Here is a 57,671-nt window from a genome sequence, read left to right as displayed (position 1 = left end):
CAATTTCACCGTCATTAGTTATTGTTGCATCCATATCCTCTACTTTTTTCTTTTCATTATCATAATGATATACAGATGCACTATCCTCTTTTGTAATTTCCGGCAGTGTCACCTGGACCTTTACTGTATCTCCAGGTTCGACCTCTTTCCCATTGACCTCAAATCTAATATCAAAGGCTGAGATACTGCTAATCGCTTTCCGTTTTTCAATTGCAGCTTCTTCTACTTTTTTCTCGATCGTTTTTTCAACCTTGACAGGCTCAACCACCAACTCTGCATTTTTAGGAATATCTTCTTCATTTTTCAAAGTAACAAGAACGTTAACATCTTCACTTTTATATTCAAATCTCACCTTATCAGATGCATCATCTTCCTTATTTTCTGTCGTATTCTCTACCACCTCAACTGGCTTCTCTTCCACCAAATAGCATCCATAAACCGTTGACCTTCTTCCTTCCATCACAACCATATCGGCTGTCCCGTCTTCTCTTAAGCTAATCTCTGAAAGGTCATAATCATCAACTGTATCAATGCTCTGGCCTGCATTCTGTAATTCCAGGATCTTATCCGCCCTTTGAGTGATCTTAACAATCTCTGCCTCTCCGTTTCCTGCCGGGGAGTTTGCTTCGTTATAGTAGAACGTGCTCGCTTTCTTTACATCCTTCACCAGGAAATTACTCTGTTCAAAGGTAATTGTGATCTCTTTTCCAGGTTCCACCTGTTCTCCATTGACCTTAAATTTCACATCATACATGAAGAACTCGCCGAGTATTTTATCTTCCGGGATATTCCTGCTCATCAATGCTTTGATCTGCTCTGTTGTATCCGCTGCTACATAACCAACTTCCATGGTAACATCAGATGTATTTGCTTCAAATGTTCCCTCCGGGATATTCGCCTTTACATTACAGATCACAACACCATTTTCATCTGTCATCTGTTGTGTCAATTCCATTGCATCCTGATGAACTTCAGCTTCCTTATCCTCTTCCTTTGTATCTTCTTTTTTCTCTTCCTCAGCCTTCGGCTCTTCTGTTTCCGGTGCAGGCTCTGCCTGATCCTCAGGTGGATTCTGGACCTGCTGATCTTCCGCTTGCTGCCCCTCTTCCGGGGTGGTTCCTTCTGTTCCATCTATATTTTCGGGCTCCTGCGCCTGCTGATCCTGACCGTCGGGAACCTGCTGCTGTTCTTCTCCTGAGGATGCCGCTGACGGATCTGCTGTTCCTTCTGTTGTTCCATCTACTTGACTGGCTATAAGCGGACCGCGGCTATTAAATGCTACTCCAATAAGCAATACTACTACCACGAAAAACGCGAGCCATCTTTTTAACATTTTCATAATGTGTACTCCTCCACTTCCTATTTACACGTTTTTCTCATTCAACTTCAAGGCTCCTATTATTCCGACTTCTGTTCCTTCTCACCCATTGCCCCATCTATCAGCTTTATTAACTCAAGTGCTGACCGAAATGGAATCGTCTCATTCTTATCTACCCAGGTGACCAGACCCTGCCAGCTGCTATGCTGCCGCTGCTGCACTCGGATAATAAAAGTCCCTGCATCGCCATGCTTTTCTAATAATTCTTCGTCTTCCATTACTTTTATCATCCTTTCTCTTTGTCCTTCTTCTTTTTTAGCCGCCCGGAATGACCTCTCTTCAGTTCCCGGAAACGGAAATTTAATCTGATTGAAGAAGTCTTCCATGAAGATTATCATCTCCTCCAGGCTGTATATCTCTTTTGACTCCTTTTGGTATGCATGATATATTCGGCCTTTTGTCATCCCCTGAATGTAAGTGTCTATACAAAGAACGACTCCATTGGGAGTTCCTATATAACATTGATCCTTCTTCATCAATATACTGCTCCTTTTTCTATGCCGTAAATCTTTAGATAGTATTTTTATAATATACATACCTTACCAGTCTGACAGACAAAGAAACAATCAAAAGAAATTTAAAAAAAGGGTTTTTTACATGTTTTTTATTGTTTTTCCTTATTTTGAGTATTTTAAAGGAACAGCCTATCCGGTGATGGCAATTCATCCGGTATAAGCTGTTCCCTGAGTATTTACTATTCAGTTTTTATTTGTAAAAGCTTTCCTGTTGTTTCTCTGTAAAGAACTGCATAGGATCAACCGGAGTTCCATTCTTCTCAACCTGGAAGTGTAAGTGGTTTCCGGTGGACATTCCTGTCGTTCCTGATAAACCGATCTGCTGTCCCTTTTCTACCTTTTGTCCTTCTTCTACAAACAGTTTTTCGTGATGCATATATTTCGTTATAAGTCCTTTGCCATGATCGATTATGATCAGGTTGCCGGCAGTTCCTGCTTCTCCGGCAAACGTAACTGTTCCAGCCGCTGCCGCATAAGTCGGAATATTATATGTCCCTGTTCCAAGATCTATGCCGTTGTGTCCATTTCCTGCGCCTGCAATCGGTTCATCCCTTAAGCCAAAGTTACTTGAAAGAACTGCTCCCGGACACGGATTTACAAATGTTCCGAGAAGATTACTGAACTCACCTAAGGTCATATTATCGAGTCTGTACAGATCATACTCTTCCATCTGTCTAATTAATGACTGACCATATGTCAGACTCGTAGCCCAGCGGCTTCCAATCTTCATTGCAAATGTATTCGCATCCTCAACTCCAAATGTGAGGTCTGCATAAACTTCTTTTAATAATTCTGTACGGTCTTCGATACACTCTGTATAAGTATCGTAGACCCTGAATCCGGAAACGATGGTAAACATCGATCCGTCCTTTGACTGTTCTCCTGTGATCATATCTACGCTTCCTGCCGGACCTGTTCCTTTGATTCCAAACAGGTTATTGTACTGGTATGCAAGATATGATAAGCCTTTTCCATCTTCACCGCCCGGTCCGTAATTACCGAAGCCTGACTCCTGGATGATCTGCGCGATCGTCACAGATGCAGGATAACCAGTCTCATCCTGACACTTCAGCGCCGCAACGATCATTTCCTGTGTGATAAAGGAGGGAAGCCCCACGATGGGAACCGATACGTTATACTTTATTTTTTCGCTGTCATCTAAAAACTTGATTGAAGCACTGTAACTATTGTAAATATTCTCACTATATGTACTTTCACTATAGTTACCATTCTCTTCTGTCCCTGAATCTGCCGGTGTATCAGGTACCGGCTGCTCCTCTTTCGGAGGTGTTATCTGCTCTTTATTAGAATCTGAGCCGCCTGTTTCCTCGCTGTCAGGAGTTTCTGCATCAGGTTTTTCTTCCTCTTCAGGTTTTTCAGGATCTGTATTGTCTCCCGTACTTCCGTCTGGTTTCTCACCCCCTTCAGGTTTTTCTGGGTCTGTATTGTCTCCCGTACTTCCATCCGGCTTTTCACCCTCTTCAGGTTTTTCTGGGTCTGTATTGTCTCCCGTACTTCCGTCTGGCTTTTCACCCTCTTCAGGTTTTTCAGGATCTGTATTGTCTCCCGTACTTCCGTCCGGTTTCTCACCCTCTTCAGGTTTTTCTGGGTCTGTATTGTCTCCCGTACTTCCGTCCGGTTTCTCACCCTCTTCAGGTTTTTCAGAATCCGTATTTTCTCCGGTAGTTCCTCCGGTGTTTCCATCTGGATTCTCACCACTCTCCGGCTTTTGAGCTTCGTTCCCTTCGCCGTTCATATCTTCTGTGGTTGGATCATTTTCCTTATCTGTCAATCCATCCGAGGACTCTTCATTCTGACCGTCCTGCTCACTATTTTCAACCTCTTCTGAATCTTCTGCTTCTGAATCTTGTTCCTCATCCGGCTTTACATTCTCTTCTGAATCCTGCTGATCTGTAATCTCAGTCTGTTCAGATCCAAATGTCATCTGCACCTGTGTTCCTGCTACGCAGACGGTAAGTCCCAGTATAAGTGCTACCTTTTGTAATTTCATAGACGTATCCTCTCCTTATCTGTCTATTCATTCCTTCTGTTGGCTGCCCGGCATGAAAATTCTTTTCTTGATCTTACTGTCTTTGCAGCTTCCTATGTTCTCCCCATTTATTGCACATAAATAACTATATATGTTGATACTTTTTTTCAATATAGTCTTATTCTAACAAATAAAGAGTCAAAGGTGAAGTCAAAAAAGTAGATTTCTAAGGGTTTTTAAAGGTTTTTTTATTGATTTTAATGTATTTCCTTTGATTCTTTTCCATAAACACTCCAGGACTTCCTGATTTTTATATGGTAATTTTAAACAAAGAGCCTTGCGGCTGTATACCTTACCGCAGCGTGTGCATCCCCCGGAAGGTTTTATTTTTCAGAAAATTCCCATATCATAAAAAAATTCCACCTCCTGCCGTACTCTGCAGAAAGTGGAATCATAATTCATATGTAAACTAATTTACAAAATTTGAATCCTTCTCATAGACAACGCTGTTTACATAATACTGTACTCCTGTCCGCTGTCTGCCGATCAAAAAGTTATAATTAATCCGTTTCTGTACGATCGAACAGCATTCCAATGTTGTATTCACCAGTAAAACCAGGTACTGACCTTTACCATAACGATTCACGGCATCTCCCCGGCGTATAGACTTACAAATGGCATCTCCCAGTCTTCCTGCAAGCTGTTCCAATTGCTCACCGTCCTTCATCGGATTGCCTTTGCTGTCAACGATCGTACACAGCATCAGGTAAATGGACTGTCCGCTGCGCTCCGCCATGCGGTTGACCATACGGTAAATCCCCTGGAACACAGGGTAGGAACATACATAACCTCCTCGGATCTCACTTTTGTCTTCGATCAGCTCTTTCTGGATATTATCCAGCAATTCATACGGATGCAGCATCTTATCTCCAAGACGTTCCATGGAATCCATCAATTTCTGTGACGGACGGATGCCCCGTTCCTGAAAATACTTTTCTACCGTATCGGCATACAGGCTGCTTGCTTCCTCATAGCGCCCCATACTGATCAGCGCTTCCATTGTGATACCTTCCCAGTCGGAAAAAGGTGCTGTTGCTGTGGCATAGACTCCTAATTCTTCTAATTGAAGATAATCCTGTTTTTCTCTTAAAATTCTGGCTGCCTCTTCCACACAGGAACAGAACTGTGCCCGGTATCTTCTGGCCTCTGATGCTGCCCATAAAACACCTGCATACATCACGAGAAATTCTCCTGTATAGCAATGACAGGCATCGATCAAAAGCTGAAGCTTGCAGTCTATATCAGTTTCCTCTACTGCACTCTGATATAAACAGTCGAATTCAGATGCATCTTCAATTACAGGGATGTCCTGGGTCCAATAAAATTTTCCTTTTTCCAGTCGGATATAGTTTGTCTCTGGAAGACCTGCATTCCTTAACTTATTTTTTGCGTTATAGATCACGCTCTGCATGGCATGGTGGATGTTCTTGATATCCCGGTCCCCAAAGATCATCTCTTCTAACTCTTCCCTGGGAACACCTTCTGTCCGGTGATGCAGTAATATCTGCATTAAATAGGCAAACTGGGTCTCGCTGACTTTTTTGCCAAGCAGTGAATTTTCCTTGTAAGTAATGGAAAATTTACCGAACATTTTTACATGCACTGCATTGTCTTCCTGATTTTTCAATTGATTTACCATATATCCTTCCCCTTTTTACAGTAAGAAGTCCTATCCAGAAATACAATGTAGACTTAAAGTATTCAAGTCTCTTACAAGATGTAATTTCCAGCGGTACGGCTAAAACTTAATCTTATGCCGCCCTTCTTTTTGTTGATAATGAAATTATTATATTAAATATTTAATTTTTATGCAATATATACTGTATTTTTTTACCAATTACCTCTGTGGCTTTTCGGCACCTCTTCCTTAGCCCGGTTTTTCCTGATTCTACCGGTCTACTTCACTTTTCCAATATAGAACAAGAGTTTTCCCGCAATATCGCGGGTATCGACAGGACCAAATGACCTGGAATCTTCTGATATCTCCCGATTATCTCCCAGGACAAATACCTCTGATTCTCCAACCTCAACAGGATACTTTATATCATCTGACATCCAGATGGTGTCTCCAAGAGCCTCCTTAAACTCTGTTTCTTTTCCATTCACATACAGCTTTCCCGCTTGTATGTTCACGGTATCACCTGATACTGCAACGATCCGCTTAACAAATTCCTCCCCGTCAGGTCTGTTAAGAACAACGATGTCTCCTTTCTTGTACTCTGAGCCCCTGCGCAGATAGATCACTTTATCCTGATCATGCAGAGTAGGATACATGGAGTCCCCTTCTACTGTAGAGATTCCCATAAGGATATAGAAAATGACCACCAAAAGGATGATCAATGCAATGAATTCTGCAGATGTGATCAGCCTTGTGCGGCGTGCCTCTCTTCTTTTTTCTTCCCGAAGCCTTGGGTCTACATCCTCCAGAACCTTTTTTTTGATTGCATCTATCTCCATGAATTTTTCCTCTGTCTATTTTGTTTAATTTTATTATAATGGATTTGATAGATGAAAACAAGCAGTACCTTGATCCGCAGTTTATTGCGTATCCGCCTCTTTTTCGTGTCTTTTTCAGCGGTGATGTTTTTTACAAAAAGGGACACTTTTATGGTATACTTTTTTATATTATATTTTGATAAGGAGCACGAATATGAAGAGATTCAGTGTTTTTAAAGTAATACAGCTGTCCATATTGATCATCATGGGACTGATCAGTATTTTTCTGCTATTAAGACCAGGTGTGAAGCAGTATGTATTTTCTTCTACGCCTGCAACTGTACTCTTTTTTATTGTATGGCTGATCCTGATCGCTGATTTTATTTTTTTATTGGTGGATCTAAAATTGATTTCCTCCATGAAATCTAATTACCATAGTCTTTATGGTGTTGCTTACTCTGATCCGCTTTCGGGTATCCCGAACCGCTTCAGCTGCGACGTTCTGATTGAAAAATACATAGATTCAAAGCTTCCAGATGGTATCGGATGTATTATGATCGATTTTACCAATCTCCCGGATATTAATAATTCATACAGCCATGCGGTAGGTAACAAGACGATCAAGGAATTTTCGGATATTTTATTTTCCTGTTCCCTGTCCTTATGCTTTGTAGGACGCAATGGCGGAAACAAATTCCTTGCTATTTTCGAGGATTGTACGCAGGAGAAAGTAAATTCTTTCCTTCGCAAAGTCAAAGACCGGGTTGCTTACCACAATAAGAAGCAGGATGCTGTCACGATAGATTACAGAGCGGGCTCTGCACTTAATAGCGCGGAACATCTTTCCAGTATTACAGAATTGATCGCACTCGCTAATAAACGGATCTATGAGACATCATAGAAGCAGCTTTATAGAACTTTCACAACCGGGAGGAATCTGGATATATGGTCAGACTGGATTATGAATATCTTACCGGGATCCTTGAAAAGGCCCGGGCAGGAGACGGCAATGCGTTTGCCGAACTTTTTACTGCAACTTATCAAATACAATATCATTTGCTTTATCAAGATACAAAGGATGCACGCCTGGCTCTTGATCTTTTGCTGAAACTGTATATTACCGCGCTCCAGGACATTGATACTCTGGATTCGCCCCGTCATCTTTTGACATGGCTGGATGAAATCCGCTGGAATCTGTGTGAAGGGCAGTGCAGTCATGATGTCAGAAATTCTTCGAAGAACGTTTCAGCTATTCCAAGTCCCTCTTCAAAAGGGTGGCTTGATTCCTTTACAGCAAACCAGGTACTTACCCATGTTATGTCGGTCTGTGGAATCGAAGCCGGTGATGTCCCCGTAGATGTTCTGGAATCCTGGAAGAACTATATCAAACCTGGGATCTATCAGGCCCGCTATGTAGTCCTTGCATTTCTGGCGCTTTTGATCCTTCTGCCTGCTCTTTTTATCAAACCTTCCATCAAAATGGACTGGTCCGGAAAAGATATTTCCGGCAACGCTGAATATACGATCCACATTAGCAGCCTGTTACCTGTACACACAGTTCATGCTGAATTGAACGGGGTTTCCCTGCACCTGGATAAAATGGGATTTCGGGAATATAACGCAGTCATCCCGGAGAATGGAAAGCTGGTGATCTCCGCAGAGTCACTCAATGGGCAGATCCGCTCCAGAAGTTATGACCTGTGTCCTTATGACACAGAAGCGCCTGTACTTGAGGTAGAAGATAGAAGAGGAGAGAAGGTCTATCTGACGGTACATGAGACCTATTCCGGGATTGATTATGAAAAAATCACCGGACTGAGACCTGTATCTTATGACGCACAGAGCGGGGTACTTGTGTTTATGATTCCAGAGACGGAAACTGAAGTTACAATACCGGATTACGCAGGAAATGAACTGAAGGTAGTCGTGAGGCCGTAGTGAAAGATGGTGATTGCCACTTAAACTAATGCAGGAGAGTAGTTATTATAGTACTGTTAGATTGAAAAAAAGTTGAAAACTGGATATGATATCTTTGTACCCTGTTTTTAATTACCTGCTGATATGAGGATCTCAATATGATAAAACAACTAATTGCAGAAGCACCCTATTCAGGAGTGTGATATTAACGCTATCGGATCTGTCCGCCGTAATCCTGTTATAGCGGATCTGTTTCATCGTATGAAATTTATGGAACGAAGGGGCAGTGGTCTTACAAAGTTCTTATAGGAATTACCAGCCGCTCTTATTTTAGGAAAGCATATATAAAACCTCTATTGGAATCCGGTCGGCTTAAAATGCTTATCCCAGATAAGCCAAACTCTAAAAATCAAAAATATATCAAAGCATAACTGCATAGAATATTTAATCTAAAACTGGGTATTTCATCATTTATCATTTCGATGAAATACCCAGTTTTACATATTATATGATTTCTATATCATACATTATTCTGCAGCTTTTGCTGCAGACCCGCCCGAAGGGCATGTATTACGGGATGCCCTTTGGGTATACTTTTTTCTAACTCTCTGTTGTTGTCTCTTCGTCCTCATCTTCAGATATCTCGACCTCTTCGCCGTCGATCTCCGCCGATGCTTTTCTTACCTTTGCAACGCTTGCGACCTTCTCGCCTTCCGGCAGATTAATCAGCTTCACGCCTGAAGTGACACGCCCAAGCAGTGAGATATCAGCACACTGCATTCTTATGATGATTCCTTCTGTATTGATGATCATGATTTCATTATCTTCATCAACAGCCTTCATTCCGACTACATTTCCGGTCTTCTCGGTGATCTTATAGCACTTCACACCTTTACCGCCGCGATTCTGTACAGTAAATTCATCCATCTTAGTACGTTTACCCATACCCTTTTCAGAAACGATCAGGAGGTCTTCACCCTGGATACTGATCTGCATTGCGATGACTTCATCCCTATCGCTTAGGTTCATGCCGCGGACTCCCATAGAAGTTCTTCCGGTTGCCCTGACATCCTGTTCGTTAAACCGGATACACTGTCCATACTTTGTAACCAGGATAACATCCTCTTTATTGTCTGTGATCTTAACTTCGATCAGCTTATCATCTTCACGAAGTGTGATTGCTGCAAGTCCGGTCTTTCTGACATTTGCATAATCTCTAATCGGTGTCTTCTTTACAAGACCTTTTTCCGTTGCCATGAACAGATATTTACCGTCTTCATATTCCTGGATCGGGATCATCGCCGTGATTTTTTCATCCGGCATCAACTGAAGTAGATTGATGATCGCTGTTCCTCTGGCAGTCCTGCTTGCTTCCGGAATCTCGTACGCCTTCATGCGGTATACACGCCCTGTATTTGTAAAGAACATAATATAGTGATGAGTCGATGTGATAAACAGCTCTTCAATATAATCATCTTCCAGAGTCTGCATGCCCTTGATTCCCTTGCCGCCGCGGTTCTGGCTCTTGAAGGTATCTACAGTCATACGTTTGATATATCCAAGCTTTGTCATCGTGATCACAACATTTTCTCTTGGGATCAGGTCTTCCATGGAGATGTCAAATTCATCAAATCCGATGGAGGTTCTTCTGTCATCACCATATTTCTCTGCAATGATCATGATTTCTTCTTTAATGACACCGAGGAGAAGCTTTCTGTCAGCCAGGATTGCTTTCAACTCATCGATCTTCTTCATCAGCTCTGCATACTCGGCTTCCAGTTTTTCCCGCTCCAAGCCTGTCAGTGCACGCAGACGCATATCTACGATCGCCTGGGCCTGTACTTCTGACAGATCGAATCTTGCCATTAACTCTTCCTTGGCAGTCTGTACATTCTTTGATCCCCGGATGATCTTTATTACCTCATCAATATTATCCAGTGCGATCAGTAACCCCTTTAAAATATGTGCTCGCTCTTCAGCTTTATTCAGTTCATACTTCGTCCGTCTGGTTACCACATCTTCCTGATGCTTTAAGTAATGCTTCAGCATATCCAGGATATTCATGACTCTTGGTTCATTATTGACCAGCGCAAGCATAATCACACCGAATGTATCCTGAAGCTGGGTGTGCTTATACAACTGATTCAGGATGACATTTGGATTCACATCACGGCGAAGTTCAATGCAGATTCTCATTCCTTCGCGGTTGGACTGGTCTGCCAGGTCAGTGATACCATCAATTTTCTTGTCTCTGACTAATTCTGCTATCTTTTCGATCAGTCTGGCTTTATTGACCATATATGGCAGTTCCGTTACAATGATCCTGTTCTTTCCATTTGCCATAGGTTCAATATTCGTGATCGCACGGACTCTGATTTTTCCGCGTCCTGTCCGGTATGCTTCTTCGATTCCTCTTGTACCCAGGATTTCTGCACCTGTCGGAAAATCTGGCCCTTTGACGATCTTTAAGATGTCTTCAATAGGTGTCTCTCCGTTCTCGTCGATCTGGTCATCGATGATCTTTACCACCGCATTGATGACCTCCCGCAGATTGTGTGGAGGGATATTCGTTGCCATACCAACAGCGATACCAGAGGTACCGTTTACAAGCAGATTTGGAAATCTTGATGGGAGAACAGTAGGTTCTTTTTCTGTCTCATCAAAGTTCGGTGCAAAATCAACGGTATCCTTGTTGATGTCTGCTGTCATCTCCATAGATATCTTGCTGAGACGTGCCTCAGTATAACGCATGGCTGCGGCGCCGTCACCATCCACGGAACCAAAGTTCCCGTGACCGTCAACTAACGGATATCTGGTGGACCACTCCTGTGCCAGATTTACTAATGCACCATAGATGGAGCTGTCACCATGAGGATGATATTTACCCATTGTATCACCGACGATACGCGCACACTTACGATGCGGCTTGTCAGGACCGTTATTCAGCTCGATCATGGAGTAGAGGATCCTTCTTTGTACCGGCTTTAATCCATCCCTGACATCTGGAAGTGCACGGGATGCGATAACGCTCATGGCATAGTCGATGTAGGAAGTCTCCATGGTTTTCTTTAGATCTACTTCATGGACTTTATCAAAAATATTATCTTCCATTTTTATATCCTTTCCTGTTTCTTGAGGTTATTATTTCACAGTATTTATCATGGCCGGCGGCCTGAAAGGTAAGCTCTCCTGCCGTCCGGCACTATGTCTGCTAAATATCAAGATTCTTAACATATTTCGCATTTTCTTCGATGAACTCACGCCTTGGCTCTACCTTATCACCCATCAGGGTCGTAAAAGTCAGGTCAAGTTCTGAAGAGGTCTCTTCATCCATGGTTACGCGAAGCAGCACCCTGTGTTCCGGGTCCATGGTTGTATCCCACAGCTGCTCGGCATCCATCTCTCCAAGACCTTTATAACGCTGGATCTTGTTATTGCCGTCTCTTCCGACTTCAGTCAGGATCTGGTTCAGCTCTTCATCGCTGTATGCATACCAGACCTTTTTGTTCTTCTCCAGCTTGTACAGCGGCGGCTGTGCCAGATATACATACCCGTCTTTGATCAGATCCGGCATAAAACGGTATAAAAATGTTAATAATAGGGTACTGATATGAGCCCCGTCAACGTCGGCATCGGTCATGATGATGATCTTATGATATCTCAATTTAGAAATATCAAAATCGTCATGGATTCCCGTACCAAATGCAGTGATCATCGCTTTGATCTCCGCATTTCCATAAATCTTATCCAGCCTTGCTTTTTCTACATTCAGGATCTTACCACGAAGAGGCAGGATAGCCTGTGTCGCACGGTCTCTGGCTGTCTTTGCAGAACCGCCGGCGGAATCTCCCTCAACGATGTAGATCTCGCAGTTTTTTGGATCCTTGTCAGAACAGTCAGCAAGCTTGCCCGGAAGAGACATCCCCTCCAATGCAGATTTTCTTCTGGTCAGATCCCTTGCCTTTCTTGCGGCCTCTCTTGCACGCTGTGCCATCACAGACTTTTCAACCACCATTTTTCCGACATTTGGATTCTGCTCCAGGAAAATCTCCAGCTGGCTGCTCACGATACTGTCAACTGCGCCCCTGGCCTCACTGTTACCTAATTTCTGCTTTGTCTGTCCTTCAAACTGCGGGTCCTCGATCTTCACACTGATGATCGCAGTCAGACCTTCTCTGATATCTTCACCGGAAAGATTGGGTTCGTTGTCTTTGAGCAGCTTATTCTTTCTGGCATAATCGTTAAATGTTTTCGTCAGGGCATTACGGAATCCGACGATATGGGTTCCCCCTTCAGGTGTCGTGATATTATTTACAAATCCATAAGTATTGTCACTGTAGGAATCATTGTGCTGCATAGCAACCTCTACTGCCACGCCGTCCTTGAGGCCTTCGCAGTAAATAATCTGTTCATACAGTGCCGTCTTGCTCTTATTCAGGTAAGTAACAAATTCCTTGATCCCGCCCTCGTAATGGAAAGTGCGCTCCTTCGGCTCTTCTTCCCTGTCATCACGTAAAACGATCTTTAAATTTCTTGTCAGGAATGCCATCTCACGAAAACGCTGTTTTAAAGTATCATAGTCGAAAATAGTTTCTTCAAAGATCTCATCATCCGGCAGGAAGGTAACCTTGGTTCCAGTCTTGTCCGGCTCACATTCTCCGATCACGTTCAACTTCTGTACTACCTTACCCCGCTCATAGCGCTGTTTATAAATCTTGCCTTCGTTATATATCTCAACCTCCAGCCATTGTGAAAGCGCGTTTACGACTGAAGCGCCTACACCGTGCAGACCGCCGGATACCTTGTATCCCCCGCCGCCAAACTTTCCTCCGGCATGGAGAATCGTAAATACAACCTCTACTGCAGGAAGCCCTGCTTTATGGTTCAATCCCACAGGAATACCACGTCCATTATCAATGACTGTTACTGAATTGTCTTCATTTATGCTCACAAAAATCGTATCACAATAACCGGCCAACGCTTCGTCTACCGCATTGTCCACGATCTCATATACCAGATGGTGAAGTCCCCTTGCAGAAGTGCTGCCGATGTACATACCCGGCCGTTTTCTGACCGCTTCCAGTCCTTCTAATATTTGGATTTGATCTGCTCCATATTCGGCGTCAAATTCTGTACCTGTTGCACCCATTTAAAAACCTCCTAATTTTCTTTTGCTACGTGTCCATTTTTTACATGGAATATTTTATTAATAGAAAATCGATGATTCACAAACTCATCTAATCCAGTACATGTAATGACTGTCTGTATATCATGAATACTATCCAGTAAATAGTTTTGCCTGTGTTTGTCCAGTTCAGACAATACGTCATCTAATAATAATACCGGTGTATCACTGATCAGGGACCTGACCAATTCGATCTCAGAGAGCTTCAGTGAGAGAGCAGCGGTGCGCTGCTGACCCTGGGAACCGAATTTTCGGATATCCAGGTCTCCGGCCATAAAGCACAGGTCATCCCTGTGAGGACCGACTGAAGTGCTCTTCAGTCGTAGATCCCTCTCTCTGTTTTTCTTTAAAGCCTGCTCCAGCGTCATGTTTCCGATGCTGGTCTCATAAGTGAGGCTGATTTTCTCCCTGCCCCCCGTCAGCTTATAGTGGATATCGGCGATGATCTCATTAACCTCTTCTACAAACTTCTTTCTGCCTTCCATCACTTTTGTCCCATACTCAACTAATTGCATATCCCAGATATCCAATGTTTCTACCAGATGATCCTGTCTGTATATATCTTTGAGTAAGGAATTTCTTTGATTAATGACTCGATTATAGTTAGAAAGGTTGCTGAGATATACCTTATCCAGCTGGGATAATTCCAAATCGATGAATCTTCTTCTGCCTGATGGGCCTTCTTTGATGATATTTAAGTCCTCCGGCGAGAAAAATACAAAATGGATGATCCCGAATAACTCACTTGCTTTTCGGATTGGAATCTTGTTGATCGCGATTCCCTTCGGACTGTTTTTCTTCAGATGCATGTCGATCTGGAACTCGATGCCCCTCTTTACGACCACCGTCTCCAGATGTGCTTCGTCACAGCCAAACCGGACCAAATCCCTATCCTTTGTACCACGGTGGGACTTGGTCGTGCCTGACAGATAAAGCGCCTCAAGAATATTTGTCTTCCCCTGCGCATTGTCGCCGTATAGTATATTCGTCTTAGGGTCAAAGGTCAAATCTAACAATTCATAATTCCTGTAATTCTTTAGCTTTAAAGATTTGATTACCATTGATGTTTCCTCAAGTATGTCACTATTTTACACTTTTTCAGACTATTTTTCAATTTTTATTTCCTGTCCGTCAAATTGAACGACATCTCCGCCGTACAATTTGCGTCCTCTTCTTGTATCAGTCTCGCCATTCACCTGGACCATACCATCCAGGATGACCTCCTTTGCTTCTACGCCTGAATCCACCAGGCCGGCGGCTTTCAGTGCCTGTCCCAGCTTGATAAATTCATCTTCAGCACGCAGCTTTATAATTTCCATAGTGTTCCTCTTTTCTTATTTTTCACTTCAAAAATATGCCTTCTCTTCAGGCGCACATCGCTTGCGGCCCCTGCCCGGACTTCAGTCTTTGGCTTATGCTACAGCATTAAAGTTTACCGGAAGGATCAGGTAAATATAGCTCTGGTTCTCGTCCTTGATGAAGCAAGGTGCCTTCGCATTCATGAAATACAGATCCACCTCTTCATCGTCAATGACACGAAGTGCATCGATGAGGAACTTCGGGTTAAATCCAATCAGCAGATCCTTACCTTCCTTGGTGATAAAGATCTCCTCATCCATGGAACCGATCTGAGATTTGATCTTAAGCTCCATGGAACCGTCTCTGATATCGATGATGATCGGTTTCTTATCCCCTTCTTTGATCAGGAGGGTCGCTCTGTCGATACAATTCAATAATTCTTTCTTGTTGATCCTTACTTTTGTCTCATAATCGCTGGAAAGCATCTGATCGATCTTGAAGTAATCGCCTTCGATCAGACGGGATACTACGACTGTCCTGTCAAATTCGAAGACAATATGATTCCTTGTAAACGAAATATCGACTTCAGCATCTGCTTCTCCGCCAATGATCTTACTGATCTCCTGAAGAGTCTTTCCTGGCACGATCACTTTCTTCGGAGCATAAGATTCCTTCAGTTCGATCTTGCGGATAGAGATTCTGTGTCCATCCAGAGAGACCACCTTTAGAATATTTTCCTCGATCTCAAAAAGTTCACCTGTCATCATCTTGTTGGTATCGTTATCTGCGATTGAAAAAATAGTCTGGCGGATCACTTCCTTCAGCGTAAACTCTGAAACAGTAATATAATCTTCTTTCTCTACAACCGGGAGATAAGAGAAATCTTCTCCTGACTGTGCAGCAATATTAAACTTAGCCTTTTCACAGGTGATCAATGTCTGATTATCTGAATCAGTTTCAATGATGACTTCACTGTCTGGAAGCTTTCTAACGATCTCGGAGAAGATTCTCGCATTCAATGCAATAATACCTCTCTCAACGATCTCCCCTTCAATGCGTGTCTCGATTCCAAGTTCCATATCATTTGCTGTCAGTTTAATAACATCCGTAGATGCGTCAACTAAAATACATTCTAAGATTGGCATTGTTGTTTTTGAAGGCACAGCCTTAGAAACAATACTAACACCTTTTACGAGGTTTGATTTAGAACAAATGATTTTCATATGTCGATAACTCCTTTCAATGTGCGGTGAGTGGATATCTTTCCGACCGCGCTTTTTTTTGATTAATTATATAAATCTGCTCCGCCTTCTTAGCCTTAGGGGCTGTGGAAAAGATGATAAGTGGTTCCAGCCCTTGATTTTAAAGGGTTTGTCCATACTGATAACTCTGTAGAATAATGCTGTATGGACATGGGATAATAGGTGGATAATCTGAACCTCGAAAAGTCACTTTTTAATTATCAACCTAACAATCCACAGGGTTTTAACAGGGTTTTAACAGGGTTATCCCAGCCTTATCCACATGTCTGAAGGAAAAAAGTCTGAAGTCCTTCAGACCTTAGAATCAGAGGCTTAGGCTGTATTTTAAGGCTTTGTCATATGTCCTTAATAACACCGGATTGTGGAAAAGTAACCCTATCAGCCGAAGCTTAAATAGGGTTGATTTTCTTCTTAATGATATTCACTGTGTTATTGAGGGCTTCATCTATTGTGATTTCATGTTCTATCTTCTTAACACCATGACTGACTGAGGCGTGGTCTTTGCCTCCAAGTATAATTCCCACCGTTTTTAATGGAGTGTCAGTCATTGCACGGCACAGGTACATAACGATCTGCCTCGGCAGAACGATCTCCGCATTCCGTTTTTTGCCCTTGAGCTCTGCTATCGGTATATTGAAATGTTCGGAAACAACGTCGATGATCAGTTCCGGTGTAATGACTCTGTTATCATCCGGGGAAATCATATCCTTTAATGCTTCCGCAGCGAGCGGAATGTCAATCGGTTTTTTCTCCAGATTGGAAAGTGCGATTAATTTATTAAGGGAGCCTTCCAGCTCTCGGATATTGGATTTGATGTTATTCGCTATATATTGAAGAACTTCGTCCGGGATATGATACCTTTCGAGCCCGTCCAACTCTTCTTTCTTACGAAGGATCGCCATTCTTGTCTCATAATCAGGAGAGGAGATATCTGCGATCAGTCCCCACTCAAACCGTGTGCGCAGCCTTGCCTCCAGAGTCTCGATATCCTTCGGAGGCTTATCACTGGATATGATGATCTGCTTTCCTGAAACATGAAGATGGTTGAATGTGTGGAAGAATTCTTCCTGGGTACTTTCCTTACCTATAATAAACTGGATATCATCGATCAGAAGGACATCGTTGTTTCTGTACTTCTCACGAAAAGTAGTCATTGCCAGTTCATTCCCATTCTTACCAACCTTCAGAGCATCGATCAGCTCATTGGTAAATGTCTCACTTGTAACATAAAGTACTTTCTTGGATGGATCATTCTCTAATATGAAGTGTGCGATTGAATGCATAAGGTGTGTTTTGCCAAGTCCAACACCTCCATAAATAAAAAGCGGATTGTAAATCTCACCCGGAGATTCTGCAACCGCAAGGGAAGCAGCATGGGCAAAGTTATTATTGCTGCCCACCACAAAAGTATCAAATGTATACTTCGAATTCAAATTTGCATTCTCGAAGAGTGCATTTGATTTTTGCTTCTTAACGACATTATCCTTTTTTTCCTGGATGATCACATTATCTTCTGTAACAAAGGAAATCTCATATTCCTTTCCTGTCACCTCAGCGATGCATACTTTAAAAGGAAGCATATACTTTTCTTCGATATGCTCCAGACTTGCTTTCAGCTTTACAAGAATATATACAGTGTCATCGGTCACTTCATATACGGTAAGTGGTGCAATCCACGTATTGTATGAAATATTTGATGAGCAATATTCTAACTTCATTTTATTTAGGATCTGCTCCCAATTTTCTTCTACAATGTTCATCGATAAGTACTCCTAATCAATATAATAGAGAGCTATTTAGGCAAAAACTCTCCATTACATTTTACATCAAAAAGGTATCAGAAGCAATCAGAAATGCTGTGTATAACTTTTATGAACAAAATCAACGTAGATAAAATATGGGCCAGAAGTGAAAAAATAATTTTAATCTACACGTTATACAGTAGTTATCAAGTAGTTATCCACATTTTATCCACAATAATCCACACTGTCAAACTTAAATGTGAATAACCCTAAAAGTAAAATGTGGATTCTGTTGATAACGAAACTTTATGGTTTCTTAACCTCTTCGAAGAAACAGCGGAGAGAGCCTTCAATATTTGCTTTGACGCACTTGAGATTTAAGATTTCAAAGAAATGTTACTGTTAATATGCATGTGGAAAACCTGTATAAAGGTTATTTTAGGTTGAATTTAATAGTTTTATTAGTATTTATCAATTGAAATTTTTAAGGCAGCATGCTATAGTAAATTCACTCGTGGAAAATCTATTCACGAAAGCAGCAAATCAAGAGTAATATCATCATTTGGCCTGGGCGGCCATCTGAAGAGGAGAATCTCCTGAAGTTACCAAGTTTATTAGCTTAGTTATTTTAGAATCAGTTTATTAACAAAAGAATAAGTTCCATTTTATAGACAAGTTTAAAGATGATAGTAGTATGAAATAAATATCTTTATATCGTGTATATCACGGGGGGACTTGAACAAACCAGCTGTTTTTTTTATACTAAAGGTATCAGAATCGAGAAATAACAGATGTTATCAAGGCATAACTCCCAGATTATCTTAATTGGAGCTTACCAGAAGAGGAGGATGCCTATGGAAGCAAAAGAAAACAAGAGTTACAAAAACAGCATGTTTGTAGATTTATTTTTTGAGGACGAGTCAGCAGAGAAGAATGACATTGCACTTTATAATGCTTTGCATGAAGAAGCTTTACCAGAAGGAACAAAGATACAGAAGATCCGGGTGGATGATGTCCTTTATATGAATTTTAAGAATGATATATCGTTTGGAATAGGCGGAAAGATCATGGTGTTTGGAGAACACCAGTCAACGATCAATGAGAACATGCCTCTTAGAAGTTTAATGTACATAGGGCGTGCCTATGAACAATTGGTTCCGATCCGTGACAGATATAAGAAAAAGTTAGTGCCGTTACCAAAACCAGAGTTTTATACGTTTTATAATGGATCAGAACACTGGACAAAGGAAAAAATACTGAAACTTTCAGACGCATATGAAGTACAGGATGAAGATTCTATGTTAGAATTACAAGTGAAGGTAATCAATATAAATCCAGAGGAAAAACATGAATTGCTGGAAAAATGTCCTGTATTAAAGGAATATGGTCTGTTTGTAGAAATGGTAAGAAGGTTTCAGGAAGCAGGAGATTCAGAATCCTTTAAACATGCGGTAGAAGAATGTATAAAACAAGGGATTCTGAAGGAATACCTGGAAAAGAAAGGCAGTGAGGTGGTAAATATGCTGATAGCTGAGTATGATTACGATATGGATATTGAAGTACAGAGGGAAGAGGCATATGCGGAAGGGGTAGAAAAGGGCAGAGAGCAGATATTAATAGAACAGGTGAGAAAAAAGCTTTCAAAAGGTCAGAAGCCAAAAGAGATAGCAGATGCATTAGAAGAATCCCTCGAAGAAATTGAAAGAATTATAAGCTTAATAGACCTGCAGGAATAGACCGGTACGGCAATGATCCGGCTGCAGATTAAAAAATAAGCAGCCTGTCAGGCCTACTATACTGAAGGAAGCTGTTATAAAAAGCGTGGGAAAAACAGAAAAATCCCAGGAATAGCTTGACTTACAGCTATTTTTTGAATATAATTAAGAGCAGTGTCTTTCTGCCTGCTATAATAGTAGAAAGATTTCAAAAATTGAGAATCACTGTAAATACTTTAGAATAAGTATCTCAACCAAAGGGAGGTGTATTGATAATGAAAATGACATTTCAGCCGAAAAAAAGACAGAGATCAAAAGTTCATGGCTTTAGAGCAAGAATGAGCACTCCAGGCGGAAGAAAAGTTTTAGCTGCCAGAAGAGCAAAAGGAAGAAAACAGTTATCAGCTTAGGCCGCATATATGTGGCCTTTTCTTCTATTTATAAAAGGAAAAGTGCGGTAAAAAGAATGAAGTTTTCGGAATCTTTGAAGAAGAATAAAGATTTTCAAATTGTGTATAAAAATGGGAATTCCTACGCTAACAAGTATCTTGTTATGTACGTGAGGGAGAATGGGACGGAAAGGAACAGACTTGGTATTTCCGTAAGTAAGAAAGTTGGAAACAGTGTTGTAAGGCACCACCTTACGAGACTGCTCAGAGAGAGTTATCGACTTCAAGAAGCACATTTCAAAAGTGGGGTTGATATAATTGTAATTGCGAGAGTGAGTGCAAAAGATAAAGGGTACCATGATATTGAGAGTGCACTCATCCACTTGGGAAAGCTTCATGAGATATATACTTAACGATCAGTAAGAGCGTTTACAAAAAGAAAGTCATACTTATTGGAGATTAGTAGTTCAATAAGTATAAGCAAAAGGAGGGATGCAGATGAAGTATATTTTAATAGGACTGATCCGGTTCTATCAAAAGTATTTGTCCGGATTAAAGACAAGGTATCATTGTATATATACGCCGACCTGTTCACAATACGGAATCGAAGCGATTCAAAAGTATGGTGCGATCAAGGGCGGTGCCTTAACGGTCTGGAGAATTCTGCGCTGTAATCCTTTTGCAAAAGGCGGATATGATCCGGTACCTTAAGGAGGATAAGAGATGTATGGAATTTTAGCTGCAGGATATGCAGACTGGCCGATTATTCATCAGATTTCCTGGCTGCTTGGAAAAGTGATGAACGGAATTTATAATGTAATGGATGGTGTATTTGGTGTACAGAACATAGGTGTCTGTATCATCATCTTTACGATCATCGTATACACATTGATGATTCCACTGACAATTAAACAGCAGAAGTGGTCAAAGATGTCTTCTGTTATGAACCCTGAGATTCAGAAGATCCAGAAGAAGTATGCGAATAAAAAAGATCAGGCTTCTATGCTAAAGCAGCAGGAAGAGCTTCAGACTGTATATGAGAAATATGGAACTTCACCTACAGGCGGATGTCTGCCGATGTTAATTCAGATGCCTGTACTTTTTGCACTGTATCCGGTCATCCAGAATATCCCTAATTATGTACAGGGTGTTAAGAATGTATATATGCCGGTGGTTAACCAGATCATGGCTGCCGATGGCTTCCAGAAAATCATGGAAAAAATCGGTGAAGCAAAGCCAGTACTTATGAGTGCTAAGTCATATGACTACTCACAGGCGGATACACTTGTAAATGTATTATATAAATTCCAGGATTCCACATGGAATACACTGGTAGATAAGATTCCTTCACTGCAGGATATTGTTGAGACCACAACTCAGACAATGGGACATTTGAACAGCTTCCTTGGAATCAACATTGGTGAAGCACCATTTACAATGTTAATGGCTGCAGTAAAAGATTTTTCAATCCTTGGAATTATCATGGCTGCGATCATTCCTGTTATGGCAGGTCTTACACAGTTCATCAGTGTGAAGTTACAGCCGCAGCCGGAAGTTGACCCAAGCAACCAGATGGCAAACTCCATGAAGACAATGACATATACGATGCCGTTGTTCTCCGTATTCATGGGATTCACTCTCCCGGCAGGTCTTGGTCTTTACTGGGCGATCAGTGCTGTTGTAAGATGTGTGCAGCAGTTAGGAATCAATAAGTACCTCAGCAAGAAGTCTACAGAGGAGCTGATTGCAGAAAACCAGAAAAAGGCAGCTAAGAAGCGCGAGAAAAAAGGTGCCTCTGCACAGGCAATTAACAAAATGGCGACAACAAGTACCAGAAATGTAGAAGATAAGAGAAAATCTAAGATTTCTGATAAAGAAAGAGAAGAGCGTCTTGAAAAGGCAGCTCAGCAGACAAAGAATGCGAAGCCGGGAAGCCTTTCATCAAAGGCAAATCTGGTAAGCAGATTTAACAGCGGACAAAGTACATCCCTAAAGGATGACGATAAATAGGGTAGAATCGTAGAAAGGAAGGATTCAGGATGAACGGTAGTATCAGAGTATCTGCAAAAACAGTGGATGACGCAATTACGGAAGCATTGATTCAGTTAGGCGTTACCAGTGACAGATTAGATTATGAAGTCATTGAAAAAGGAAGTGCCGGATTCCTTGGTATAGGCGTAAAACAGGCAGTGATCGAAGCAAGAAGAAAGCCTGAACCTGTAGTAGAAGAGCCGGAGATAAAAGCAGAAGTGAAGACTGAAGTCAAAGCGGAAGCAAAGCCGGTAGAGAAGAAGGCTCCAGTTAAGGATATCAAGAAAAAAGAACATGTAAAGAAAGATGAACATGTAAAAAAAGAAGTAAAAGAAGACCGCAGGGAAGATGTTCAGCCGACCGTAAAGCGTGAGTCTGAGCTTGCAGAAGTAAAAGATGAAACTAAGAAAGCCGTTGAATCCTTCTTGAATGATACATTAAAAGCAATGGGCATGACTGTGGAGTTGATTTCAGATATTGATGCGGACGGAGCATTGAGCGTTGAGATGAAGGGTGATAATATGGGCATTCTGATCGGAAAGCGCGGCCAGACATTAGACTCCCTACAGTATCTGGCAAACAGAGTTGCAAACAAGCACCAGGACGGATATGTACGTGTGAAGCTTGATACAGAGAACTACCGTGCCAGAAGAGAAGAGACACTTAAGAATCTGGCAAAGAACATTGCTTATAAGGTAAAACGTTCAAAGAGAGCGGTATCCTTAGAACCAATGAACCCTTATGAGAGAAGGATCATCCATGCAGCACTGCAGTCTGATCCTTATGTAACTACTCATAGTGAAGGGGACGAGCCTTACAGGAAGGTCGTTGTTACATTAAAAAAGTAATGAGATCAAAGAGTTTATTACAGTCAGACAAGTATTAAAGTAGGAATAGAATTGAAGCGAAAGAGGACGTTTCCGCTTCACGGATGCTTTCGTGAAGTTGTGAAACGTCTTTTTTTAAAACCGGCAGGAGGCAGCTATGAAAAAGGATACAATTGCCGCTATTTCCACAGGTATGACGAATTCAGGAATTGGAATCGTGCGTATCAGCGGAGATGAGGCATTTCATGTGATAGATAAGATTTACCGGGGAAAAGATCAGCTAAGGGAAGCCAAGTCACATACGATTCATTATGGATATATTAGAGACGGTGAGGAAACGATCGATGAAGTTCTGGTTATGCTGATGCGTTCCCCCAGGACATTTACCGGTGAAGATACGGTTGAGATCAATTGTCATGGCGGGACATATGTGGTGAAGCGGGTATTGGAAACGGTGATCAAAAATGGAGCAAGACCTGCAGAGCCAGGAGAATTTACAAAGAGGGCATTTTTAAATGGAAAAATGGATCTGTCGCAGGCAGAGGCCGTGATCGATGTGATTACATCTAAAAGTGAATATGCCCTTCAGAGTTCTATCAGCCAGTTAAAGGGAAGTGTAAAGAAAAAGATTGAAGATATCAGACAGCAGATCATCTACCACACGGCCTTCATCGAGACTGCTTTAGATGATCCTGAGCATATTGATATCGATGGATACGGCGATGAATTAAAAGGAATCGTAGAGGATCTGCTGGATGAGATCAGGCAGCTGATCGATTCCTCGGACAGCGGAAGGATCATGAAGGAAGGAATCCAGACCGTGATCGTAGGCAAACCCAATGCCGGAAAATCCTCTCTTCTGAATGTCCTGGCAGGAAAGGACCGTGCAATTGTGACCGATATCGAGGGGACTACACGAGATATCCTGGAAGAGCAGATACGGTTAAAAGGTCTGACTTTAAATATGGTAGATACTGCAGGGATCAGAAATACCGATGATATCATAGAAAAAATCGGAGTCGATAAGGCAAAAGACTATATAAAGAATTCTGATCTGGTGATCTATGTGGTAGATGCTTCAAGGCCTTTGGACAGCAATGATAAAGAGATCATGACTCTTCTGGAGGGAAGAAAAGTGATTGTCCTGCTCAATAAATCCGACCTCAGTACAGTGATCACAAAAGAGAATCTGAAGGAAACATTTCAGTGTTTATCAGAAAACAGCGGAGATTCTTTGGAAATACCAATGATAGAGATTTCGGCAAAGGAAGAGCAGGGATTAAGTGAATTTGAGGCTGTTCTAAATGAAATGTTCCTGCATGGAGAGGTTTCCTTTAATGACGAGGTCTATATTACAAATATCAGACATAAAGCTGCCTTATCAGATGCTTATGAAAGCCTTGGGAAGGTAGTGGAGAGTATAGAGAACCAAATGCCGGAGGATTTCTTTTCAATAGATCTGATGGATGCGTACGAGTCACTGGGAAGTATAACAGGAGAAACGATAGGAGAAGATTTAGTCAATGAAATATTCAGCAAATTCTGTATGGGAAAATAAAGATGGGTATGATATCGCAGTCATAGGAGCCGGACATGCCGGATGTGAGGCGGCTCTTGCAGCAGCCCGGTTAGGATTTCGGACTGTTATATTTACGGTAAGTGTGGACAGTATTGCACTGATGCCATGCAATCCGAATATCGGAGGAAGTTCCAAGGGACACCTGGTAAAGGAAATAGATGCACTTGGCGGTGAGATGGGGAAGGTCATAGACAAGACCTTTATCCAGTCAAAAATGTTAAACCAGTCAAAAGGGCCGGCAGTACATTCTCTGCGTGCACAGGCGGATAAAGCAAATTACAGCAGGACGATGCGTCAAGTACTTCAGGATCAGGAACATCTGGATATCCGCCAGATGGAGGTCACAGATATTCTTGCAGAGGACGGAAAGGTAACGGGTGTACAGACGTATTCCGGGGCAGTTTATCCATGCCGGGCAGTTGTATTATGTACAGGGACCTACCTGAAGGCTAGATGTATCTATGGTGATGTGAGTATGTATACGGGCCCAAATGGACTTCAGGCTGCTAATTATCTCACAGACAGCTTAAAAGCCCTGGGAATCAAGATGTATCGCTTTAAGACAGGAACTCCGGCCAGAATCGATAAGAATTCTGTAGATTTCAGCAAAATGGAAGAACAAAAAGGGGATGAAAGAATCGTACCGTTCTCTTTTACAACAGATCCAGAAGATGTTCAGATCGACCAGGTTTCTTGCTGGCTGACCTACACAAATGAGAAAACGCACGAAATTATTAGAAATAACCTGGACAGGTCTCCTTTATTTTCCGGAATGATAGAAGGGACAGGGCCGAGATATTGTCCGTCTATCGAAGATAAAGTGGTAAAATTCGCCGATAAGAACCGGCATCAGGTATTTATCGAACCTGAAGGTTTAGATACTACAGAGATGTATGTGGGCGGAATGTCCAGTTCTCTGCCAGAGGATGTCCAGTATGCAATGTACCGCAGTGTTCCAGGCCTGGAAAATGTGAAAATAGTCAGAAATGCATATGCAATTGAGTATGATTGTATCGATGCAAGACAGCTCAAAAATACCCTGGAGTTTAAGCAGATCGAGGGGCTTTTCAGCGGCGGGCAGTTTAACGGAAGCTCCGGGTATGAGGAGGCTGCAGCGCAGGGATTAGTTGCAGGGGTCAATGCGGCAAGGAAGCTTCAGGGCAAAGAGGGAATCGTGATCGACCGTTCTGAAGGATATATTGGTGTTTTGATCGATGATCTTGTCACAAAAGAAAGTCATGAGCCATACCGTATGATGACTTCCAGGGCTGAGTACAGGCTCTTGCTGAGACAGGATAATGCAGATCTGCGTTTAACAAAATTAGGCCATGAGATAGGTTTGATCGACGAGAATAGATATCAGAAGCTGCTTGAAAAAGAAAAAATGATACAAGAGGAGATCAAAAGAGCAGAGCATACCAATATCGGAACCTCAAAGGAGGTCCAGGACCTTCTTAAATCCTGCGGTAGTACACCTCTCACATCAGGAACTACTCTGGCTGAGCTGATCCGCCGCCCTGAGTTATCCTATGAAATATTAGCTCCGATAGACAGGCAGCGAAAAGAGCTTCCATATGATGTGATAGAACAGGTAAATATCAATATTAAATATGATGGATATATCAAAAGACAGCAGCGCCAGGTAGAGCAGTTCAAGAAGCTTGAGAAGAAGCTGATCCCGGCTGATATTGATTATAATGAGATACAAAGTCTTCGGATAGAAGCAAAGCAAAAGCTGACAGAAATGCGGCCTGCTTCGATCGGACAGGCATCCAGGATATCCGGTGTATCTCCGGCCGACATATCAGTGCTTCTGGTTTACCTTGAGAGCAGATAAAAATATATGGACTTATAAGATATAGGAGAAAATTTTATGCCTGATAAATTTGAAAGTCAGCTTAGAGAGCTGAATATTGAGTTAAACGAGGTTCAGAAGCAGCAGTTTCAGAAGTACTATGAACTGCTGGTTGAATGGAATAAAGTAATGAACCTGACTGGAATCACTGAACATGACGAAGTAAATGAGAAACACTTTGTTGACAGCCTTGCGATCGTAAAAGCAGTCGATCTGGATCAGACGGACTCTGTCATAGATATAGGGACAGGGGCAGGCTTTCCGGGACTGCCGCTTAAAATTGCTTTTCCTCATCTGCATGTGGTGCTGTTGGATTCCTTGAATAAAAGAATTAAGTTTTTGGATGCAGTTATTGATGAACTGGGACTCGGGGATATTGAGACTCTGCATGGAAGAGCAGAGGATTATGCGAAAAAAGAGATATACAGAGAAAAGTTTGATCTTTGTGTATCCAGGGCTGTCGCTAATCTGGCTACATTAAGTGAATACTGCATACCTTATATACGGGTAGGGGGTATGTTTATACCCTATAAATCTGGCAACATTGAGGATGAGGTACAGCAGTCAAAAAGAGCAGTAAGCATCCTTGGCGGTAAGATAAATGAAACTGTAAAATTTGAGCTTCCTGGAACAGAAATAGGCAGATCGTTTGTAAAAATACAAAAGCTAAAGAGTACAGGAAAGAAATATCCACGTAAGGCAGGACTGCCGGGAAAAGAACCCCTTAAGTAGAAAAACAGAAGAATTGAGTAAAAAAATTAAAAAAAGAACTGTAGGATAATGAAGTGCTTTAAGAATCTATCAGATATATCTTGGATAAGAATGATCTAATAAATTCAATTTAAAATCATAGTCCTGCAGTTCTTTTTCTATTTCATTAAATTTTAAAATGGTTTCAGAATAGATACTATTCTTTTTCTTCTATATCAAATAGGATCTTGACTTGTTCCGTAAATTCCTCTGGTGCTTCCAGCTGTGGGAGATATTTTGTTTCATTTATTTCGGCTATTTCTATTGATGGAAGCTGATTTTGGTATTGGTTTGCCGTCAATGCATTTTCAGGATTTGCATTTCCCACTATAATAAAAATACTATTATTAATCTTTTTGAGGCAGTGCATTACATTTGCATTAGTATACCTTGACTTTATACTTGCGTAAAGATATTTGGAGTGTGTATTGCATCTGTGAGAAGCCTCAAAACATGTCATAATACTTTTTTCATCTATATGATTTTGATCATAGAAGTATCGGTTTCTGAAGTCCTCTTCAATAGTACGCTTATTAACTTTCATATTATAAATAAATGTACCAATAACAGGAGTATTTATAATATAGCGCAGCAGCTTTGTACGTTTTGTAGGGATTTTTGCAAGTGAAACTAAATCTCCTGGATTTATCAGCATGACCTTATTTATTAAAGCATTATCATTTGCACAAGCCATCAGTACAAATGTACCTGATTCACCGGTAGCTATAACATCAGTAGAAGCTCCAATAATATGTTTAATAAAATCTGTGATCAGCTGCACATACAGATAGTTGGTGTATGTAAGATTCGGTTTTTGAGAACGTCCGCATCCAAGTAAGTCCAAAGTATATACGGTATTAGTCTTAGAAAGTTCATTCACTACCTTATTCCATTCATATGCCGAACTACAGACATTGAGATCATGAATTAATAGGATAGGAGAGCCGGAACCTTGTTTGGTATAATAAATCCGCCCAAATCTCCAATCATAAAATTTTTCATCTTTATTAAATAATAAATTATCCATCGTGGAAATATAATACACCAATCTATTAACAACATGCATAATTCCCACTGTGGTACCTGCCAAAACAGTACATGTTGTAAGTTTCTTTTTCCAACTCAAAGAATCACCTCTTTCAAAAGTCTAACAGCCATTTTAGTTGTTTTATAAATAAAATACATATCTTATTATACTACACTGTGGACTGCAAATAAAGAAAAAAATTCTTAAGTAAATATTGAGAATGTTTCACGTGAAACATTAAAAAAATATAAGGTAGTGTAAAAAAGTGGAGGCTTATAGATTGACTATTTTACCTATTGACTAACCTACAATTTTTCTTATGTTAGAAATGTATTTATAATACTGAAGTTAAAAAGGTCTTGCTACACTTATAAATACAAAAGTATATATTTTTTAAATATAGTACTTAAGAAGAAAGTATGAGCAAGAGATATAATCTATATTCTTATACTCTATAGTAAGAAGTAAAGGAGATATACAGATTAGTAGATTCATTAAGGCATAAAATTGTAGATTTAAAGATAGTATACATTTATTTATATTTTAGTAATACAGAAAAATAGTAAAGTAACTTATTGGATTGCTAACGGTCAATGAAGTATAGACAGAAGTATTCCGTAATGCAGCCCTTCGGGCGGAGCTGCAGCATAAGCTGCGGATTAAGGTATACCCAAAGGGCATACCGTAATACATGCCCTTCGGGCGGGTCTGCAGCAAAAACTGCAAAATAATGTATACCCAGAGGGCATCCCGTAATGCATGCCCTTCGGGCGGGTCTGCAGCAAAAGCTGCAGAATAATGTATACCCAGAGAGCATCCTGCAACTCATGCTCAGACGGGCGGGGCCGCAGCATAAGCTGGAGAATAATGTATAGTTTAATAAAAAGTGCAGTTTAACAATATGTGCAGATACTTTTTATACTAATACTTTATGCTATATAACCATTATAAAATAAGAGAGTCTTACACAAAATACTTCAATGTAATTAGGGTTAGCAGTTGGTACCAAATCCCCTGTGTTAGTGCAAGTCCAGAAATTTGCCTATAAGTAATAATAACAAAGTATATAGTTATAAAGATGAACCTTAGCTGTGTATCAAACTGCCTTTTATTTTAAATAACTGTTTAAACCAAGTTTAACTATCTAAACTATCAAAAAATATAAATTCCATCCAATCTTATTAAATTCTAGTGACAAAACGTCAATATAGTAATTCATATAATTACTAATCAGAATATACTCCTAAAACAAACATATTCATAATCATATTATAAATTTGACATACCTGTTCTTGGTAGAAATCAATATTAAAAAGATTTTTTGTTAAGAAGATTAATAAGGGCCTTAATATACAACTTTAATATATCGTCCATATACTTAAATTCAAAAGTAAAGTATAAGCACTATTACCCCTAGCATACAAAGTATAAAAAATAGTAGTATCAGAGTTGATATAGTATTGAACATAACGTTGATATAGCATTAGAGTCAGCACTATTAGTTTTGATCTTAAAGATATCAAAAATATTATATATACTATTCATCAATCATCATCGCTCTCTTGTTGTTTATATTATGCATTATTGAATTTATTTATATGTTTTATTATTCCTTTTTAAAAACAATGATAAGTCCACTTTTCTGTGGTTATTTACTATGTTGTAAGGAAAAAGCAAACTATGCGGTTATGATAGTAATAGCAGAGTTAAACAAAATATCAATAATCTATTTCTTGCTGTTACATCATTTCCTTGGTAAAGATATCTTTCTTACATAAATGTTTCACGTGAAACATTGAAAGCAAATATTAAAAAAGTATATTAAAATAAATTTGTATAACCCATTAATATATATCGTTTCAAACTTTAATTTTTACTAACACAAAAAAGTATTTACCTGCCACTCTTGTCTTCTCAACATTAAAAAGAGGAGAGACTCGTAAGGTTAAACTATTATCACCAAATTAACTTCATAAAAATTGCAAAAATTCTATGTTTCACGTGAAACATCTAGTAGATATAGATTTGAAAAGGTGATATAATAATGAAGTGTTCAATGAAAGGAGTATCAATATGGGAAGAATTATAGCAATTGCTAACCAAAAAGGCGGCGTGGGTAAGACAACAACAGCTATTAATCTATCAGCTTCATTAGCCAGTTTGGGAAAGAAAGTATTAGCACTGGACATGGATCCGCAGGGGAATATGACAAGTGGATTAAGTGTTATAAAGGATGAGGTTGAAAATAGCGTTTACGACTTGATAATTGGAAATGCAGGTATAGAAGAGTGTATCTGTAAAGATGTTTTTGAAAATTTGGACGTTCTCCCATCTAATATCAACTTATCAGCAGCAGAGATTGAACTGATCGGTGTTGATAACAAAGAATACATCATAAAAAATGAAATTGAAAAAGTAAAGGATAATTATGAGTTTATTATTATTGATTGTCCACCTGCATTGAGCATGCTTACAATTAACGCAATGACAACAGCTGATTCGGTACTTGTCCCTATTCAATGTGAGTATTATGCACTTGAAGGTTTGAGTCAGTTGATTCACACGATAGAACTGGTACAGGATAGATTGAATCCTACTTTAGAAATGGAGGGTGTCGTATTTACTATGTATGATGCCAGAACCAATTTATCACTGCAGGTAGTTGAGAATGTGAAGGATAATCTGGAACAGAATATCTATAAGACAATTATACCGAGAAATATTCGCTTGGCAGAAGCCCCCAGCTATGGGCTGCCAATCAATCTATATGATCCGAAATCTGCAGGAGCAGAGAGTTATTTGTTGTTAGCAGAAGAAGTTATTCATAAAGGAGAGGAGTAAATATGGCTGTAAAGAGAAATGGTCTTGGAAAAGGTCTGGATAGTCTGATTCCTGATAGAAGTGATAAGATAGCAAAAAAGCCGTCTAATACAGAGGCAAAAACTAATAATTCCAATACGAAGGAAGAAAAGGCAAACGAATCTGGTGAAGTATTAGTAAAGATAAACCAGGTTGAGCCAAACAGAGACCAGCCGCGTAAGGAATTTGATGAAGATGCATTGTTGGAATTGGCTGATTCTATCAAGCAGTTCGGTATCCTTCAGCCTCTGCTTGTCCAGAAAAAAAAGGATTATTATGAAATTATAGCCGGAGAGAGAAGATGGCGGGCGGCTAAACTTGCAGGGATCAAAGAAGTACCTGTTGTTATCAAGACATATACTGACCAGGAGATTCTTGAGATATCCCTGATCGAGAATATACAGAGAGAAAACCTAAATCCTATTGAAGAAGCAATGGCATATAAAAGACTGCTTGAGGAGTTCAGTCTTAAACAGGATGAGGTTGCAGAGCGGGTCTCCAAGAGCAGGACAGCAGTAACAAATTCGATGCGTCTGCTAAAGCTGAGCAAAAAAGTTCAGCAGATGATCGTAGATGACATGATCACCACCGGACATGCCCGTGCGCTGCTTGCAATCGATGATGAAGAACAGCAGTATACGATAGCTAATAAAATCTTTGATGAGAAGTTAAGTGTAAGAGAAACTGAAAAGTTAGTTAAAACTCTGAAGAACCCTAAGAAGGAACAAAAGGTTGAGAAGGTTGAACATACATTTATCTATGATAATCTGGAAGAAAGAATGAAGGATATCATAGGAACAAAAGTAAATGTCAGTCCGAAATCAAACGGAAAAGGGAAGATAGAGATAGAATACTACTCAGAAGAAGAACTCGAACGTATATTCGATTTAATTATGTCTATCAAGAATCAGTAAAAAGGTGTCCGAATGCTGGATGCTTCCGGCATTCGGACGAAAAGCACAAATACCAGGAAATTAAGTGCAGTATAATGGGGAGAATATAAAAAGAGGAGAGTCAGCGTGAATAATTAAGAAGGAGAAGAAGTCATGGAAAGTAGCTTGTTATCAGGACTGGGAATTGATCCTGCATATATTCTGATATTCCTGTTTTTGATTCAGGTCATATTATTTGTAATGCTTGTCAGTGTAAATATGAAATACAACCGGCTGAAAGTCAGTTACAATTCGTTTATGAAGGGAAAAGATGGGAAGAATTTAGAGGAGAGTATACTGGCAAGATTTGCGGAGCTGGATGAGGTTACAGAACTATCCAGGGAAAACAAGAGGAGTATCAATGATATCTATAGGAAAATAAGGTCTCATTACCAAAAGGTAGGAATCGTGAAATACGATGCATTTCATGAGATGGGCGGAAATTTAAGCTTTGCGATTACGATGCTGGATGAGGATGACAACGGCTGGATTTTAAATGCCATGCACAGCAGAGAGGGATGCTATACCTATATCAAGGAGATCGTAAAAGGACAGAGCTATATAGAGCTTGCAGAAGAAGAAGTGGAATCATTGGAAAAGGCAATCTATCAGGATGTGTATGATCTGAAAACAGATTTAGAAAAGAGTCCGAAAAAAGACGCTTAGATAAAAAAATGAGTTAACAAACCAAAATACAGCAGATTTTAGAAAGAGTAGAGGAGGACATTATGTTAGACATCAGATTTGTAAGAAGTAACCCAGAGGCAGTAAAACAGAATATCAAGAATAAATTCCAGGATGCGAAGCTTCCGTTGGTAGATGAAGTTTTGGAATTAGATAAAAGAAACAGGGAGATTAAGCAGGAAGTAGAAGCACTGCGTGCTGATAAGAACAAACTTTCCAAGCAGATCGGAGCCCTGATGGGACAAGGTAAGAAGGATGAGGCCGAGGAAGTTAAGAAGCTGGTTTCAGAGAATGCAGATAGGATCGAAGCACTTTCAGCAGAGGAAAAAGAAGTAGAAGAAAAAATCAAAAAGAATATGATGATCATTCCGAATATTATTGATCCTTCAGTTCCGATCGGAAAAGATGATAGTGAAAATGTGGAAGTAGAGAGATATGGCGAACCGGTAGTGCCGGATTTTGAGATTCCATACCACACAGAGATCATGGAACGGTTTAATGGAATTGATCTGGACAGTGCCAGACGTGTTGCAGGAAATGGTTTTTATTATCTGATGGGAGATATTGCGCGCCTTCATTCAGCAGTAATCTCCTATGCAAGAGATTTCATGATCAACAGAGGCTTTACTTACTGTGTACCGCCTTTTATGATCCGCAGTAACGTGGTGACAGGTGTTATGAGTTTCGCAGAGATGGATGCCATGATGTATAAGATCGAAGGGGAAGACCTTTATCTGATCGGAACAAGTGAACATTCTATGATTGGTAAATTTATTGATACACAGTTGACAGAGGACCAGCTTCCTCAGACACTGACAAGCTATTCACCTTGCTTTAGAAAAGAAAAAGGTGCACATGGAATCGAAGAGAGAGGTGTTTACCGTATCCATCAGTTTGAAAAGCAGGAAATGATCGTTGTCTGCAAACCGGAAGAGAGTATGGAATGGTATGACAAATTATGGCAGAACACGGTTGACCTGTTCCGATCTCTGGACATTCCGGTGCGTACTTTGGAATGCTGTTCAGGAGATCTGGCTGATCTGAAAGTGAAGTCTGTAGACGTAGAGGCATGGTCCCCAAGACAGAAGAAGTATTTTGAAGTGGGAAGCTGCTCTAATTTAGGTGACGCTCAGGCCAGAAGACTGGGAATCAGAGTGAAAGGTGAAAGTGGAAAATACTTTGCCCATACACTGAATAATACAGTAGTAGCGCCGCCGAGAATGCTGATCGCATTCCTGGAGAACAATCTGCAGGCAGATGGTTCTGTAAGAATTCCGGCAGCACTTCAGCCATATATGGGCGGAAACAGTGAAATTACACCAAAAAATAAATAGTTTCACGAATAAATTAAAAAAATAAATACTAAGATATTATACTTAGGAATGATCTATGTTTCACGCGGTAATAGGGGACGCCTAATTCTGCAGCAAAGCTGCAGACCCGCCCAAAGGGCATAAGTTACGGGATGCCCTTTGGTATGATTTATAGATCAGTGATTTGGAGAAGATTATGCATCAATACTTGAAAGCAATTGGTTTCAATAATCTGAAGACAAAAAAAGATTTGAGAGAACTTTTAAAGCAGGTAGAAACGAATTTTACACATCAGACGATCGTGTCATATAAGGATTGGGCAGACTATTGTGAATTTCAGAAGGAATATGGTCAGAATGTAGGGATCACGATCTGCGGCGAACTGGACGAGGAAGAAAATTTCGACGCGGACTACTATTTTCCATATTTTGAAGGAAGCGGTATCACCACCTATGCTGAAGTGGCCGTTGATAAGCGCATTGAAAAAGAAGAATACGTGGGAATCTGCGAAGATCCAAAAGTGGGAATCAGCCTGATATTTCATCTCCAAAATGGAATAGAATACATGAGGGAGCGCCAGATGGGATTTGTTACCGGTCTGGCGACCTCTGTTACATTTTCCGGCCTTGCATTATCAGGAAAGATACTTTTTCCGGTGAGAAAGAGTGAGGAGCAGGTCAAAACCGGAAAAGAGGAGGCAGATAACAGGAAGCAGCTTCTCAATGCAGCAAGAAGCGGTGACCCAATGGCGATCGAGACGCTGACTTTGGATGATATTGATACATATTCAAAGGTCTCCAGGCGGCTGATGAATGAGGATATTTTCACGATCGTGGATACATATTTCATGCCCTATGGTGTGGAATGTGATCTGTATTCTATCATGGGAGAAATACTTGCGGTCAGGAAAAGAGAGAACAGCGTGACAAAAGAGCCGTTGTATCAGATGAAGCTGGATGTGAATGAACTTCAGTTTGATATCTGTGTCCCTGCAAAGGAAGTGATGGGAGAACCGGAGATCGGCAGAAGATTCAAAGGTACGATCTGGCTTCAGGGGTATATTAATTTCTAGGGCATCTGAAAGTATCTCATCCGGACAGTTTTGAGATTTTAAGAAGAGAGTCATAGCAGACATTATAAAACGGGAAGAATTAGAAATTGGCTTGATGTTTTGTCTTATTAGAAACAGCTCCAAAAATCTTTCAAATTCTTCCCAAAAAAAGTTGAGAAAAAATAAATTTCATGTTATATTATTAATTGTGTTACAAAACAATAAAGTATAGGTCCCCTTAGTAAAATGGATATTACAAATCCCTCCTAAGGATTAAGTGCAGGTTCGATTCCTGCAGGGGACGGTATAGAAAAGACACTGCAGATATCAGATCTGCAGTGTTTTTTCTATCATCTCCTAATATGGTACAGCTTATAATTTGCAGTGTCTTTTTTTGACATAAAATAGTATAATAGACATAACTGAAGGTTTTCGCTGCATCACATAGGAGATTTATAAATGAAGGCGATACAGGAACATAACGCCGGATCGGGAAAAAGGGACTGGTTCGGAAAATTAAAAATAATGAAAATGTCAGCCGTATGGCTGGTCATTACCCTGACGGTAACTGTTATGCTGTTTATCGCTTCACGTATCTCATCGGTGGCAGTTGAGAATCAGCGTAAGATCACGGAAAAGACGATCCGCTGTGTAGGGCTTGCCGAAGAGATTCAGGCTGGGTCAGATGTCCTGACCAATGCGGTCTGGAGGTTTGCTGCAACCGGAAAGGCAAGATACGCGCGGGAATATCTGGAAGAGAAGACAGTGACACTTTCCCGGGATAAGGCGATCGAGGGGCTCAGAAAAGAAGGACTATTAAAGAAAGAATTGGATACAATAGAGAATGCAAAGTCTGTTTCAGATGAATTGATGGAACAGGAGCTTCACTGTATCAGACTGATCTATGAGTCAGAAGGAATCGTGACCCTGCCGGATGAGATCGCAGAGATTGAACTGAGCGAGAGTGAAAAACAGATGACTGCCGATGAAAAAAGAAATAAGGCAAGCAGATTTGTATTTGGCAGCCGCTATGAGGGTACAAAAGAGATCATTGCGTCAGATATCGATTCTTTTACATCTGCCCTGTATGCAAGGCAGAAGAAGGAGCTTACGCAGGCTATGAAGAGAACGGATTCTTCCCAGTCTCTTCAGCAGATAACAGCGATCATGCTTTTGATATGGTGTGTGGGCTTCATGGTATTCTTTTATCAGGCATTGCTCCGCCCGATCCACTATAGCTGCATGGAATTAAAGGAATCAAAGAATAAGAACCACAGACTGTCTCTGCGGGGCCCCTTTGAGCTGCGCAGTCTGATCTTGGCATTCAATGATGCACTGAACCGGATCCAGCATAAGAATGAAGAAATCCTAAATATTCAGATGGTCGACCCGGTCACAGGAGGCTTTACCTCCACCAGGTTTGATCTTGAGGTAGAACATTTGCTGCAGGAGGAGAGGGAATTTGCATTTGTTTCCCTGGATATTAGAAGGTTTAAGCTGATCAATGATGTATATGGAAGTGAAGCAGGAAATATCGTACTTAAGTTGGTTTATCATGCTATCTCCAGCTGTATGAAACAGGACGAGTGTGTCGCCAGGATTCAGGCAGATATGTTTAACTTTATTCTGTTTGAGACAGAAGCTTCTGTGATAGAAAAGAGAATAGAGAATATTCATCAGACATTGATCAGGGAGTACCGGGAGCAGAAAAAAGCTCTGGAGGAAGAAGTACTCAAGGGATCAGAAGGTGATAAGAATGCAGTATACCGGATCGTTCGGGGGAGCAGTGAGTACCATTTGTCTGTGAACTGTGGTGTGTATCAGGTAGAGAAAGGGGATCGTGATATTGTTACGATCCGCGACCGGGCCAATGTTGCACGCAAGATGAATCGGGATGAGGCAGAATATCTGGCAGAATGTGTCTTTTTCACGGATCTGGAACGCCAGAAGCTTTTAAAGGAACAGGTCATGGAAAATGAGATGGAGCATGCCCTGTTAAACGAGGAATTTTTAGTATACTTACAGCCGAAGGTAAGACTTACAGATCGAAAAACGGCAGGTGCGGAAGCTTTAGTACGCTGGGAATCTCCGTCATTTGGTTTAGTACCTCCGAATGAATTTATTCCGCTATTTGAAAAGAATGGATTTATCAAAAAGCTGGATTATTATATGTTTACCCATGTATGCAGGATCCTGAGAAGCTGGATTGATTCGGGAGAACAGGTGATGCCGGTTTCTGTGAATCTTTCCAGAAAACATATGGATGATACAGATCTGATCAAAAGGTTTCAGGAGATCCAAATGGAATATCAGATTCCATGTGAATTGATCGAGTTTGAACTGACAGAGGCGTTTGTATTCGAAGACTTAAAACGGTTTAAGTCAATCATAGCAGAGATTCATGAGGCTGGATACCGCTGTTCCATGGATGATTTTGGTAGTGGATATTCTTCGCTGAATGTATTAAAAGAGATTCCGGTAGATATCCTGAAGCTGGACAGGGGATTTTTCGTTGGAGGAGACCTTGAATGCGGAGATATGGAGAGAGGAACCAATGTGGTAAAGGCGGTGATCCGCATGGCAAAGGAACTGAATATGGAGGTCGTGGCGGAAGGGATCGAGACTTGGACGCTTGTTGATTTCCTGAGGGAGCAGGGCTGTGATATGATTCAGGGATATATTTTTTACCGCCCGATGCCGGTGGCAGATTTTGAGAATCGTGTTCTGCACGAACATTAGCAGTCCAATAAGGTTACCGAAAGGGCATTAGTTACGGGATGCCCTTTCGGTATGAAATAAAAGACAGAATATAAAGGATTCCCCGGTCAACATAGTTTTATCGTGTGGGCTGGGGAATCCGTGACAAAAAGCAGGAGGGTGCAATGAGATTAAGACGCATGATATTTATGTTAATCCTATCTGTAGCCATGATGCTGAAACCAGCAGAGGTAATGGCGCAGGAAGAGAATCAGCCGGAAATTGCGGCAGAGGAAAAGTCTGAAGAGGAGAAGGCCGCAGAGGAACAGGCCAAGGCGGAAGCAAAGGAAAAGGCCGATTCCTATGCCAGACAGCCGGATACAAACAGCTTACAGGACTGGCCGAAAGGACCGCAGGTGTATGCTGACTCCGCGGTTGTGATGGACATGGAAAGCGGGGCAGTCCTTTATGCCAAACAGGCTGATAAGAAGCATTATCCTGCAAGTATAACAAAGCTTATGACAACTCTGGTGACATTGGAGAATGCACAGCTTACGGATAAGGTGAAGTTCACAGAGGACAGTGTCTCCTTTCTTCAGTGGGATGATGCAAACATCGGAATGAAGCCGGGAGAGGAAATCAGTCTTAAGGATGCTCTGTACGGAGTGCTGCTTGCCTCTGCCAATGAGGTGTCCCATGCGGTAGCGGAGAGCGTGGGTGCACAGCATCTGGGCGGAGATTATGATTCCTTTATTGCAGAAATGAACAAAAGAGCACAGGAATTAGGCTGTACGAATTCCCACTGGGTCAATGCAAACGGACTTCATGACGATGAGCATTATACAACAGCACATGATATGGCACTGATCGCCTCCAATGTATACCAGCAGGAGGAATTTCGGAAAATAGAAGAGAGCCTTGAGTATAAGATCGGATTTACAAACATTACGAAGGAAGAACGGGTATTCCAGCAGAACCACAAGATGCTCTGGCCGGAGAACGAATATTATTATGAATATTGTAAAGGCGGAAAGACCGGTTATACGGATCAGGCAAAAACGACCCTGGTAACCATGGCCGATAACGGAAATCTGCAGCTTGCCGCGGTGGTTCTCTATGATTACGGTGTGGATGCCTACAATGATACCCGGTCCATGTTTGACTATGTTTTTAAAAACTTTGAGAAAGTACCGGTCACTGAGACTGCAGATACAGATAAGATTGTCTCCTTTCAAAATAGAGATGCTTATGTGGTAGTTCCCAAAGGCACAGATCTATCTAAAGTCAGCCAGGAAGTGGTACTTACGGAAGATGGAATCCGTTCAGGAAGGATCGTTTACACATATCAGGGGCAGACAGTAGGAAGTGCAGACGTATCATTGACGGAAGAATATTACCAGAAGCTTGCCGGGGGAGATGCAGCAAAAAGTGACAGCAAAGAGATTGAGAACCAGGGCAGCACCCCGCAGGATGAAAAAGAACAGACAGATAAGGCTGAAAGTGATAAGAAGCAGAATAGCAATAAGGACTTAAAGCTCGTGATAGGGATTACAGCAGCCGCTATTTTTCTGGTGATCGTGATCATTGCTGTCATGGAGCTTTGCAAAAAAAGAAGGCACAGAAGAAAATAGAAATACAGTATAGATGTAAAAAGCCGGATACGGATTCCTCCCATAGAAATAAATCCTAATGGGTGGGAAACCAGCCCGGCTTTTTCATGCATATGATTTTCTTTTTTTTATCTGCTGCTTACTCTACAGACTTTTCTTGAATATCAAGATATATATTGGGATCAGGATTCACTTTATTAAATGCTTCGATGATACGCCTTTTAACGGTCTCGATCCCAACTTCCTCTGTGACGGTAAGAAGAACGGAATACTGGTTTAAAGATGCACGTGTGTAAACGTCGTTTTTACGGAGGTTCACAGCAAGCAGATTATACAGGATGTCCATAAGCTCTTTTGCTCTCAGTGAGTCAGGCTTCGCACCATTCTTTGGAAGAAGAGATAAGAGCAGCAGATAATTGACCCCTTGAGAACGGCGTACAGACCGTAAATTTAACTGATAAATATTCTTAAAGATATCAAAATTACAGTAGAAGGTCTTATCTGTCTCTTTCTCCACGCCGAGAGTTGTCTCAAGTTCGTCCAGTTTTAATTCAACGTTCGGCATCCGAAGAAGGATGTCCTGGTAAATATCACGCAGGGAATTGCTGATATCGATGCCATACTTGGAGGAAAAGAAGTCCACGGTGGACTGATAATACTCCAGTGCGGTCTTGACTGTATTCATCCCCATATAAGAAAGCAGTTTATAACGGTAGAAGCGTTCTTCTTCCGGGTATATGATGATAGACTGGTCACACAGGGAGATCAATTCATCATATCTGGACTTCTCGTACAGGTACTCACACATGTTCAGTATACAGTTCACATACATGTTGCGGTAATAAGTGCAGCGGTACTGAACCCATTCAACAGAGGTGTGGTTGGAGAGAAACTCTCCGGTATACAGGCGCTGCATTCGGTAATAATAACGGTACTGTCTTTCTGAATCACTTTCCTGCTTTGCTAGATTATTGTAATTCTCAAAATCGATAATATCGATCTTGCAGTACAGATCAGGATTCCAGTAATAAGCATCCTGTGTAAACTTGATGTAATCGATATCCTGGTTTGGATACAGTCTTTCGAGTTCCTTACGTGCCCTGTATACAAGATTACGGAGTGCTCCGACAGGAACCTTATCCTTTACGTCCGGCCATAACATAGACATTAGTACATCCTTTGGTACTTTGGTGTCCTGATTCGCAACCAAATAGGATATCAGCAGTGTGAGCTGTGTACTGTTATGGGAGCTTGGAGCATACTCGTAATATGGACTGGAAATGGAAAACTCATTAAAAAAGTGAATATGAAGGTCTGGTTTTCTTCTCATTTGATCATTCTCCTCAATTCTTTTGTACAAAGTTAACTTGGCTGCAACAAGTAAAATTAGAAAGTAGTATTTTCTCATTTATATTATAACATTTGTAGTAAAATCTTACCACAGTTCTTGTAGAATTAGAAAGTGCTGTTTGTTTTATTAAAATTTTTGGAATCCCTTGACTATTTTATAAATTGTTTTTATAATAAACTCTGTGCAGACTTAAACATGGAAAAGACGAAGACGAAGACAGTAAGATATATCTGAAAGTCACAGCGAGCCGGAGAGGGTGTAAGTCCGGTATCAGTAAGATATCTCTGAAGATCACTTCCGAGTTGCAGACCCTGAACGATTTATCAAAGTAAGGGCTGACGGTGTTCCTCCGTTATTGGAACGCATATACAGGACGGATAGGTGATTCTTACACTTTGGAAGTTTGAGTATGTTGTAACAGGTGGTTAACGTAAGTATTGGCTTTCGTCCTATTGCAGGGCGGGCCTTTTTTTTATGATATCAGGAGGTTCTGTCTCCTATATCAAAAAGATTTCCATTAAATTTCAGTTAAAAAGCAGAAAGGAAAGATCAGTTATGTACAAGAAAGTTACCACGGATATGAATTTTGTGGAGCGTGAAAAGGAAGTTGAGAAGTTTTGGGAGGATCATGGGATCTTCCAGAAGAGTATGGATGTAAGAGAGGGAAGCCCGAAGTATACCTTCTATGACGGCCCTCCGACGGCAAACGGCAAGCCGCATATCGGCCATGTGCTGACCCGCGTGATCAAGGATATGATTCCGAGATACCGCACTATGAAGGGATACATGGTTCCGCGTAAGGCTGGATGGGATACCCACGGGCTTCCGGTCGAGCTTGAGGTAGAGAAGCTTCTCGGCCTGGACGGAAAGGATCAGATCGAGGAATACGGTCTGGAGCCGTTTATTGACAAATGTAAGGAAAGTGTCTGGAAATACAAAGGGATGTGGGAGGATTTCTCAAGCACCGTTGGTTTCTGGGCGGATATGGACAATCCATATGTAACCTATGACAACAATTTTATCGAGTCAGAGTGGTGGGCATTGAAGCAGATCTGGGATAAGGGACTGCTCTACAAAGGCTTTAAGATCGTGCCTTACTGCCCTCGCTGCGGAACTCCGCTTTCTGCACAGGAGGTGGCTCAGGGATACAAGGATGTGAAGGAGCGCTCCGCGATCGTAAGATTCAAGGTAAAAGATGAAGACGTTTATATCCTGGCATGGACCACCACACCGTGGACACTGCCTTCCAACCTGGCGCTCTGTGTGAATCCGGCAGAGGATTATGTAAAGGTAAAAGCAGCTGACGGCTATGTTTACTATATGGCAGAGGCACTTCTGGATACTGTGCTTGGAAAACTGGCCACAGAGGAACATCCGGCTTATGAAGTTCTGGAAAGATATAAAGGAAAAGACCTGGAATACAAGGAGTATGAGCCGTTATTTGCATGTGCGGCAGAGAGTGCTGCAAAGCAGAACAAGAAGGCATTCTATGTGACCTGTGATTCTTATGTCACACTGACAGATGGTACAGGTATCGTACACATCGCACCTGCATTTGGTGAGGACGATGCCAATGTGGGAAGAAATTACGGACTGCCGTTCGTACAGCTGGTAGATGAAAAGGGAAATATGGCAGAGAGCACTCCATTTGCAGGGGTATTTGTAAAGAAGGCAGACCCGATGGTCTTAAAAGACTTAGAGGAGAGGGGCCTGTTATATGATGCTCCGAAGTTTGAGCACAGCTATCCTCACTGCTGGAGATGTGATACACCATTGATCTACTATGCAAGAGAATCCTGGTTCATTAAGATGACAGATGTGAAGGAAGACCTGATCGCAAACAACAATACGATCAACTGGATCCCTGAGAGCATCGGAAAAGGCCGTTTTGGAGACTGGCTGGAGAACGTGCAGGACTGGGGCATCAGCCGTAACCGTTACTGGGGAACTCCGCTGAACATCTGGGAGTGTGAGTGCGGGCACCAGCATTCTATCGGAAGCATTGAGGAATTAAAATCCATGTCCGGCAACTGTCCGGATCAGATCGAGCTGCACCGCCCATACATCGACGATGTGACGATCAAGTGTCCGGTCTGCGGTAAAGAGATGCACCGTGTGCCGGAGGTGATCGACTGCTGGTTCGACAGTGGTTCCATGCCGTTTGCACAGCACCACTATCCGTTTGAAAATCAGGATCTTTTTGAACAGCAGTTCCCGGCAGACTTTATTTCCGAGGCTGTGGATCAGACAAGAGGATGGTTCTACTCACTGCTTGCTATTTCAACCCTGGTGTTTAACAAGGCTCCATATAAGAATGTAATCGTTCTCGGACACGTGCAGGATGAGAACGGACAGAAGATGAGCAAGTCCAAAGGAAATGCGGTCGATCCGTTTGATGCACTGGAATCATTTGGTGCTGATGCGATCCGCTGGTATTTCTATGTCAACAGTGCGCCATGGCTGCCGAACCGTTTCCACGAAAAGGCAGTAGTGGAAGGACAGAGAAAGTTCATGGGAACTTTGTGGAATACCTATGCATTCTTTGTACTTTATGCAAATATCGATAAGTTTGATGCAAGTAAATACAGCCTGGATTATGAAAAACTTTCCGTTATGGATAAATGGCTTCTGTCCAAACTGAATACACTGATCAAGACAGTGGATGATAACCTGGCAAATTACAGGATTCCGGAGAGTGCGAGAGCGCTGCAGGATTTCGTGGATGATATGAGTAACTGGTATGTCAGAAGAAGCAGGGAACGCTTCTGGGCAAAGGGAATGGAGCAGGATAAGATCAACGCTTATATGACTTTATACACCGCTCTTGTGACAGTCTGCAAGGTAGCAGCACCGTTGATCCCATTTATGACAGAGGAGATCTATCAGAATCTGGTGTGCAGCATCGACAAGGATGCACCGGAGAGTATCCACCTGTGTGATTATCCTGTGGCAAATGAGGAGTATATCGATACTGAGCTTGAAGCAAACATGTCAAATGTCCTGAAATTAGTCGTGATGGGACGCGCATGCCGTAACACTGCCAATATCAAGAACCGCCAGCCGATCGGCCAGATGTTCGTGAAGGCTGCATTTGACTTGCCCAAGTTCTATCAGGAGATCGTTGCGGATGAATTAAATGTGAAGAATGTAAAGTTCACAGAGGATGTAAGAGACTTCACATCCTATAGTTTTAAACCACAGTTAAAGACAGTAGGGCCAAAGTATGGTAAAATGTTAGGTGGAATTAAATCTGCCCTGGATCATCTGGATGGAAATGCGGCAATGGATGAGATCAACGAGACAGGTTCCTTAAAGCTTAATGTAAACGGACAGGAGATCACCTTATTCAAGGAAGATCTGTTGATCGATACAGCACAGATCGAAGGATACGTCTCAGAGAATGACAATGGAATTACCGTAGTACTTGATACGAATCTGACAGAAGAACTGTTGGAGGAAGGCTTTGTAAGAGAGATCATCAGCAAGATCCAGACCATGAGAAAGGAAGCGGACTTCGAGGTCATGGATAAGATCAAAGTGACTTATGAAGGAAGTGAAAAGGCTGAAGGTATTTTTGCAAAATATGAAGAAGAGATCGGAAGTGAAGTATTGGCAAATGAAGTCATGAAGGCTCAGCCGGCAGGATATGTGAAGGATTGGAAGATCAACGGCGAAGCAGTGACCATGGGTGTTGAAAAAGAAGGGATGTAATTTTAATGTATAGTAAACGATTTGAGAAAGAAACATTTAAAGCAACTGTGAAGGATAATGTGAAGACATTATACCGTAAGAAGATCGACGAGGCGACGCCTCAGCAGATCTTCCAGGCTGTTTCTTATGCCGTAAAGGATATTATTATTGACGACTGGCTGGCAACACAGGCAGAGTACAGAAAAAAGGACGCGAAGACCGTGTATTATATGTCTATGGAGTTCCTGATGGGCCGTGCTCTTGGAAATAACCTGATCAATATGACAGCCTACAAGGAAGTCAGGGAAGCACTCGATGAGATGAACATTGATCTGAATGCGATCGAGGACCAGGAGCCGGATGCGGCTCTTGGAAACGGAGGTCTCGGACGTCTGGCAGCCTGCTTTCTGGATTCACTGGCAACATTGAACTATCCGGCATACGGATGCGGAATCCGTTACCGTTATGGAATGTTCAAGCAGAAGATCGAGAACGGATACCAGATCGAGACACCGGATGACTGGTTAAAGGAAGGCAACCCGTTCGAGCTTCGCAGAGAAGAGTATGCAAAGGAGATCCGTTTCGGCGGCTCCATCCGTTTTGAGAAGGATCCTGTAACTGGTAAGGATAACTTCATCCAGGAAAATTATGAGTCCGTTATGGCGATCCCTTATGATATGCCGATCGTCGGATACGGCAACCATGTAGTAAATACCTTACGGATCTGGGATGCACAGGCGATCACCAATTTCTCTTTAGAGTCCTTCGACAGAGGCGATTACCACAAGGCAGTAGAGCAGGAGAACTTAGCGAAGATGATCGTTGACGTGCTCTACCCGAATGACAACCATTATGCAGGAAAAGAGCTTCGTCTGAAACAGCAGTATTTCTTCATTTCTGCCAGCCTTCAGGCAATGATTGATAAGTATAAGAAGGATCATGATGATATCAGGAAGCTGTATGAGAAGGTAACGATCCAGATGAACGATACTCATCCGACCGTTGCGGTTCCTGAGCTGATGCGTCTTCTGATCGACCAGGAGGGCTTAAGCTGGGAGGATGCATGGGATGTTACAACGAAGACCTGTGCATATACAAACCATACGATCATGTCAGAGGCGCTGGAGAAATGGCCGATCGACCTGTTCTCAAAGCTGCTTCCGCGTATTTATCAGATCGTGCAGGAGATCGACCGCCGTTTTGTTGAGCAGGTGAGGGCAAAATATCCTGGAAATGAAGAGAAGGTCAGAAAGATGGCGATCTTAAGAGACAACCAGGTGCGCATGGCACACATGGCGATCATCGCCGGATTCTCTGTCAATGGTGTTGCACAGCTTCATACAGAGATCTTGAAGCACCAGGAGCTGAAGGATTTCTACGAATTGATGCCTCAGAAGTTCAACAACAAGACAAATGGTATTACACAGAGACGTTTCCTTCTTCACGGAAATCCGCTGCTTGCAGACTGGATCACAGGGCTGATCGGAGATGGCTGGATCACGGATCTCTCCAAGATCGGAAATCTCAAGCCTTATGTAAATGATGAGAGATTCAGAAAAGAATTCATGCAGATCAAGTACCAGAACAAGGTGCGTCTGGCAAAATATATCAAAGAGCATAATGGAATCGACGTTGATCCGAGATCGATCTTCGATGTTCAGGTAAAACGTCTCCACGAGTATAAGCGTCAGCTTCTGAACATCCTGCATATTATGTATCTGTACAACCAGATCAAGGAGCACCCGGAGATGTCCTTCTATCCGAGAACCTTTATCTTCGGGGCAAAGGCTGCAGCAGGTTATTTAAGAGCAAAAGAGACGATCAAGCTGATCAACTCTGTTGCAGATGTAGTGAATAACGACAGAAGCATCAACGGAAAGATCAAGGTCGTATTTATCGAGGATTACCGTGTATCCAATGCAGAGCTGTTGTTTGCGGCAGCTGATGTCAGTGAGCAGATATCCACGGCATCCAAGGAGGCATCCGGTACAGGTAACATGAAGTTTATGTTAAACGGTGCGCCGACCCTGGGAACTATGGACGGAGCGAATGTTGAGATCGTAGAGGAAGTTGGAAAAGAGAATGCATTTATCTTTGGATTAAGTTCAGAAGAGGTTATCAACTATGAGAACCATGGCGGTTATAACCCGATCGATATCTATTTTAACGACTGGGAATTAAAGCGTGTGGTAGATCAGCTGATGGATGGAACGTATTCCAACGGAAACCATGAGATGTATAAGAATCTATATAATTCACTGCTCAATACACAGAGCACAAGCAGGGCAGATATGTACTTTATTCTGAAGGATTTCCGTTCCTATGCAGAAGCTCAGAAGAGAGTGGAGGAGGCATACAGAGACGAACAGAGATGGTCCCGCATGGCAATGCTCAACACAGCATGCAGCGGCAAGTTTACATCAGACAGAACCATCGAAGAGTATGTCAAGGATATCTGGAAACTGGAGAAGGTATACGTGCCGTCAGGACAGCCGGAATAGGAGGCGTTTATGGATTATTATAATACTTATGATTATATGGATTCTGCTGTAGACTCTATAGCGACAGGGATCGTAGCCATTTATCTGATCGTGCTGGCTGTATGGGCGCTGTTCTATGTGATCAGCTATGTATTTAAAGGGATCGGGATCTATACCATTGCAAAGCGTCAGGGAAAAGAATATCCATGGCTTGCATTTATCCCATTTGCCAGGACATTCCTCCATGGTGAGCTTGCCGGTGATATCAGATTAAAAAATAAGAGCATCAAAAACCCCGGTATCTGGCTGCTTGTTATGCCGTTTATCTTCGGTGCAGTGAACTTTGTATTTTACCTTTTATTCTGGGCAGTCGGATTCGGTGCTTTATCCGGCATGTTCTCGAATGCCATGTATGGTTATGGACACTATCAAGCTGAGATGAGCATCGGTGGGATCATGGGATTGATCATCATCCTGCTTCTCTGGATAGCCTCCGGCGTGATCTATGGCGCCGTATATAAGGTATTGAGGACACTTATAAATCATCAGATATTGGAGCGGTTTACCACACCTAATATGTCCGTGGCACATGCTGTTTTGTGTTTTCTGATCCCGCTTTATGAGTCCATCTGTCTCTTTATTATGAGAAACCGGCCTTATAACCCGGGAATGGAGCCGGATCTGGGCAGACCATTCATGCAGGTGCCTCCTGTGGCCGTACCGCCTCAGGGCAATCAAGGAGAGGCTATGCAGAGTACTCAGGCAGCACCGCAGCAGGAGAATCCGGGAGAAGCTATGCAGGGCACCCCAGAAGCACCGCCTCAGGGCAATCTGGAAGAAACCATGCAAAGCACTCCAGCGGCAGTACCGCAGGAAAGCCACATATATGACGAAAATGTTAATGAAAATCAGGATACGCAACAGGATTAATTAACAAATCTGATACAAAATATTAAAAAAGGGGTCTGACCCCTTTGAGCCCTTCATATACTAAGTATATGGAGGGCTTTTTTATGGGACAACATTATAAGCATCAGAAATTCAAGACATTCTGTTCATTTCTTATTATTCTGATCCTGCTTCCCTATATTGTTGCCGTTTTTGTAAACGGGGCAGATATGGAGGTAATGGGGAAAAGCAGCGGAGTGTATGTGCAGGTAAAAAAGACAGCCGTGGATGGAAAAGAACAGATCAGTCAGGTGCCTTGGGAAGAATATTTTATAGGAGTATTGGCAAAGGAAATGCCGGAAACTTACGAAAAGGAAGCTTTAAAAGCGCAGGCTGTGGTTATCCGTACCAATTTGTATAAAACTCTGGATGAAAATGAGGATAAAGTTCTTGAGGACAGCTATCTATGTGGAAAAGATCTGGAAAAGAAGTGGGAAGCTAAGGATTTTGAGTCAAACTATAGTAAACTAAAAAGTGCAATGGATGAGACTGCCAATCAGGTATTATACTATAACGATACTTATGCACTGGTACCCTTCCATCAGTCCAGCAATGGTAAAACAAGAAGCGGGCAGGAGGTGCTGGGAAGTGAGGAGTATCCATATCTGGCAGTCAGAGAGTGCCCGGATGATAAGGGCGCAGAGGAGGAGATGCATGTCTATACCTTTGATTATAAGGAGATCCAGACAAAGTGCCAGGCTTTTTTAGTTGCGGTGGATAAAGAAAAAGCTGATAAAACTTATAATTTTTCTGATTTTGAGATTCAGGAATATGATTCTGCCGGATATGTATCAAAAATGAGGATCGGGGATACGATCTGTACCGGGGATCAGTTCCGGGATGCGCTGTCTCTGGCGTCCAGCTCTTTTTCCCTTCAGGATTCAGAAGGGCAGTTAAAGATTACTACGACGGGCAAAGGACATGGACTCGGGATGAGCCAGTGGACCGCAGATCAGATGGCAAAAGAGGGAAAAAGCTATGAGGAGATCCTTCAGAATTTTTTTGAAGGGACAAATATAACCGATGGCGGAGAAATATTTTCAAAAATAGAATAAGGCATCATTTTTCTGGCAAAAATATAGCCAGAGGTGATGAATATGAATAAAAATGAAAAGCCATTTTCATTAAAAGGAAAAGGCGCTGCAGTCGGTATCGTAATCTGCTTTGTGGCTGTAATTGTGATGGTTGGAGCATTTACATTTAACAATTACCAGAAAAAATTAGATCAGCAGTTAGCAAAGGCCGAGGAACAGACAGAAGAACTTACAAAAGAGAAGAGTGAAGCAACAACGGCAAACGACATTGTCCTGCCGGAGACACAAGACAATACATCAACAGAAAATGAAACTGAAGAGAACCAGGGGGAAACAGCGGATAACTCTGTAGCAGCAGGTGCCGCATCAGACGTATGGTTTACGGAGGAAAGTATTCTTGCGTGGCCGGCAAGCGGTGCAACCCTTATTAATTACAGTATGGATAAAACAGTATACTTTTCCACATTGGAACAGTATAAGTATAATCCGGCACTGATCATCGGTGGAGAAGTAGGTGAGACGATCGCTGCATCAGCAGCCGGAGTCGTGACCAACATCGAGCAGAGTGCGCAGACAGGCACGACCGTAACTCTGGATATGGGAAATGGTTATAGTGCGGTGTATGGACAGTTAAAGGAAGTTCCGCTGCAGATCGGCGATTATGTGGGATCTGGAGAGACAGTCGGATATTTAAGCGAGCCAACAAAATACTACAGCGTAGAAGGACCGAACCTTTACTTCGAGATCATGAAGGACGGGGAACCGGTGAATCCTCTGGATTTTATGGAGTCATAATAGGACGCCGGGAGCGGGCCGGACCGGGTATTCTGACGATGCGGGGCAGATGCCGTTTGGAAAGCCGGGCCGTTTGTTAAGAAGCCGTAAAAGATAAAATGGGAAAAAGGCGGATCCGTCTTTTTTCCATTTTTTCTTTAACGGCTTCTAACACGCACTCTACGGTTTCCCAAACGGCATCTGTCCCGCAGTCAGAATACCCGGTCCGGCCCGCTCCCGGCTGGTGCATCAAAGGGGGAGTGGAACTGGGCGGGCGGAAACACAAGACGGAAAGAAAGAGGCGGAACAGGGCAGTAGGGGGGTTGAAAGGAAAAGTTTTGCCCGGGAGGGGTGTGTATGGTATACTACAGGGAGAAAAGTGGACAGTTTAGGATGGAAGAGGATGGATTATGAATTATACATATATTCTGAAATGCAGTGACGGCAGTCTCTACACCGGGTGGACGAATGATCTTGACAGGCGGATCAATGACCACAATGCGGGGAAGGGCGCGAAGTATACAAAAGCGCGCAGGCCCGTGGAGCTGGCTTATTATGAGACGTTTTCCACTAAGGAAGAGGCGATGAAACGGGAATATGCGATCAAGCAGATGACACGCAGGATGAAGCTTAAGATGATTGAGGAAAGAAATGGCTCTATGTGAATGGAAAAATGTTCACATGGGGCTTTTATTAGTTACAGACTGTATTTCTGAATTATAATTTTTTTCTAAGTATGAAATCGTACTTGACATGAGTACGATTTCATACTATAATGCCATTATGCAAGTACGAAATCATACTTAGGAGGGTTTATTATGTCAGATAGAACAAATGAGTTAATGCGGGAGTTTAACAAGGCTGATAAAGAGATCAATGATCTATACCATGATGTCGCCTGGAAGATGGGGATTTCTGACAGTGCTTTTTCTATTTTTTATATTCTCTATGACCTTGGGGACGGCTGCCTGCAGAAGGATATCTGCCGGGAGGCGTTTGCAAACAAACAGACCATCAATTCTTCGATTCGTAAATTAGAACAGGACGGATATATTTACCTGAAACAGGGCCGGGGAAGGGATAAACATATCTTTTTGACGGAGGCCGGAAAACAGTTTGTGGAAACGTATATCGCACCGGTAGTGGAAAAGGAAATAGAAGCATTTGCTATCTTGAAGATAGAAGAACAAGAAGAATTATTACGCCTGGTTAAAATTTATATGGGGCATTTAAAAACGAAGTTGAATGAACTCTGATCGTATCTGCAATATTTTTCAACAGGAGGGCAGTATTATGAAGTTAATTTTGCGGTTTGTAAAACCGTATAAGGGGTTATGTGTGTTTACCCTATTGACCATGTTCTTAGATGTGGCAGGAGGTCTGCTGATACCTGCCATCACAGCGGATATGATCAACGCCGGAGTAGGCGGCAGGGATATGGGATACCTGATACAGCGTGGAATCCTGATGCTGGGGGTGACCGTTATCACCAGCATGGGAGCTTTATTGGGAAGTTATCTGAGCTCGGACCTTTCTGCAAAAATCGGACGGGATATGAGAAATGCTATTTATGATAAATCACTTACATTTTCATCCTATGACTTTGAACAGTTTGGAACAGGATCTATGATCACCCGCACACTGAACGATGTCAATGTAATCCAGCAGGGCGTCGTATGGCTGATCCAGATGGTGCTGCCTGTCCCGGCAGTTTGTATCATGGGCGTTGTCATGGCTTTTACGATTGATACAATGATGGGATTTCTGCTAATCGGGGCGACAATTTTTATTCTTCTTCTGGCAGTTTTGGTTACCCGCAAAGCGTCAGTCATTTTTGACCGGCTTCAGAATTTCCTTGACCGGATGAATGTCGTTCTTAGAGAAAATGTAACCGGTGTCCGGGTGATCCGTGCCTTTAACAAGGAAAAGTACGAAGAAAAGCGGATGCGGAAATCCTTTGAGGATTATGCAGAATCTTCTATTAAAGCAAACCGGCTGTTTGCCGGGTTAGAAAGTGTTGCACTTTTATCCATCAATCTTTTTATCGTTGTCATTCTCTGGTTCGGAGGAAACCGGATCGGTGCAGGCTTTATGGAGATTGGAGATATTACCGCTTTAACACAATACGCTATGATGATCCTTTTTTATATCATTATGGCTCAGATGGTAATGATTATGATACCCAGAGCGATGATCTGTGTCAGGAGGATATCTGATGTACTGAACCTTACGCCGGAAGTTCAGGACGGTTCTGTTCCTATGGAAAATGGGAAAAGTCAGACGGACGATGTCATCCGTTTTCAAAATGTGGATTTTCGTTTTGCGGACGCGGATGAAAATACGTTGGAAAATCTAGATTTTACCTGTAAAAGAGGGGAGACGACTGCAATTATCGGAAGTACCGGGAGCGGGAAGTCTACAATTGCAAAATTAATTCTGCGGTTTCACGATGTTACGAACGGATCTATTCTCTTAAATGGAGAGGCGATCCAGAATATGACACAAAAAGAACTGAGGGAACATATTTCTTATGTGCCTCAAAAGGCATGGCTGTTTTCCGGAACAATCGCAGATAACCTGCGGCATGGAAATGATCATGCGACACAAGAGCAGATGGAGCATGCCTTATCAGCTGCCCAGTCCGGGTTTGTCCACAGTCTGCCAGAAGGTCTGAATGCTCCGGTATCACAAGGGGGAACCAACTTCTCCGGCGGGCAGAAGCAGCGCCTTTCGATAGCCCGGGCTTTGATTAAAAAAGCGGATCTGTACATTTTTGATGACAGCTTTTCCGCACTGGATTTTAAGACCGATGCGGCATTAAGAAAAGCGTTGTCAGAGGAAGTAAAGGACTCGGCAGTGCTGATCATTGCCCAGCGGATCAGTACCATTATGAATGCGGCACAGATTATTGTCTTAGAAGAAGGGCGTGTGGTCGGAATCGGCGATCATGATTTCTTAATGAAGACCTGTCCTGTTTATCAGGATATTGCAAAATCTCAAATGAAAGGAGGCGCAAACCATGGCTGATAATGATAGCAATGTAGAAATCCTTGCGGATGAAATGGAGTTTGAAACACCAGACCATGCCTTAAAAACATTACAAAGACTGTGGTATTCTGTAGGAGATCAGCACAAACGGCTGTCTATCGTTCTTGTGTCCGTTGTATTTTATACATTTCTCTCTATTATTGCACCGCTGTACAGTGCGCATATCGTAGATATGCTATGGAATAACATCAAACAGGCGATGTCGAATGGCACAGTATTTCGGATCACATGGACGGATGGAGGGAGAGATATCTTTTTCCTGCTGCTCATCTACCTGGCAACGGCTCTTTTCTATACGCTGCAGTCGTTTCTTATGTCCAGCTTTGCAGAAATCCTCAGTCTGCGGCTGCGGACGGAGATCAGTGAGAAACTGAACCGGCTCCCGCTTTCCTTTTTTGACCGGACAAAAACAGGGGCGATCTTAAGCCGGACCGTGAACGATCTGGACAAAACGGCAGAAGCCCTGCAGACAGGAATGCTCAAACTTTTTACGGCAGTGGGCATGGTCATAGGCTCCCTTGTTATGATGTTCCGGTTCAGTATACGATTAACGCTTATCTTCCTGGTATTTACGGCAATTGCCCTGGGAGTTACGAATCTTGTTTCAGCTAAAACACTTAAGTACGCGATGAGACGTCAGCAGTGTGTGAGCAATGTGACTGCACAGGTAGAGGAAGCATACAGCGGAAGGGTGATCATAAAAGCATTTAATCAGGAGGAAAGCAGCTCAAAAAATATGCACAAGGCTACAGAGGAGCTGGCCCAGATCAGTAAAAAAGCGGATTTCATGATCAATGCAATCAACCCGGCTATCCGGCTGATCAATCGTTTCGGTCAGGTACTGATTGCAGTAGCTGCAGGAAAAATGCTTTTAGACGGAGCCTTGACGGTAGGTGTATTTCAGGCATTTTTCCAGTATGTCAATCAGGCTTCCGAACCGCTGACAGAGGTTGCTTACATGGTAAATAGTATGCAGTCCGCGCTGGCTTCGCTGGAACGGATCTATGATTTACTCGACGAGCAGGAGCTTTCAAAGGAACCGGCTCTGCCGAAAGTTGTAAACGATGCCAACGGAAAGGTAGAATTTCAGAATGTCCGTTTTGGGTATACACCAGATCATATTTTAATGAACAATATCAGTTTTTCTGTGAAACCAGGGCAGAAGGTCGCGATCGTCGGCAGCACAGGTGCCGGGAAAACAACACTCATTAATCTGCTGATGCGGTTTTATGAATTAAACGGCGGGAAGATTACTATAGATGGAACAGATATAATGGAGATGACCCGCTCAAATCTGAGAAATAATTTTGGAATGGTATTGCAGGATACGTGGCTGTTCGGCGGTACGATCGCAGAAAATATTGCTTACAGCAAACCACAGGCGACCCGTGACGAGATTGTGGCGGCGGCAAAAGCGGCCAGGGTGGATTTCTTTGTCCGCACCATGTCACACGGGTACGATACAATTTTAAGTAATGATGCCGAAAATATTTCAACCGGCCAGCGGCAGCTATTGACAATAGCCAGAGTATTCCTCTGCGATCCGGCGGTTATTATTTTGGATGAGGCAACCTCCAGCGTTGATACCCGCACAGAGATCGAGATAGGTAAGGCGATGAAAGCCCTGATGAAAAATAGAACAAGTTTTGTAATTGCACACAGACTCTCAACCATTGTAGACGCTGATCTAATATTATTTATGCAGAATGGGAATATCATTGAACAGGGAACTCACGAAACATTGCTCCAGAAGAAGGGATCTTACGCAGAGCTGTATTACAGTCAGTTCGCATGATCCAGGAGGATGTCTGTGAATAAAAGAAATTGTAGATATTGAAGGAATGGAAACGTAAAAGAGAACCCTGAAACAAATCGGAACCGGTATGACCTATGTCACACCGGTTCCGGTTTGTTATTCTAGTAGTTTTCAGCTTTTCTTTCAAAGTGTGCACGTGGATGAGCACATACAGGACATACCTCAGGAGCTTCGTCTCCCTGATAGATATATCCACAGTTTCCACACTTCCATCCAAGAGGAGCTTCATCTTTGAATGTCTGTCCTGCACGGAAATGGTCAAGCAGCTTCTGATAACGCTTCTCGTGAGCAGCCTCAACCTCAGCTACACCTCTGAACTTAGCAGCCAGCTCTGTAAAGCCTTCTTCTTCAGCTTCTTTTGCCATACGGGCATACATATCTGTCCACTCATAGTTCTCGCCTGCAGCAGCGTCTGCAAGGTTCGCTTCTACATCACCGATTCCGTGGAACTCTTTAAACCACAGTTTTGCGTGCTCTTTTTCCTGGTCAGCTGTCTCTAAGAAAATGTTGGACATCTGAACGAATCCAGCTTTTCTTGCAGCTGAAGCGTAGTATGTATACTTATTACGTGCCTGTGATTCACCTGCAAATGCTTCCATAAGGTTTTTCTCTGTTTTTGTTCCTGCGTACTTAGACATAATATATCCTCCTTTGATTTGTTAATTCCATTATAGCGTAGTTATCTCTTTATGAACATATCAATTTCATGAAAAGTTGATGAAGTTAACATAAATAGATACAGTTCCCTCCGTCTGTTATGGAAAAGCAGATACCTGTGCAGGCATAAATCTGCGGCCCCATAACAGACGTGTGAACTGTAATTGTAAATGACCTGCACAGGAGAGGTTACTCCCATGCAGGCATTCACTATAGTTGTTGGGGTGTATGAAATTCTATTATATAAGGATCAAGGATTAGCCGAAGTATCTCTTTAACAGACCTTCGAATGCTTTTCCGTGACGAGCTTCGTCTCTTGCCATCTCGTGTACTGTATCGTGGATTGCATCCAGGTTAGCAGCTTTTGCACGTTTTGCAAGGTCAAACTTACCAGCTGTAGCGCCGTTCTCAGCGTCAACTCTCATCTCAAGGTTTTTCTTTGTGCTGTCTGTTACAACTTCGCCTAATAACTCAGCGAACTTAGCAGCATGCTCTGCTTCTTCGTAAGCAGCTTTTTCCCAGTACAGTCCGATCTCCGGATATCCTTCTCTGTGAGCAACTCTAGCCATTGCAAGGTACATACCAACCTCTGAGCATTCTCCTTCGAAGTTAGCTCTTAAATCAGCGATGATGTCTTCGCTAACGCCCTTAGCAACACCTACAACGTGCTCTGCAGCCCATTCTCTGTCACCTGTCTGCTCTTTGAACTTATCAGCCGGTGCTTTACAGATCGGACATTCAGCCGGTGCAGCGTCTCCCTCGTGAACATAACCACATACTGTACATACAAATTTTTTCATAACTTTAAATCTCCTTTTCTTTTATATATTTTTATTTTATTGTTGGTAGCCGTAAGACCGATTGGCCTGGCGGTAATTTATTTTTAATATAGGAAGCAGGTCATACTTCCTATATTAATCACATTTAAAACTTCCCATACAATGGATGCTGTATGGATGCCATTAGACATGATATGAAAAATATCTAAGGCTATGACTTTTGGATGCAGTCACCGCATTTGCCATAAAAAATGGTGGTGCTGGATTCTATGATGCCGTCAAAATTATCTGCGGCAGCCTTATTGACCTGTTCGATCTTCTTCATATCCAGGTCCAGATCCAGAACTCTTCTACAGTTGGTGCAGAAAAAATGATTGTGCGGCACAATGTTGCCATCAAATCTGTCTCCACCGTCGGGGGTCGGAATCTTGATTGCCTCCCCTAAATCAGTCAGCAGGTTTAAATTCCTATATACGGTACCGAGACTGATGTTCGGAAATTCTTCCTTCACATGCAGGTAAACCGTATCGGCAGTGGGATGTTCTTTGGTCATCGCCAGATAGTTCTTGATGCATTCACGTTGCCGACTATACTTTAAAGCTGCCAATATAAACCTCCTTTCAATTTCTAAAGTAATAATAGTAATTGTTACTGTAATTAGAATATAATACATAATTCAGGAAATGTCAATAGAAAAAATAAAAATAGTTACTAATTTTTTTAGAGAAAGCCTCTCTGCGGATAGAATCAGGCAAAACAGTAATAATAGCTGATGAGAATACGTGTTTATTCTTATATATATACTCCTATATTCTCAATCAGAAAGAATACAGGTAAAATAAGGAAGTTATGAAAAAAGCATTTAAGGGAGACAGAAAATGGAACAGACAGACTTGCTGCTATTCAAACAATATCTTTATAAGAAAGGATGTGTAAACAACACGATAGAAAAGTATCTAAGAGATGTAAAGTTCTTTCTTAGTAAAGCAGAGCGTATTGATTATGAATCATTACGAAAGTACCGGGAAGAATTGATCGGGCTTTATGCACCGAACAGTGTAAACTCTATGATCGCTGCGTTAAACCAGTACCTTATATTTTTAAATAAGGAAGAATACCGATTAAAGCCGGTGCGGATACAGAGAAGGATATTCTGTGAGGCTGGAAAGGATCTGGATAAAAAGGAGTATAAAAGGCTGGTGACAGCTGCAAAAGAGAATGGAAAGAAGAAACTGGCTCTGATCATCGAAACGATCTGTGGAACCGGCATCCGGGTGTCAGAGCTGGAATACTTTACTGTAGAAGAGATCAAAAAAGGGCAGATCAAAATCCATAATAAAGGGAAGATCAGGGTGATCATGATTCCTCACAAGTTAAAAATGAAATTGCTGTACTATGCCAAAAAGAATCATATCAAAACCGGATGTCTTTTTATTACAAAGAATGGGAATGCTATGGACCGGAGTAATCTATGGTCCGCAATGAAAAAACTGGCCAAAAGCGCAAATGTATCAGAAGAAAAGATATTTCCTCATAACCTGCGTCATTTATTCGCAAAAACCTACTATTCAGTTACAAAGGATATTTCGAAGCTGGCAGATATCTTAGGACACAGCAGCATCAATACAACAAGAATCTATACAATATCTTCGGGGGCAGAGCATCAGCAGCAAATTGAACGATTGGGATTAATATTTTAGAGATACCACATAATATCCATTATGTAGTTATAACCTTAGATTTTCAGTATACAACAGACCTGTACATATTTATAAATTAACACACCGGACCAGGCTTGTCAATAAAATGGACAAAAATTGTCATATATTGTAGGATTTTTAGATTTTTTCTGATGATATACTTGAATTCCTACCTAAATTATATAAATTTTTATACCAAAATTTTAGGTTATCGCTGAAAGCCCCGGAAATACGGGCATTTCGCAGGATATGAGAACTCAATTTACTACCAATTTACTACTTTCGGATTGA

At 41.9% G+C, this 57,671-nt stretch carries 44 protein-coding genes, 1 tRNA gene and 1 pseudogene (1 of these 46 running past the window's edge); 30 read left to right on the top strand and 16 right to left on the bottom strand.

The window, feature by feature from the left end:
• The 5 genes from AC4OGX_RS16235 to lepB form a co-directional block, all read right to left on the bottom strand.
• Nucleotides 1-1,339 carry the 5' portion of a Sec-independent protein translocase family protein gene (locus tag AC4OGX_RS16235; RefSeq protein WP_493331669.1) on the bottom strand. The gene continues 398 nt to the left of window position 1, outside the view, so 1,339 of the gene's 1,737 nt are visible here — the first part of the coding sequence; the start codon lies at nucleotides 1,337-1,339; its stop codon lies off the left edge, out of view.
• A 59-nt stretch (nucleotides 1,340-1,398) separates the two neighbouring features.
• Complete coding sequence (locus AC4OGX_RS16230) at nucleotides 1,399-1,854, bottom strand: hypothetical protein (protein WP_493331668.1); 456 nt, start codon at nucleotides 1,852-1,854, stop codon at nucleotides 1,399-1,401.
• A 229-nt stretch (nucleotides 1,855-2,083) separates the two neighbouring features.
• On the bottom strand, nucleotides 2,084-3,904 hold the full coding sequence (locus tag AC4OGX_RS16225; protein WP_493331667.1) for a peptidoglycan DD-metalloendopeptidase family protein: 1,821 nt from the start codon (nucleotides 3,902-3,904) through the stop codon (nucleotides 2,084-2,086).
• A gap of 448 nt (nucleotides 3,905-4,352) precedes the next feature.
• Nucleotides 4,353-5,582: an AfsR/SARP family transcriptional regulator gene (locus AC4OGX_RS16220; RefSeq protein ID WP_493331666.1), complete on the bottom strand. Its 1,230-nt coding sequence runs from the start codon at nucleotides 5,580-5,582 to the stop codon at nucleotides 4,353-4,355.
• 257 nt (nucleotides 5,583-5,839) lie between these two features.
• Nucleotides 5,840-6,400: a signal peptidase I gene (lepB, locus tag AC4OGX_RS16215; protein WP_493331664.1), complete on the bottom strand. Its 561-nt coding sequence runs from the start codon at nucleotides 6,398-6,400 to the stop codon at nucleotides 5,840-5,842.
• Nucleotides 6,401-6,593: 193 nt separating this feature from the next.
• On the opposite strand from lepB, the gene AC4OGX_RS16210 reads away from it, so the two are divergent.
• From AC4OGX_RS16210 to AC4OGX_RS16200, 3 genes and pseudogenes are all read left to right on the top strand, one after another.
• A complete protein-coding gene (locus tag AC4OGX_RS16210; RefSeq protein WP_493331663.1) occupies nucleotides 6,594-7,280 on the top strand; it encodes a GGDEF domain-containing protein in 687 nt (228 codons plus the stop codon).
• Between the two features lie 44 nt (nucleotides 7,281-7,324).
• Nucleotides 7,325-8,317: an RNA polymerase sigma factor gene (locus AC4OGX_RS16205; RefSeq protein ID WP_493331662.1), complete on the top strand. Its 993-nt coding sequence runs from the start codon at nucleotides 7,325-7,327 to the stop codon at nucleotides 8,315-8,317.
• 168 nt (nucleotides 8,318-8,485) lie between these two features.
• Nucleotides 8,486-8,727, top strand: a pseudogene (locus AC4OGX_RS16200) (Fic family protein); the annotation flags it as partial.
• A gap of 169 nt (nucleotides 8,728-8,896) precedes the next feature.
• Here the strand turns inward: AC4OGX_RS16200 and gyrA are convergent.
• From gyrA to dnaA, 6 genes are all read right to left on the bottom strand, one after another.
• Nucleotides 8,897-11,407 carry a DNA gyrase subunit A gene (gyrA, locus tag AC4OGX_RS16195; protein WP_493331661.1) on the bottom strand — a complete coding sequence of 837 codons (2,511 nt, stop codon included), beginning with the start codon at nucleotides 11,405-11,407 and terminating at the stop codon, nucleotides 8,897-8,899.
• A gap of 100 nt (nucleotides 11,408-11,507) precedes the next feature.
• Nucleotides 11,508-13,445 (bottom strand): DNA topoisomerase (ATP-hydrolyzing) subunit B, encoded by a 1,938-nt coding sequence (gene gyrB, locus AC4OGX_RS16190; RefSeq protein ID WP_493331660.1) that lies wholly within the window; start codon nucleotides 13,443-13,445, stop codon nucleotides 11,508-11,510.
• Between the two features lie 11 nt (nucleotides 13,446-13,456).
• Nucleotides 13,457-14,542 carry a DNA replication/repair protein RecF gene (gene recF / locus AC4OGX_RS16185; RefSeq protein WP_493331659.1) on the bottom strand — a complete coding sequence of 362 codons (1,086 nt, stop codon included), beginning with the start codon at nucleotides 14,540-14,542 and terminating at the stop codon, nucleotides 13,457-13,459.
• A gap of 42 nt (nucleotides 14,543-14,584) precedes the next feature.
• The gene (locus AC4OGX_RS16180) at nucleotides 14,585-14,800 is read right to left on the bottom strand and encodes an RNA-binding S4 domain-containing protein (protein WP_493331658.1); all 216 of its coding nucleotides are present in this window, start codon (nucleotides 14,798-14,800) and stop codon (nucleotides 14,585-14,587) included.
• A gap of 93 nt (nucleotides 14,801-14,893) precedes the next feature.
• Nucleotides 14,894-16,003 carry a DNA polymerase III subunit beta gene (dnaN, locus tag AC4OGX_RS16175; RefSeq protein WP_493331657.1) on the bottom strand — a complete coding sequence of 370 codons (1,110 nt, stop codon included), beginning with the start codon at nucleotides 16,001-16,003 and terminating at the stop codon, nucleotides 14,894-14,896.
• Nucleotides 16,004-16,431: 428 nt separating this feature from the next.
• On the bottom strand, nucleotides 16,432-17,802 hold the full coding sequence (gene dnaA, locus AC4OGX_RS16170; protein WP_493331656.1) for a chromosomal replication initiator protein DnaA: 1,371 nt from the start codon (nucleotides 17,800-17,802) through the stop codon (nucleotides 16,432-16,434).
• An 836-nt stretch (nucleotides 17,803-18,638) separates the two neighbouring features.
• Here dnaA and AC4OGX_RS16165 point away from each other — a divergent pair.
• The 9 genes from AC4OGX_RS16165 to rsmG all read left to right on the top strand — a co-directional run bounded on the left by AC4OGX_RS16165 (nucleotide 18,639) and on the right by rsmG (nucleotide 26,912).
• Nucleotides 18,639-19,520, top strand: a complete 882-nt coding sequence (locus AC4OGX_RS16165) for a nuclease/transposase family protein (protein ID WP_493331655.1) — start codon at nucleotides 18,639-18,641, stop codon at nucleotides 19,518-19,520.
• 254 nt (nucleotides 19,521-19,774) lie between these two features.
• A complete protein-coding gene (gene rpmH, locus AC4OGX_RS16160) occupies nucleotides 19,775-19,909 on the top strand; it encodes a 50S ribosomal protein L34 (protein WP_089983006.1) in 135 nt (44 codons plus the stop codon).
• Nucleotides 19,910-19,965: 56 nt separating this feature from the next.
• Entirely contained in the window at nucleotides 19,966-20,301 is a 336-nt protein-coding gene (rnpA, locus tag AC4OGX_RS16155; protein ID WP_493331654.1) for a ribonuclease P protein component, read from the top strand.
• Nucleotides 20,302-20,386: 85 nt separating this feature from the next.
• The gene (yidD, locus tag AC4OGX_RS16150; RefSeq protein ID WP_216241993.1) at nucleotides 20,387-20,599 is read left to right on the top strand and encodes a membrane protein insertion efficiency factor YidD; all 213 of its coding nucleotides are present in this window, start codon (nucleotides 20,387-20,389) and stop codon (nucleotides 20,597-20,599) included.
• 12 nt (nucleotides 20,600-20,611) lie between these two features.
• The gene (locus AC4OGX_RS16145) at nucleotides 20,612-21,898 is read left to right on the top strand and encodes a YidC/Oxa1 family membrane protein insertase (RefSeq protein ID WP_493331653.1); all 1,287 of its coding nucleotides are present in this window, start codon (nucleotides 20,612-20,614) and stop codon (nucleotides 21,896-21,898) included.
• 29 nt (nucleotides 21,899-21,927) lie between these two features.
• Complete coding sequence (jag, locus tag AC4OGX_RS16140) at nucleotides 21,928-22,767, top strand: RNA-binding cell elongation regulator Jag/EloR (RefSeq protein WP_493331651.1); 840 nt, start codon at nucleotides 21,928-21,930, stop codon at nucleotides 22,765-22,767.
• Between the two features lie 136 nt (nucleotides 22,768-22,903).
• On the top strand, nucleotides 22,904-24,304 hold the full coding sequence (mnmE, locus tag AC4OGX_RS16135) for a tRNA uridine-5-carboxymethylaminomethyl(34) synthesis GTPase MnmE (protein ID WP_493331650.1): 1,401 nt from the start codon (nucleotides 22,904-22,906) through the stop codon (nucleotides 24,302-24,304).
• Nucleotides 24,270-26,162 carry a tRNA uridine-5-carboxymethylaminomethyl(34) synthesis enzyme MnmG gene (mnmG, locus tag AC4OGX_RS16130; RefSeq protein ID WP_493331648.1) on the top strand — a complete coding sequence of 631 codons (1,893 nt, stop codon included), beginning with the start codon at nucleotides 24,270-24,272 and terminating at the stop codon, nucleotides 26,160-26,162. Before mnmE ends, mnmG begins: the two co-directional genes overlap by 35 nt.
• Nucleotides 26,163-26,198: 36 nt before the next feature.
• On the top strand, nucleotides 26,199-26,912 hold the full coding sequence (gene rsmG / locus AC4OGX_RS16125) for a 16S rRNA (guanine(527)-N(7))-methyltransferase RsmG (RefSeq protein ID WP_493331647.1): 714 nt from the start codon (nucleotides 26,199-26,201) through the stop codon (nucleotides 26,910-26,912).
• 175 nt (nucleotides 26,913-27,087) lie between these two features.
• Here the strand turns inward: rsmG and AC4OGX_RS16120 are convergent, their stop codons facing one another.
• Complete coding sequence (locus AC4OGX_RS16120; RefSeq protein WP_493331646.1) at nucleotides 27,088-28,056, bottom strand: alpha/beta fold hydrolase; 969 nt, start codon at nucleotides 28,054-28,056, stop codon at nucleotides 27,088-27,090.
• Nucleotides 28,057-30,030: 1,974 nt separating this feature from the next.
• Between AC4OGX_RS16120 and AC4OGX_RS16115 the strand changes: the two genes are divergently transcribed.
• The 8 genes from AC4OGX_RS16115 to AC4OGX_RS16080 all read left to right on the top strand — a co-directional run bounded on the left by AC4OGX_RS16115 (nucleotide 30,031) and on the right by AC4OGX_RS16080 (nucleotide 39,124).
• Nucleotides 30,031-30,798 carry a ParA family protein gene (locus AC4OGX_RS16115; RefSeq protein ID WP_493331645.1) on the top strand — a complete coding sequence of 256 codons (768 nt, stop codon included), beginning with the start codon at nucleotides 30,031-30,033 and terminating at the stop codon, nucleotides 30,796-30,798.
• Between the two features lie 2 nt (nucleotides 30,799-30,800).
• Entirely contained in the window at nucleotides 30,801-31,730 is a 930-nt protein-coding gene (locus AC4OGX_RS16110; RefSeq protein ID WP_493331644.1) for a ParB/RepB/Spo0J family partition protein, read from the top strand.
• 132 nt (nucleotides 31,731-31,862) lie between these two features.
• The gene (locus AC4OGX_RS16105) at nucleotides 31,863-32,414 is read left to right on the top strand and encodes a DUF4446 family protein (protein ID WP_493331642.1); all 552 of its coding nucleotides are present in this window, start codon (nucleotides 31,863-31,865) and stop codon (nucleotides 32,412-32,414) included.
• A gap of 62 nt (nucleotides 32,415-32,476) precedes the next feature.
• Complete coding sequence (gene serS / locus AC4OGX_RS16100; RefSeq protein ID WP_493331640.1) at nucleotides 32,477-33,766, top strand: serine--tRNA ligase; 1,290 nt, start codon at nucleotides 32,477-32,479, stop codon at nucleotides 33,764-33,766.
• A gap of 175 nt (nucleotides 33,767-33,941) precedes the next feature.
• The gene (locus AC4OGX_RS16095) at nucleotides 33,942-34,817 is read left to right on the top strand and encodes a DUF3881 family protein (protein ID WP_493331639.1); all 876 of its coding nucleotides are present in this window, start codon (nucleotides 33,942-33,944) and stop codon (nucleotides 34,815-34,817) included.
• 211 nt (nucleotides 34,818-35,028) lie between these two features.
• Nucleotides 35,029-35,100, top strand: a tRNA-Arg gene (locus AC4OGX_RS16090).
• Nucleotides 35,101-35,255: 155 nt separating this feature from the next.
• Nucleotides 35,256-37,535: a putative bifunctional diguanylate cyclase/phosphodiesterase gene (locus AC4OGX_RS16085; protein WP_493331638.1), complete on the top strand. Its 2,280-nt coding sequence runs from the start codon at nucleotides 35,256-35,258 to the stop codon at nucleotides 37,533-37,535.
• Between the two features lie 143 nt (nucleotides 37,536-37,678).
• A complete protein-coding gene (locus AC4OGX_RS16080; protein ID WP_493331637.1) occupies nucleotides 37,679-39,124 on the top strand; it encodes a D-alanyl-D-alanine carboxypeptidase family protein in 1,446 nt (481 codons plus the stop codon).
• 118 nt (nucleotides 39,125-39,242) lie between these two features.
• Here AC4OGX_RS16080 and AC4OGX_RS16075 read toward each other — a convergent pair whose 3' ends face one another.
• Nucleotides 39,243-40,433, bottom strand: coding sequence for an AfsR/SARP family transcriptional regulator (locus tag AC4OGX_RS16075; RefSeq protein ID WP_493331635.1), 1,191 nt, complete (start codon nucleotides 40,431-40,433; stop codon nucleotides 39,243-39,245).
• A 576-nt stretch (nucleotides 40,434-41,009) separates the two neighbouring features.
• On the opposite strand from AC4OGX_RS16075, the gene ileS reads away from it, so the two are divergent.
• The 9 genes from ileS to AC4OGX_RS16030 all read left to right on the top strand — a co-directional run bounded on the left by ileS (nucleotide 41,010) and on the right by AC4OGX_RS16030 (nucleotide 54,223).
• Nucleotides 41,010-44,165, top strand: coding sequence for an isoleucine--tRNA ligase (gene ileS, locus AC4OGX_RS16070; protein WP_493331634.1), 3,156 nt, complete (start codon nucleotides 41,010-41,012; stop codon nucleotides 44,163-44,165).
• 5 nt (nucleotides 44,166-44,170) lie between these two features.
• Nucleotides 44,171-46,645, top strand: a complete 2,475-nt coding sequence (locus AC4OGX_RS16065; RefSeq protein ID WP_493331633.1) for a glycogen/starch/alpha-glucan phosphorylase — start codon at nucleotides 44,171-44,173, stop codon at nucleotides 46,643-46,645.
• A 9-nt stretch (nucleotides 46,646-46,654) separates the two neighbouring features.
• Entirely contained in the window at nucleotides 46,655-47,554 is a 900-nt protein-coding gene (locus AC4OGX_RS16060; protein WP_493331632.1) for a hypothetical protein, read from the top strand.
• Nucleotides 47,555-47,637: 83 nt separating this feature from the next.
• Nucleotides 47,638-48,627, top strand: a complete 990-nt coding sequence (locus AC4OGX_RS16055) for a SpoIID/LytB domain-containing protein (protein ID WP_493331631.1) — start codon at nucleotides 47,638-47,640, stop codon at nucleotides 48,625-48,627.
• A 42-nt stretch (nucleotides 48,628-48,669) separates the two neighbouring features.
• Nucleotides 48,670-49,401 (top strand): peptidoglycan DD-metalloendopeptidase family protein, encoded by a 732-nt coding sequence (locus AC4OGX_RS16050; protein ID WP_493331630.1) that lies wholly within the window; start codon nucleotides 48,670-48,672, stop codon nucleotides 49,399-49,401.
• 389 nt (nucleotides 49,402-49,790) lie between these two features.
• Nucleotides 49,791-50,045, top strand: a complete 255-nt coding sequence (locus AC4OGX_RS16045; protein ID WP_493331629.1) for a GIY-YIG nuclease family protein — start codon at nucleotides 49,791-49,793, stop codon at nucleotides 50,043-50,045.
• A gap of 153 nt (nucleotides 50,046-50,198) precedes the next feature.
• Nucleotides 50,199-50,636: a MarR family winged helix-turn-helix transcriptional regulator gene (locus tag AC4OGX_RS16040; RefSeq protein ID WP_493331627.1), complete on the top strand. Its 438-nt coding sequence runs from the start codon at nucleotides 50,199-50,201 to the stop codon at nucleotides 50,634-50,636.
• Between the two features lie 37 nt (nucleotides 50,637-50,673).
• Nucleotides 50,674-52,407 (top strand): ABC transporter ATP-binding protein, encoded by a 1,734-nt coding sequence (locus AC4OGX_RS16035; protein WP_493331625.1) that lies wholly within the window; start codon nucleotides 50,674-50,676, stop codon nucleotides 52,405-52,407.
• Complete coding sequence (locus AC4OGX_RS16030) at nucleotides 52,400-54,223, top strand: ABC transporter ATP-binding protein (RefSeq protein WP_493331624.1); 1,824 nt, start codon at nucleotides 52,400-52,402, stop codon at nucleotides 54,221-54,223. The genes AC4OGX_RS16035 and AC4OGX_RS16030 overlap by 8 nt, the downstream gene beginning before the upstream one ends.
• A gap of 122 nt (nucleotides 54,224-54,345) precedes the next feature.
• On the opposite strand, the gene rbr is transcribed toward AC4OGX_RS16030, so the two are convergent.
• From rbr to AC4OGX_RS16015, 3 genes are all read right to left on the bottom strand, one after another.
• Complete coding sequence (rbr, locus tag AC4OGX_RS16025; protein ID WP_493331622.1) at nucleotides 54,346-54,882, bottom strand: rubrerythrin; 537 nt, start codon at nucleotides 54,880-54,882, stop codon at nucleotides 54,346-54,348.
• 276 nt (nucleotides 54,883-55,158) lie between these two features.
• A complete protein-coding gene (locus AC4OGX_RS16020) occupies nucleotides 55,159-55,701 on the bottom strand; it encodes an NADH peroxidase (RefSeq protein ID WP_493331620.1) in 543 nt (180 codons plus the stop codon).
• A gap of 190 nt (nucleotides 55,702-55,891) precedes the next feature.
• A complete protein-coding gene (locus tag AC4OGX_RS16015) occupies nucleotides 55,892-56,287 on the bottom strand; it encodes a Fur family transcriptional regulator (protein ID WP_493331619.1) in 396 nt (131 codons plus the stop codon).
• A 271-nt stretch (nucleotides 56,288-56,558) separates the two neighbouring features.
• On the opposite strand from AC4OGX_RS16015, the gene AC4OGX_RS16010 reads away from it, so the two are divergent.
• A complete protein-coding gene (locus AC4OGX_RS16010) occupies nucleotides 56,559-57,380 on the top strand; it encodes a tyrosine-type recombinase/integrase (RefSeq protein WP_493331617.1) in 822 nt (273 codons plus the stop codon).
• The last annotated feature ends 291 nt before the right edge of the window (nucleotides 57,381-57,671 follow it).

The sequence above is a fragment of the Faecalicatena sp. genome (genome assembly GCF_058819085.1).
This window is presented reverse-complemented; position numbering and strand designations above follow the sequence as displayed.

Excerpts from the sequence above, each read along its gene's own strand:
- AC4OGX_RS16230 (WP_493331668.1), bottom strand. The coding sequence starts at position 1,854 with ATGAAGAAGGATCAATGTTATATAGGAACTCCCAATGGAGTCGTTCTT.
- AC4OGX_RS16225 (WP_493331667.1), bottom strand. The coding sequence starts at position 3,904 with ATGAAATTACAAAAGGTAGCACTTATACTGGGACTTACCGTCTGCGTA.
- AC4OGX_RS16220 (WP_493331666.1), bottom strand. The coding sequence starts at position 5,582 with ATGGTAAATCAATTGAAAAATCAGGAAGACAATGCAGTGCATGTAAAA.
- lepB (WP_493331664.1), bottom strand. The coding sequence starts at position 6,400 with ATGGAGATAGATGCAATCAAAAAAAAGGTTCTGGAGGATGTAGACCCA.
- AC4OGX_RS16210 (WP_493331663.1), top strand. The coding sequence starts at position 6,594 with ATGAAGAGATTCAGTGTTTTTAAAGTAATACAGCTGTCCATATTGATC.
- AC4OGX_RS16205 (WP_493331662.1), top strand. The coding sequence starts at position 7,325 with ATGGTCAGACTGGATTATGAATATCTTACCGGGATCCTTGAAAAGGCC.
- gyrA (WP_493331661.1), bottom strand. The coding sequence starts at position 11,407 with ATGGAAGATAATATTTTTGATAAAGTCCATGAAGTAGATCTAAAGAAA.
- gyrB (WP_493331660.1), bottom strand. The coding sequence starts at position 13,445 with ATGGGTGCAACAGGTACAGAATTTGACGCCGAATATGGAGCAGATCAA.
- recF (WP_493331659.1), bottom strand. The coding sequence starts at position 14,542 with ATGGTAATCAAATCTTTAAAGCTAAAGAATTACAGGAATTATGAATTG.
- AC4OGX_RS16180 (WP_493331658.1), bottom strand. The coding sequence starts at position 14,800 with ATGGAAATTATAAAGCTGCGTGCTGAAGATGAATTTATCAAGCTGGGA.
- dnaN (WP_493331657.1), bottom strand. The coding sequence starts at position 16,003 with ATGAAAATCATTTGTTCTAAATCAAACCTCGTAAAAGGTGTTAGTATT.
- dnaA (WP_493331656.1), bottom strand. The coding sequence starts at position 17,802 with ATGAACATTGTAGAAGAAAATTGGGAGCAGATCCTAAATAAAATGAAG.
- AC4OGX_RS16165 (WP_493331655.1), top strand. The coding sequence starts at position 18,639 with ATGGAAGCAAAAGAAAACAAGAGTTACAAAAACAGCATGTTTGTAGAT.
- rpmH (WP_089983006.1), top strand. The coding sequence starts at position 19,775 with ATGAAAATGACATTTCAGCCGAAAAAAAGACAGAGATCAAAAGTTCAT.
- rnpA (WP_493331654.1), top strand. The coding sequence starts at position 19,966 with ATGAAGTTTTCGGAATCTTTGAAGAAGAATAAAGATTTTCAAATTGTG.
- yidD (WP_216241993.1), top strand. The coding sequence starts at position 20,387 with ATGAAGTATATTTTAATAGGACTGATCCGGTTCTATCAAAAGTATTTG.
- AC4OGX_RS16145 (WP_493331653.1), top strand. The coding sequence starts at position 20,612 with ATGTATGGAATTTTAGCTGCAGGATATGCAGACTGGCCGATTATTCAT.
- jag (WP_493331651.1), top strand. The coding sequence starts at position 21,928 with ATGAACGGTAGTATCAGAGTATCTGCAAAAACAGTGGATGACGCAATT.
- mnmE (WP_493331650.1), top strand. The coding sequence starts at position 22,904 with ATGAAAAAGGATACAATTGCCGCTATTTCCACAGGTATGACGAATTCA.
- mnmG (WP_493331648.1), top strand. The coding sequence starts at position 24,270 with ATGAAATATTCAGCAAATTCTGTATGGGAAAATAAAGATGGGTATGAT.
- rsmG (WP_493331647.1), top strand. The coding sequence starts at position 26,199 with ATGCCTGATAAATTTGAAAGTCAGCTTAGAGAGCTGAATATTGAGTTA.
- AC4OGX_RS16115 (WP_493331645.1), top strand. The coding sequence starts at position 30,031 with ATGGGAAGAATTATAGCAATTGCTAACCAAAAAGGCGGCGTGGGTAAG.
- AC4OGX_RS16110 (WP_493331644.1), top strand. The coding sequence starts at position 30,801 with ATGGCTGTAAAGAGAAATGGTCTTGGAAAAGGTCTGGATAGTCTGATT.
- AC4OGX_RS16105 (WP_493331642.1), top strand. The coding sequence starts at position 31,863 with ATGGAAAGTAGCTTGTTATCAGGACTGGGAATTGATCCTGCATATATT.
- serS (WP_493331640.1), top strand. The coding sequence starts at position 32,477 with ATGTTAGACATCAGATTTGTAAGAAGTAACCCAGAGGCAGTAAAACAG.
- AC4OGX_RS16095 (WP_493331639.1), top strand. The coding sequence starts at position 33,942 with ATGCATCAATACTTGAAAGCAATTGGTTTCAATAATCTGAAGACAAAA.
- AC4OGX_RS16085 (WP_493331638.1), top strand. The coding sequence starts at position 35,256 with ATGAAGGCGATACAGGAACATAACGCCGGATCGGGAAAAAGGGACTGG.
- AC4OGX_RS16080 (WP_493331637.1), top strand. The coding sequence starts at position 37,679 with ATGAGATTAAGACGCATGATATTTATGTTAATCCTATCTGTAGCCATG.
- AC4OGX_RS16075 (WP_493331635.1), bottom strand. The coding sequence starts at position 40,433 with ATGAGAAGAAAACCAGACCTTCATATTCACTTTTTTAATGAGTTTTCC.
- ileS (WP_493331634.1), top strand. The coding sequence starts at position 41,010 with ATGTACAAGAAAGTTACCACGGATATGAATTTTGTGGAGCGTGAAAAG.
- AC4OGX_RS16065 (WP_493331633.1), top strand. The coding sequence starts at position 44,171 with ATGTATAGTAAACGATTTGAGAAAGAAACATTTAAAGCAACTGTGAAG.
- AC4OGX_RS16060 (WP_493331632.1), top strand. The coding sequence starts at position 46,655 with ATGGATTATTATAATACTTATGATTATATGGATTCTGCTGTAGACTCT.
- AC4OGX_RS16055 (WP_493331631.1), top strand. The coding sequence starts at position 47,638 with ATGGGACAACATTATAAGCATCAGAAATTCAAGACATTCTGTTCATTT.
- AC4OGX_RS16050 (WP_493331630.1), top strand. The coding sequence starts at position 48,670 with ATGAATAAAAATGAAAAGCCATTTTCATTAAAAGGAAAAGGCGCTGCA.
- AC4OGX_RS16045 (WP_493331629.1), top strand. The coding sequence starts at position 49,791 with ATGAATTATACATATATTCTGAAATGCAGTGACGGCAGTCTCTACACC.
- AC4OGX_RS16040 (WP_493331627.1), top strand. The coding sequence starts at position 50,199 with ATGTCAGATAGAACAAATGAGTTAATGCGGGAGTTTAACAAGGCTGAT.
- AC4OGX_RS16035 (WP_493331625.1), top strand. The coding sequence starts at position 50,674 with ATGAAGTTAATTTTGCGGTTTGTAAAACCGTATAAGGGGTTATGTGTG.
- AC4OGX_RS16030 (WP_493331624.1), top strand. The coding sequence starts at position 52,400 with ATGGCTGATAATGATAGCAATGTAGAAATCCTTGCGGATGAAATGGAG.
- rbr (WP_493331622.1), bottom strand. The coding sequence starts at position 54,882 with ATGTCTAAGTACGCAGGAACAAAAACAGAGAAAAACCTTATGGAAGCA.
- AC4OGX_RS16020 (WP_493331620.1), bottom strand. The coding sequence starts at position 55,701 with ATGAAAAAATTTGTATGTACAGTATGTGGTTATGTTCACGAGGGAGAC.
- AC4OGX_RS16010 (WP_493331617.1), top strand. The coding sequence starts at position 56,559 with ATGGAACAGACAGACTTGCTGCTATTCAAACAATATCTTTATAAGAAA.